We start from the raw sequence: 54516 nt of genomic DNA, 5'->3' as shown, positions 1-54516 counted from the left end.
CGCGCAGTGCCCCGCCTCGTCGTGACCAAGCGCGTGGTCGGCCTCAGCAAGCCCTGGGACGTGAAGGTCCTGCCCGGCGGTGAGCTCCTCATCAGCGAGCGCAACACTGCCCGCATCATCGTCACGGGCAAGGGCGGCAAGCGGGTCGTGCGGTTCCCCTCGCGCCAGGTCTGGCGCTCGAACGAGACCGGTCTGTCCTCCCTCGAGGTCGACCCGGGCTTCGCCAAGAACCGGCGCTTCTACACCTGCTCCGGGGGCTTCCTCAAGGGCGGCGGCCACGACGTGCGGGTCAACGTCTGGACGCTGAACAAGCAGCTGACGCGGGCGCGGTTCGTGCGCAAGCTCATCGGCGGCTTCCCGACGTCGACCGGCCGCCACGGCGGGTGCCGGCTGCTGATCACCGAGGACGGCTCGATGCTGATCGGCACCGGCGACGCCGCGGTCGGCACCCACCCGCGCAACCTCGACTCCCTCGGGGGCAAGACTCTGCGCGTCAACCGCTTCTCGGGCAAGCCCTGGCCGACGAACCCGTTCGTCGGCGCCGACACCCGCCGCCGCTTCGTCCACACCTTCGGCCACCGCAACGTCCAGGGCCTCGCCCAGCGCCGCGACGGCAGCCTGTGGTCGGTCGAGCACGGCTCCACCCGCGACGACGAGGTCAACAAGCTCGTCAACGGCGGCGACTACGGCTGGCACCCGGTCCCCGGCTACAACGAGTCGGTGCCCATGACCGACCAGGGTCTGCCGGGTCAACAGATCGCCGCGAAGTGGCGCTCTGGCAGTCCGACGGTGGCCACCTCCGGCGCCGCGTTCGTGTACGGCGAGAAGTGGGGGGCGCTCAACGGCGCCCTCGCGGTGGCCGCGCTCAAGGCCTCGCGCGTGCTGTTCCTGACCTTTGACGCGACGGGCAAGCTCGTCCGCAAGCGCGTCCCCGCCGCCCTCACCCGCTTCGGCCGGCTGCGCTCGGTCACCGTCGCCCCCAACGGCGACCTGCTCATCACCACCGACGCCGACCGCGGGAAGGGCGCCGTCCTGCGCGTCCGTCCGGCGTCGTAGGTCTCGACACGCTCGCTGCGCTCACGGCTCGACCACCGAGGCCAGCCCGCCGCTCTCGCGGCGACCACCGAAGGACTCGTTGGTCGAGCCGGGCGAGCGCCAGCGAGCCCGCGTCGAGACCCCCTGCGCTCGCGGCCCCGGGCGCTACCCGGACCAGCCGAGGAGCGCGCCCCCGGCGTTGAGCGCGGCGAACCAGAGCACCACCGAGAGCAGCCCCACCCACGGCAGGCGCTGCGGGTGCGGCGTCCACCACGCACAGCAGACCAGCAGGAGCACCAGCCACACGAGCAGCAGCACGGCGACACCCCAGGGCGGCGCGAGCATCCCGCTGGCGGCGTACAGGAAGAACGACGCGGCCATGAGGCCCATCCCGACGAACGGCCACGGAGACACGGCCCGCGGCGGGGTCGAGCGTCGGCGACGGGTGAACACCCGGATCGTCAGTCCTCGACCTTGCGGTCGTCGTTCCAGTCCGGGTCGTTGTCCCACTGCTCGGTGCGCTCGGCGGCCTTGTCCAGCGCCCGCGAGGCGTCGGTCTCGGTCTCGTAGGGACCGAGGCGGTCCTTGTTGGGACAGCCGTCCTCACCCTCGACGCGGCCGTGCTTGAGGCAGTACCAGAACTCGCTCATGCGGCTGAAACTACACTCGTCGCCCGTGACCTCCTCCGACCTCGCCCGCGTCGGTGTCGCGCCGGGCGCGGTCTCGCCGCGCCGGCCGGTGCCGGCGCACATCGCGCGACCCGAGTACGTCGACCGGCCGGCACCCGCCGCCTTCACCGGCTCGGAGGTCAAGGACGCCGGCACCATCGAGCGGATGCGCGCGGCCGGCCGGCTCGCCGCCCAGGCCCGCGACCTCGTGGGCGCCCACGTGGAGCCCGGCGTCACCACCGACGAGCTGGACCGGATCGGCCACGAGTTCCTGTGCGACCACGGGGCCTACCCCTCGACGCTGGGCTACCGGGGCTTCCCCAAGTCGCTGTGCTCGAGCGTCAACGAGGTCGTCTGCCACGGGATCCCCGACGACCGGCGGGTGGCGGACGGCGACATCGTCAACATCGACGTCACCGCCTACCTCGACGGCGTCCACGGTGACACCAACGCGACCTTCCTCGCCGGCGACGTCGCCGAGGAGACCAGGCTCCTGGTGGAGCGGACCCGCGAGGCCCTCGATCGGGGCATCCGGGCGGTGCGGCCGGGACGGCGGATCAACGTCATCGGCCGGGTGATCGAGTGCTTCGCCCGGCGCCACGGCTACGGGGTGGTCCGCGAGTTCACCGGCCACGGCATCGGCACCGCCTTCCACAGCGGGCTGGTGGTCCCCCACTTCGACACCGACGCCTACGACGAGGTGATCGAGGTCGGGATGACGTTCACGATCGAGCCGATGCTCAATCTCGGCACCCACGAGTGGGAGATGTGGGACGACGGATGGACGGTCGTCACCCGCGACCGGCGCCCCTCGGCGCAGTTCGAGCACACGCTGCTGGTGACGCCGACCGGCGCCGAGGTGCTGACCCTCTCCTGACCGATGGCGGCAAGCCGCGCGCCGCGACATCCCAGCGACACATGGGCTTTGTAGGTTGAGCCCATGAACGCGATGTTCCAGGGATACGGCTCGGGCGGGCCGGCGTACGACGAGATGTTCGACGGCGACGCCCTCCGTCCGCCGTACCTCCGGCTGCGCGAGTCGCTGCAGACCATGTCCACGCCGGACCTGGTCGCGCGCGTCGAGGCGCTGCAGGCCAGCTACCTCGACCAGGGCGTCACCTTCGACATCGGTGGGGAGGAGCGGGCCTTCCCGCTCGACATCCTGCCGCGCGTGATCGAGATGGACACCTGGACCACCATCGAGAGCGGCGTGCAGCAGCGGGTGCGCTGCCTGGAGGCGTTCCTCGCCGACGTCTACGACGCCGGGCAGGTCTTCGACGACGGCGTCATCCCGCGCCAGGTCATCGCCACGTCGTCGCACTACCACCGCGAGGCGGCCGGCGTACGCCCCGCCAACGGCGTGCGCGTGCACGTCTCCGGCATCGACCTGATCCGCGACAACGAGGGTGAGTTCCGCGTGCTCGAGGACAACGTGCGGGTCCCCTCGGGGGTCTCGTACGTGATGACCAACCGTCGCGCGATCTCCGCCGCGCTGCCCGAGACGATCGCGGAGCACCGCATCCGGCCGGTCGCGGCGTACCCGCAGCGGCTGCTGGCCGCGCTGCGCGCCGCCGCTCCCGCCGGCGTCACCGACCCGACCGTCGTCGTCCTGACGCCCGGCGTCTACAACGGCGCCTACTTCGAGCACGCGCTGCTGGCGCGGACCATGGGTGTCGAGCTCGTCGAGGGTCGCGACCTGGAGTGCCAGCGCGGCCGGGTGATGATGCGGACCACCAAGGGCCCGGAGCCGGTGCACGTGATCTACCGCCGGGTCGACGACGAGTTCCTGGACCCGGTGCACTTCCGCGCCGACTCGATGCTCGGCTGCCCGGGCATGATCGACGCCGCTCGTGCCGGCAACGTCACGCTGGCCAACGCCGTCGGCAACGGCGTGGCCGACGACAAGCTGGTCTACACCTACCTGCCGGACCTGATCCGCTACTACCTCGGCGAGGAGCCGGTGCTCAAGAACGTCGACACCTGGCGCCTGGGGGACGCCGAGGCCCGCGAGGAGGTGCTCGACCGGCTCGACGAGCTCGTCTGCAAACCCGTCGACGGCTCCGGCGGCAAGGGCATCGTGATCGGGCCGGCCGCGACCCGCGCGGAGCTCGACGAGCTGCGCGCCAAGGTGCTGGAGGACCCGCGCTCCTGGATCGCGCAGCCGGTGGTCCAGCTCTCGACGGTGCCGACGTTCGTCGACGGCAAGCTGGGGCCGCGCCACGTGGACCTGCGCCCGTTCGCCGTCAACGACGGCCACCGCGTCTGGGTGCTCCCGGGCGGCCTGACCCGGGTGGCGCTGGCGGAGGGCGAGCTGATCGTCAACTCCTCGCGCGGCGGTGGCTCCAAGGACACCTGGGTGCTGGCCGGACCCAAGGCCCCCGCGCCGCCGGCTCCGGCCGTCGACGAGGCCAGACCACCGAGCCCGCCACCCTCGACCCCCTCCGACGAGGGTCCGGCGATGGTGGACCTCAAGAACCAGGCCGAGCAGCAGCAGCAGGGACGGAAGGCGTCATGCTGAGCCGGATCGCGGAGTCGATGTTCTGGATCGGGCGCTACGTCGAGCGCGCGGAGGACACCGCCCGCATCCTCGACGTGCAGACCCAGCTGCTGCTGGAGGACAACTCCCTCGACGAGGACGCCACCTGCCGCGGGCTGCTCTCGATCATGGGCGTCGAGGACGAGCCCACCAGCGCCGTCGGGGTGACCCTGGTCCTGGACCAGCTGGCCTACAGCCCCTCCTCCCCCGTCTCGATCGCCTCCGCGCTGGCCGCGGCCCGCGAGAGCGCGCGCCGGGCGCGCGAGACCCTCTCGGTGCCGATGTGGGAGGCCATCAACACGACGTACCGGGCGATCCCCAGCGGCCAGTTCCACGCCCTGCGCCCGCCCGGCATCTTCCAGTGGGTGCGCGAGCGGGCGGCGCTGATCAACGGCACCGCCGACGCCACGATGACCCGCGACGAGGGCTGGCACTTCCTGATGCTCGGGCGCTGCGTCGAGCGCGCCGACATGACGTCGCGGTTGATCGCCACAGCCTCGCTCTCGCACGGGGCCCCGTGGGCGTCGACGCTGCGGGCCTGCGGGGCCTACGAGGCGTTCCTGCGGACCTACCGAGGCATGGAGACCGATCGCGGGGCCGCGGAGTTCCTGCTGCTGGACCGGCTGTTCCCGCGCTCGGTGGTGTTCTCGCTCAACCGGGCCGAGCAGTGCCTGGACAACCTGGAGTCCGCCGGCCCGCGCGCCGGCTTCCAGAACGAGGCGCAGCGGCTGCTCGGCCGCATGCGCGCGGAGCTGGAGTACCGCTCCCTCTCCGACGTGCTGCACGACCTGCCCACCGAGATGGAGCGGCTCCAGCGCGCGTGCGCGCTCGCCACCGAGGCCGTCACCCGTCGCTACTTCGCCGGCGCCGAGGCACTGACCTGGCAGGGAGTCGTCTGATGCAGATCCGGATCGCGCACACCACCGCCTTCGAGTACGACGGCAAGGCGGTCGCCTCCTACAACCAGGCCCGCCTCACGCCGCTGACCACGCCGGAGCAGATCGTGCTCCACACCCGGCTCGAGGTGTCCCCGAGCCCGTGGACCTACCAGTACCGCGACTACTTCGGCACGCTGGTCACCTCCTTCGAGGTGGTCGACCCGCACGACGCGATGACCGTCACCGCGACCTCGACGGTGCAGACCCAGCGGCCGGTCTCGCGACCCCCCACCCTCTCGTGGGCCGCGCTCGGGGCGCGGGAGGTCGCCGATCGCTGGACCGAGTACCTCACGCTGCCCGACATCGTCGAGCCGCCTGCCGACTTCGCCCAGCGGGCCAAGCAGATCGCCGCCGACCACGAGCTGCCCGGCGACGCCGCGCGCGACCTGTGCGCGATGGTGCACGACGAGGTGGAGTACCTGCCGGGCGCGACCGACGTACAGACCCACGCGGCGACCGCCTGGCAGCAGCGTGCCGGCGTCTGCCAGGACATGGTGCACCTGGTCATCGGCGGGCTGCGCTCGGTCGGCATCCCGGCGCGCTACGTGTCGGGCTACTTCCACCCGATCGACGAGCCCGTCGTCGGCGACCACGTCACCGGCGAGTCGCACGCCTGGGTGGAGTGGTGGGACGACGGCTGGCACGCCTTCGACCCGACCAACGACACCACGCCCGGCGATCGGTACGTCGTCGTCGCCACCGGACGCGACTACCGCGACGTCAAGCCGCTCAGCGGCATCTACTCCGGCGCGCAGACCTCGCGCATGACCGTCGAGGTGTCCCTGACCCGCCTGGCGTGACGGGCCGGTGGTCTCGCGCCGGCCGTCCCCAATCGTGGGGATATGGGGCGAGAACCGCCAGCGCGGGGCCGAGTCGAGACGTGCCCTGGGTGGGCGACCGCGTGCCCCGCGGTCCTGTCGTCCACGGAGGAGTCTCGCGATGCGCACCACCGGTCCTGGTCCACGGCCCGTGCGGGTCCTGCTCGGAGCCGCGCTGACCGCGCTGCTGGCGCTGGTCGTCGGAGTCGTCTGGACGCTGTGGCCGCACTCGGCCTCCGCCCCGGAGCGCCGCGAGTCGGCTTCGTCGGCTTCGTCCAGGGGCCCCTCGTCGGAGGCGCCCGCTCCCGCCCCCTCCACGCCCATGTCCCCGGCGCCGGACACCGATCCCTCCTCGGGCTCCCTCGACCCGGTCCCCTACGAGGAGGTCACCCCACAGCCGGCCGTCCCGCTGTCGGCCACCGCCGACTTCGGCACCGGTCTGACCCTGGCGGTCCTCGAGTCCGAGGCGGTGCGCAGCGAAGCCAGCGGCCCCGGTGAGATCTCCGCACCGGCGCTACGGCTGACCATGCGCCTCCGCAACGCCTCGAGCGAGCCGATCGACATCGAGGGAATGGTCGTGACCCTCGAGTACGGCTCGGCCCGCACACCGGCGGTCGATGTGCGTCAGCCCGGTGGGGCGCCGTTCGGCGGGGTTCTGGCGCCCGGAGCGACGGCCCGCGGCGTCTACGTCTTCAACGTCCCCGCGAGCGAGCGCAAGCAGGTCCGGGTCGTCACCAGCTACACAGGCGCGGCACCCACCGTGGTGCTCACCGGCTCCCTGTCGTGACCACGAAGGTCGTCCGAGAACCGAATCAGAAGGATGGGCCGATGACGCTGACTGCACTCGATCGCCGAGGGAGCCGTCGCCCCGGGCTTCGGCTCCGACTCCTCGCCGCCGGCCTGGCGAGCGTGCTGGGCACGGCCGGCCTCGGCGGGCTCGTCGGCCCGGCCGGTGCGGACTGGTCGCCGCAGGACCCCACCGACCCCGCCACCCCGACCACCGTCACCGCGGACGCGTGGTCAGGAGGCGGTGACGCGGGGCGCCGTACGACGGCTCAGCCGAGCGCATCCCACGACAGATCGCCGCGCTCGGCGAGCATCCGCTCGACGCGCAAGACGGCGAGCTCGTGCTCGGGGTCGCCGCTCATCACGGCGGCGAGCCGCAGGTGCGGCAGGGCCTCGGACAGGCGCGACTGACGCTCCAGGCTGCGCCCGAGCGCGTGGCGCGCCCACACGTCGTCCGGGTAGCGCTCGACCACCGCGAGCAGCTCCTGCTCGGCCTGGCGCAGCTGGGCGCGCAGCAGGTAGGCCCAGGCGCGCAGCAGCCGCAGCCCGGTGTTGTCCGGCTCGACCTCCAGGGCCGGCTCCAGGACCTCGAGCGCCTCACGCGGTGCGCGTCGCGACAGCAGGTCGTACGCCGTGCGGTAGGCCGACTCGTGACCCCGCTGCCCCGGGAACACCACCGGAGGAGCCTGGAGGGTGCTGTCGTCGTTCATGACCACTCAACAGTCGCACGGCACCGCCCATTCCGCGCGGAACCGGGCTCCGGGCGCGCCGGGACGGCCTCAGGCCCTAGGCTGTCCCTGCGAACGGGCTGGCCGGGCGACCGCGTGGAGGAGACTCCCCGAGGAAGGTCCGGGCTCCGTAGAGCGAGGTGGTGGGTAACACCCACCCGGGGCAACCCGCGGGAAAGTGCCACAGAGAACAGACCGCCGGCCCTCTCCTTCGGGAGGGAGTCGGTAAGGGTGAAACGGTGGAGTAAGAGACCACCAGCGACCCGGGCGACCGGGCCGGCTAGGCAAACCCCACCTGGAGCAAGATCAGACAGTGCACGTCCGAGGGCTGCTCGCCCGAGTGCACGGGTAGATCGCTGGAGGCTGTCGGCAACGGCAGTCGTAGATGGATGGTCGCCCCTCGGTCCGCCGAGGACAGAACCCGGCCTACAGGCCGGCCCGTTCGCAATATGGCCTCACCTGCCGAAACGTGATCACGGCACCGCCAGCCTTGCGACTTCAACTACCGAGATGGTCCGTCCGAATCGGGACAGAGCTCGGTGGTCGAGGTGCGAGCGAAGCGAGCCTCGAAACCACCACTGGTGGTGCCGGGGCCGATCGGTTCCGGGGTCTCGACAGGCATCGCGGCATCGCGGCATCAAGGTCCTTTGGCCCAAGGACCCATGCCCATGGCTCACTGCCCAGGGGTCCATAGGTGACCCACAATGAATCGGGACAATTCGATGAGTGCACTGCGCCTCCCTGGTCGATACAAGGAACCCGATCTCGGACCGAAGGAGCACACCATGGAGCAAGCCATCTCCAAGCCATCCGGCACAGGGCACCGTCGTTGAGCGACAGGAGCTCGCTGGCTCGCAGGATGTTTGACCTCGTCGAGCCGATCGGGGTCATCCCCTACTCGGCTGACGAGCCCCACGAGGCGATGGTCGCCCTGGGTTTCACCAACTACTGGGACACCTACTTCGCCGGCCGAGCGGCACCGCTCGGCAGCTCTGTGCCAGCTGAGGTCATCCACGCACTCTTCTACAACTTCGCCTCCGGGGAGGTAGCCCGCCACATCCCCAGCGTCTGGAGCACGACCACACCGGAGGCGGCGATCGCGGCCCGCCAGCAGGGCTGCGTCAACGCGCTGCGCCGGATCCTCGGCGAGCTCCTCGAGACGTCGAGCTTCCCGCGAGCGGTCGGACTGCTCACCAAGGCAGCGACCAGCGCCCCGCTCGAGGGCCGTCCCATGTACGCCGCGCTGCGCAAGCTCCCCCTCCCGGAGGAGCCGTTGGCCCGGCTGTTCCACGCCGCATCGCTGCTGCGCGAGCACCGCGGCGACGGACACATCGCAGCCCTCATGACTGAAGGCATCGGCGGGCTCGAGGCCCACGTTCTGCTCGCCCTCGACATGGGCATCCCGGCCACGCAGTTCGGCCGGATCCATCATCTCCCCACTCCGCAGTTGACCGGCCTGATCGAGAGCATGAAAGCTCGCGGACTCATCAAGGACGAGGAGACGTTCACCCCTGCCGGCCGGCAGGCCAAGGACCGTGTCGAGGCGTTGACTGACGACCTCGCCGTCGTGCCGTACGAGGTCCTTGAGCCAGGCGAGCTCGACGAGCTGATCGCTGCCCTCAAACCGCTCGCAGAGAGGCTGGTCGCCGCTCAGGACCGGGGCTGAGCCGCGTGCTGGAATGTGTGCAGGCGGTGCCGCGCCCACACGGTCTCTCCGTCATACACCGGTGGCCTGCCCGACCACTTCCCTGGCCAACAGACACGGTGGCGACTTCGGCCGCCCGTGGCGCGACGACGGCGTCATTCGACCGCCTGTCGGCGCGGGTCGAACCGCACGCTTCTGCCGAGATGAGCGCAGCTCCTGCCCTGTCTCGGCCCTCCCCGGGACGAGGCGCAATCCACCTCATCCCGGAGCGGGCGCGAACAGCCTCAGTCGACTACCGAGCGGACGATCTCGGCGATGCGCTTCTCGGTGACGGCGTCCACCGTCTCGAGGTACCACGCGGCCGGCATCAGGCCTCCGTCCACGCCGCCTGCCGCGCGGAAGGCTGCCTTCTCGGTGATCGCGAGATTCACTCGTTCGTCGTTGCGGAGCGTGACAAGCGCGGGCGTGCTCGCCGACTTCGCGTAGGCGGGCATCCCGTACCAGATGCGCGGCTTCAGGGTGGGGGCCGCAGTCATGATGACGTCGTGCACCTGCAGCATGGTCGAACGCTGCGGCTCTTCCATCTTCGAGATCTTCTCGGTCACCTGCGTCAGGTTCTTCTCGTCCTTCGACGACATGTCGTGTCCTTTCGCCTGCCGATGTCGGGCACCGGCGGATTGAAGTCGGCGCAACAGCGCCGCACCCCATCCGGACATGTCCTGAGCTGCTCAGGCCTCTCCGCGATGATTCACGTGGTTCGCCACGTGGGAGCGCAGTCGGTGGCGTACCACCGCAATCAGGCTAACGGATCTGCCGCGATCGGGTCGTCCGAATCTCCCACGTAGCGAGCGCCCAAGACACACGCTCGTGCCGCGACGCGTGCGCTCGAAGTGAAGCGCTGGCAAAGTCAGGCGAAACGGACAGCTATGCCCGGGTAGTCGATGATCAGCAAGCTGTCGTCGTAACGCAGCACGGCCTCGAACCCACCTTCTGACGTGTAGTGGAATCGGTCGGCGTCGAGCCGGCGGTAGGCCTGGTCGAGCCGTCGCACGGTGAGGTCGAGGGCCTGGACGTACACCGCGGGGGCTCGGACTGTCTCACCGGTAGGAAGGTGAAGCCGGTGGACGGGGAAGGTGTTGGTGCATGCTGACGCTTCGAGGTCAACGTCCATCAGGCCGTGAAGGTCGAGCCTGGGTTGGTCGTTCACGGTCCAGTTGCCTGATCCGTCGGCCGCCAGCCTCACTTCTTGCGGGCCGACAACGGTGTCGGTGCTGATGTTGACCTCGCGGGTGCGCCACTGTTCGTCGAAGCGGATGTCGTAGCGGACGGCGTACGCCTGGCCGGCCTCGATCGCGGACGTATGGCCTCGGAGCTCGCCGGGCGCGGTGTAGACGACCTCGAAGCCCTCGACTGCGCCCAGGAAGCGCCACGCCGCGAATGGTGGAAGCTGCTCCATCACTGATACCTGCTCCCTCCCTCGTAGATCGGGTCTGCAGCACGGATTGGTGACCCGTTGACCTGCCCCATTCCGCCTATCTTGGCGCATCGTGCGGACAGGTCGCGGATGCTCTGCCAGACAGTTGCTCGCGGCCTTCTCGGGCGCCTAGCCCGTTCGCCTCGGCCCTGTCGCCGACCCTCAGCCGGGTCCGATCTCTCGCAGGAAACCCGGCGCGAACACCACCGACGAGTCGACCGGGAGGTCGGTGGCGCTGACGATCGACAGCTCACCGGTGGTGGGCTCCCACGCCACCAGTCGGAACCTGTCGACCTGCCGGGCGATGGCCGCAACGCGGAGCAGGACCGTGCCGTCGTCGGCGATCGCGACAGGTCCGAGCCCCCAGTTGCTGTAGTTTCCGTCGAGGTCGAGCACGGGCAGGCGGTACCGCGGGGTGAGCGCCTGACGGCCGGCGACCACGACGTGAACGGCCGGCCGTCGTCGGCGCTGACGAGCCAGCTGCCCTCCGGGTCGCTCGTCTTCGAGATCCCGGCCGGAAGAGGGACCTTCTCCGTCTCGCCCGAGCTGATCACGACCTCGTAGGACTGGGGGCCGCTGGCGGCACGGTGCGCCAGCCGGCCTCCGTGCCGAGCACCTGCGCGACGCCGTCCTGCTCGACCGCGAGGACCGCCCCCTCGACCGGGTCGTCGGACTGGAGCGGTGACGTGTCCGGCGGGTCGATGACCTCCGGCAGGGCCGGCGCGAATCTGGCCGGGGCCGCGGGCCCGGTGCGCGCCGGCGGTCCCGGCGCAGGTTGGCACGACTTCCGCGGACGCCGACCGCGGGCGACGTCAGGTGGGCTGCTCGGGCGGGCGCCGCACCACGAGCAGGGCCACGTCGTCCTCGACGCTGTCGTCGCCGAGGCCCTCGGCGATGATCCGGCTGCACGCCGTCTCGGCGTTGTCGCCGGCCCGGAACGCGCGGCGTACGAGCTCCAGCCGGTCGAGGGGCTGGTCCAGGTGGGAGGCGGTTCCGCCGCGACGCTCGATCAGGCCGTCGGTGTAGAAGGCCAGGGCGTCGCCCGGGGCGAGTGCGACCGTCTCGCTCTGGCGCCGGTGCTCGGCGTCGACGCCGAGCAGCAGGCCGGTCGAGAGGCCGACCACCTCGGCGAAGGGCTGGGAGGAGCGGGCGACCAGCGGCGCCGGGTGACCGGCGCGGCAGACCGTCACGACGTCGAAGGGCGGCTCGCTGACGGCATAGACGACGGTGGCGCAGATGTCGCTCTCGAAGTAGCAGAGCTTGCGGTCGAGCCGGTGCAGCACCTCCTCGGGGTCCTCGTAGTCGAGGGCGTAGGCACGCAGGGCGCTGCGCAGGCGGCCCATGGCGATCGCGGATCGCAGGCCATGCCCCTCCACGTCGCCCATCACCACCCCGACCATCCCGCTGGGCAGCGTGAAGATGTCGTACCAGTCGCCGCCGAGGTCACCCTCTGCGGGCAGGTAGCGCACCGCGAGGTCGAGCCCGTCGATCGCCGGAGGTGCCGCCGGCAGCAGGCTGCGCTGCAGCGCGAGGGCCGCGAGGTGGGCGTCGTCCTCGGCCCGCTCGGACAGGCGCCGGGCGATCTCCGCGGCGGCGTCCTCGAGGCGCTCGACGTCCTGGGGGGTGAAGGTACGGCGCATGAGGCAGCCGACGTGCAGCACCCCGAGCAGGCCGGCGGTCCCGACCACGGGCACCCCGAGGAGTCCCTGCACGCCGAAGTCCCGCAGGATCGGGTTCAGGACCGAGACCTCGTTGATCTCGTCGAGCATGACCGGCGACCGCTCCGCGGCCACGCGCCCCGCGAAGCCGGAACCGACGGGCACGTGCGTCGCGCCGCGCCACCGGCGGCCGAGGCCGGAGGAGGCGGCGGGCTCCAATACGGTGCCCGTCTCGTCCAGCAGCAGCAGGGTGGCGGTGTCCGAGCCCATGACGACCCGCACGCTGTCGAGCATGCTCTGCACCGACCCCACGTCCGCGATCACGATCGACCTCCCTGCTCCGGCACGGGCCAGAGCCTAGAGGGTGAGCCTGCCCCACTGGCCCCCGACCGGTCACAGGCTGGCCAGCGCAGGCAGGAGGTCGGTCATTCCCATGCGGCGGAAGAACTCCACGCGCAGGCGGTCATAGACCGCCGAGACCACCTCGCTGCCGTCCTGGCTGGGGTCGACGTGGGTGCGGAACGGCCGCTGCCCGGCAGGGAGCCCGACGACCCGGGCGATCTCGTCGGCGACGGTCTGGGCGTCGGCGTCGGGCGGCGTGATGGCGCTCAGCCGGTTCGGCAGATCCTCGCGGAGCTCCCCGTACTCCACGTCGTAGGAGCGCTCCACCTCGGTGTCGGCCGGGCTCCCAGCGTGCGCGAAGTGGTTGGTCCCCGAGGTGAAGGCCCCGGGTGCGACGATGGTGGTGTCGATGCCGAACCTGATCAGCTCGACCGCATAGCTCTCCGCGAGCGCGTCCATCCCCGCCTTGGCCGCGAAGTACGGCGCCAGGAACGGCGGGTGCCCGCCCCGGGTCGACGACGAGCCGACCCAGACCAGCAGGCCCGAGCGCCGCTCGCGCAGGTGTGGAAGCGCGGCCCGGTTGACGCGTTGGGTGCTCAGCACGTTGACGTCGTACTGCTCGGCGAGCTGCTCGGGCGTGAAGGCCTCCGTGGGCCCGAGCACCATGTGCCCGGCGTTGTGCACGACGACATCGAGCTGCCCGTGGCGCGCGATCACGTCCGCGACCCCGGCGTCGACCGAGGCCTCGTCCTGGACGTCGAGCTCGACTGCCCCGATGGCGATGCCCTCGGCGGCGGCGAGCTCGGCGAGCGCCGTGACGTGGGTGGCGTTGTGACCCTCGGTCTCCCTCATGCCGGCGACCACCGTGTGGCCGGACCGGGCGAGGGTCTCGGCCGTCAGGCGGCCGAAGCCGGTGGAGGCACCGGTGACGAGGACGACCTGGGAGCTCGTGGTGGTCGACATCAGATCATCCCTCCGTTCGCACGCAGGACCTGGCCGTTCACCCAGTGGCCCGAGGGGCTCGCGAGGAAGGCGACCACGCCGGCGACGTCGTCGGGCGTGCCGAGCCGCTCCAGCGGCGGCACCTTGGCCAGGCGCTCGATCTCCTCGTCGGTCTTGCCGTCGAGGAACAGGGCGGTGCCCGTGGGGCCGGGGGCGACCGCGTTGACGGTGATGTCGCGCCCGCGCAGCTCGCGGGCCAGGATCATGGTCATGCCCTCGACGGCGGCCTTGCTGGCGGCGTAGGGGCCGTAGGTGGGGAACGCCGTGCCGACGACCGAGGTCGAGAACCCGACGAACGAGCCGCCGTCGCGCAGGCGGCGGGCGGCCTGCTGCGCGACGACGAAGCTGCCGCGGATGTTGGTGCGGTGCAGCGCGTCGAGGTCGGCCAGGTCGAAGTCGGCGATCGGGGCCAGGACCATGCGCCCGGCCGCGTTGACGACCACGTCGACGCCGCCCAGCTCGGACTCGGCTCGGTCGAAGAGCGCGGCGACCGCGTCCTCGTCGGCGACGTCGGCCTGCACGGCGATGGCCGTGCCGCCGACCGAGGTGATGGAGTCGACGGTCTCCTCGGCGGCAGTGGTGCCGCCGGCGTAGTTGACGACGACGCAGAAGTCGTCGCCGGCGAGCCTCTGGGCGACGGCGCGGCCGATGCCGCCCGAGCCGCCGGTCACGATGGCGACGCGTCCGGTCGCCCTGACAGTGGTGGGTGTGGTGGTCATGTCATCGACCATCCACGAGGTGCCTGCGCTCAGCCAGGGGATGTCATCCCCTGGGTCGCGGACCCCTGCTGCCGCAGACTGGTGGCCATGAGCTCCCAGAGGTACGCCGAGCTGGCCGCGTTCCTGCGCTCGCGGCGCGACCGCATCCGGCCCGAGGACGTGGGGCTGGTCCGGGGGCCGCGGCGCCGGGTGCCGGGGCTGCGCCGCGACGAGGTCGCCCTGCTCGCGGGCGCCTCCGTCGACTACTACAACGAGCTCGAGCGCGGCGCCGGCTCGCAGCCGTCGGAGCAGATGCTGGCCGCGCTGGCGCGGGCGCTGCGGCTCTCGCGGGACGAGCGCGACCACCTCTTCCACCTGGCCGAGCGTCCGGTGCCCCGCGACGTCGGCGCCGCCTCCCACGTCCATCCCGGGATGCTCGACCTCCTGATGCGGCTGACCTCGACGCCCGCGCAGGTGATCACCGACCTGCACGTCACCCTGGTCCAGAACCCGCTCGCCGTGGCCCTGGTCGGCGACGAGACCCGGCACAGCGGACCTGACGCGAGCCTGGTCCATCGGTGGTTCACCGACCCCGAGGCCCGCGGGCACTACCCCGAGGAAGACCACGCGGGGCAGACGCGGGCGCTGGTCGCCGACCTGCGCGCGGCCGCCGCCCGGCGCGACGCCAAGGACACCGAGGCCGCCGCCCTGATCGCCGATCTGCTCGCCTGCTCCCTCGAGTTCGCGCAGGCGTGGGCGGTCCACGACGTCGCGTTCCGCCGCCACGACCGCAAGCGCCTCGTCCACCCCTCCCTCGGCGTCCTGGAGGTCAACTGCCTCAACCTCGTCAGCGAGGACGGGCGCCAGCGGCTGCTGTGGTTCACGCCGGCGGTCGGCACCGACAGCGCCGACAAGCTCAGGCTGCTCGAGGTCGTCGGCTCGCAGCAGGTGTCCCCCCAGCAGTGACTCCGAGCGCCATCATCCAGACGCCGGCGACGCCGATCGCCAGCAGGCCCAGCCCGTAGCCAGCCGCGGCCGGCCCCCACTCCAGGTCGCCGCCGTAACGAGCGAGGGCGACGCACTGCAGTACCACGAAGGTCACCCCGGTCAGCCCGACGGGTGTCACGGCAGCGGTGTCGTCGACCAGGCCGGCGTGGCCCGCCGCCCAGCCGAGCCCGACCAGCCACGCCCCCACCGCCCGCGCCGTCAGCGGAGTCAGCGGCCACGACCACCACGTGTCCGCGGTGGCTGGCGCGACCAGCAGCACGACGCCCGTCGCCACCAGCACCAGGCCCAGGGCCAGGAGGAGGACCCGCAGCGGCGAGGGCAACGGGGTGCGCCAGGCACGATCGATGGGCTCGGCCCGGCGCATCGCGCGCCAGCCCACCAGCGCGAGCACCACGGGGACCACGGTGTAGATCGCCAGCCAACCGAAGGTGATCGCTCGCGCGGTCGCGGGGTGCTCGGCCCCGAGATGGAACCGGTCCAGGTGGAGCAGCGTCACGCCCAGCGTCAGGGCCGTGAAGACGAGCACGCTGCCGACCGCCAGGCGGGCGCGATGCCAGTCTCCGGCGCGGGCGCCGGCGATCTCGAGCACCGCACTCGACCAGTACGCCGCCCCCAGGAAGACGGCGGTCATCGGCGGCTCGATGGTCCAGGCGAACCAGTCCTCGGTACGACGAGGGAAGACGTAGAGCTGCAGGCCCGCGAGGAAGACCAGGACCGCCGCGATCAGCAGCAGCCGGCGCAGCGCCGGCGAGGTCACGTGGCCGTCACGGCGGGCGACGGGTGCTCGGCCAGGTACCCGTGCAGCACGGAGATGACGGTCGCGCCGTCGCCGACCGCGGTCGCGACTCGCTTGATGGACTCGGCACGGACGTCGCCGATCGCGAAGATGCCCGGCACGCTGGTCTCCAGGGGCAGACCGCTGCCGGTGCGTACGAAGCCGGACTCGTCGCGCTCCACGGCCTCGGGCAGCCAGCCGGTCCGCGGCACCGAGCCGATGAGCACGAACAGACCGGAGGCCTCCAGCTCCTCGCGCGCCTCGTGGCCGGGCCGGGTGTCGGCGACGGTCAGCGCCACGAGGCAGCCGTCGACCGCGCGCCCGCCCACCACCGCCCCGTGGTAGCGGATCGTGAGGTTGCGGGTGGCCTCCAGCTGGCCGATCAGGTAGTCGGACATGCTCGCGGCCAGGCTAGGCCCGCGCACCAGCAACGTGACGTGCCGGGCATAGCGCGCCAGGTGGAGAGCGGCCTGTCCGGCGGAGTTGCCGCCGCCGACGACGCACACGCCCTGCCTGGTCATCGAGGGTGCCTCGGAGACCGCGGCGCCGTAGAAGACTCCCCGGCCGAGCAGCTCCTCGAGCTCTGGGACGCCGAGTCGCCGGTAGTCGACCCCGCTCGCCACCACGACGCTGCGGGCGCAGACCTCGCTGCCGTCGGACAGCCCGACCCGGTGCACGTCCCCGCCGGGCTGGAGACGCTCGGCTCGGCGCATGAAGGAGTACTCCGTGCCGAACATCCACGCCTGCTGGAACGCGCGGAACGCCAGGTGCGCCCCGCTCACCCCGCGGGAGAAGCCGGGGTAGTTGCGGATCAGGGAGCTGGTACCGGCCTGCCCGCCGACGGCCTGCTGCTCGACGACCAGGGTGGAGAGGCCCTCGGAGGAGGCGTAGACCGCGGCCGCCAGGCCGGACGGGCCGGCGCCGACCACCACCACGTCGAAGACCTGGCCGGCCGGGAGCGGCTCCATCAGGCCGAAGGCGTCGGCGATCTCCAGGTCCGTCGGGTCGACGAGGGTCGTCGGCGGAGTGGTGAAGGCGAGGACGACCACCGGCAGCGCGGGCTCGTGGAGGCCCAGGGACTCCAGCATCCGGTGTGCCGCGTCGGTGCCGACCTGGTGGAAGCCCACGGGGATGTGGTTGCGCGCGAACGAGTCGCGCAGCATGTGGGTGCGCTCGTCACGCGCCTCGCCGATGACCCGCACCGCTTCGAAGCCCACGCCCTGGGCGAGGTGCCAGTCGTCGAGGGCGTCGGTGAGCGCGCCGTGGAACTCCTCGTCACGAGACCGCTCCGGGCGCACCAGGGACAGCTCCGCGTGGCCTCGGGCGATGGCGTCGAACACCGGCGCGGAGCTGGCGAAGTCGCCCCAGGTGACCGCTACCGCCCGCTTCGCCGCCGGCGCGAGCGGGTACGCCTGGCGCAGGAAGGTGAGGCCCTCCCGGTCGTCGGGTCCGTAGTAGCCGATGACCAGGGCGACGTCGCGCCCCCAGCGCCTGAGCCCCTCGAGGATCGCCCGGGCGTGGGCGTACTCGGCAGCGACCACGACCTCGTAGTCGCTGCCGTAGCGACGGCGCAGCTCGCCACCCATGACCTCGCGCGAGACGGGGTCGGCCGTGGCCAGCATGATGACCGGGTCGGTGTCGTGCATGTCCCGCACCTCCGGGGAGCGCGCTGTCGTCGACAGATCACGCTACCCCCGGAGGGCGGGTGCGGCGAGAGGGTTTCTAGGCGGGCACGGCCTCTGCGGTGGCCGCCTCGCCCACCGTGGCCTCGAGGTCGGCGACGAGGTTCAGCGCGATGTCCACGATCATGTCCTCCTGGCCGCCGACCAGCTCGCGTCGCCCGACCTCGAGCAGGATCGCGCGTACGTCGATCCCGTAGCGCTCGGAGGCCGCCTCGGCGTGCCGCAGGAAGCTGGAGTAGACCCCGGCGTAGCCGAGGGTCAGGGTCTCGCGGTCCACCCGGACCGGACGGTCCTGGAGCGGGCGCACCAGGTCGTCGGCGGCGTCCTGCAGCGCGAACAGGTCGCAGCCGTGCTCCCAGCCCTGCAGGTCCGCGACCGCGATGAACGGCTCGATCGGGCAGTTGCCCGCGCCGGCGCCGTGGCCGGCGAGGGAGGCGTCGACGCGCGTGACGCCGGCTTCGACGGCCACCACCGAGTTAGCGACCGAGAGCGAGAGGTTCTCGTGGGCGTGGATGCCGATCTCGGTGGCCGGGTCGAGGACGTCGCGGTAGGCGGTGACCCGCTCGCGCACGCCCGCCATCGTGAGCCGGCCGCCGGAGTCGGTGACGTAGACGCAGTGGGCGCCGTAGGACTCCATCAGCTTGGCCTGGCGGGCCAGCTCCTCGGCCGGCGCCATGTGGCTCATCATCAGGAAGCCCGAGACGTCCATGCCGAGGTCGCGGGCGGTGGCGATGTGCTGCGCGGAGACGTCGGCCTCGGTGCAGTGCGTCGCGATGCGGACCGAGCGGACGCCCAGCCGGTAGGCGTGCTTGAGCTCCTCGATGGTGCCGATGCCCGGCAGCAGCAGGGTGGTGAGCCGGGCGCGCGAGATGTTCTGCGCGGCCGCCTCGATCCACTCCCAGTCGGAGTGCGAGCCGGGGCCGTAGTTGAGCGAGCCGCCCGCGAGACCGTCGCCGTGGGCGACCTCGATGGCGTCGACGCCCGCGGCCTCGAGCGCCCGCACGATCTTCACGACGTTGTCGGGCGTGATCCGGTGACGCACGGCGTGCATGCCGTCGCGCAGCGTGACGTCCTGGATGAAGAGCTTCGTGGTCATGCGGGGACCTCCTGCAGGGAGTGGGTGGCCATCCGCTCGGCGGTGCGCAGCGCGGCCGAGGTCATGATGTCGAGGTTTCCGGCGTAGGCCGGGAGGTAGTGGGCGGCGCCCTCGACCTCGAGGAACACCGACACCTGGTGGGTGGCGGCGGCGTCGCCGGCGAGGGTGTGCACGGGCTGCCCCTCGGGGACGGGCGTGATCTGCACCTGCTGCTTGAGGCGGTAGCCCGGCACGTACGCCGCGACGGACTCGACCATCTCCTCGACGGAGGCGCGGATCGCCTGGTGCGTGGCCTCGTCCGCGTTACCGATGAGCGCGAAGACGGTGTCGCGCATGATCAGCGGCGGCTCGGCGGGGTTGAGGATGATGACCGCCTTGCCGCGCGTGGCGCCGCCGACGGCCTCGATCGCGTGCGAGGTGGTCTCGGTGAACTCGTCGATGTTGGCGCGCGTGCCGGGACCGGCCGACTTCGACGCGATGGACGCGACGATCTCGGCGTAGGGCACGGCGGTGACCCGGGAGATGGCCGCGACGATCGGGATCGTCGCCTGCCCTCCGCAGGTGACCATGTTGACGTTGTCGGCGGAGCCGTGCTCGTCGAGGTTGACGGCCGGGACCACGAACGGGCCGATCGCCGCGGGCGTCAGGTCGACCAGCTTCACGCCGTACGGCGCGAGCTTGGCGGCGTTCGCGACGTGGGCCTTCGCGGAGGTGGCGTCGAAGACGATGCCGATCTCGTCGAAGCCCGGCATCGCGATCAGGCCGTCGACGCCCTCGTGGGTGGTCGGCACGTTGAGGCGCCGGGCGCGGGCCAGCCCGTCGGAGTCGGGGTCGATCCCGACCATCGCGCCCATCTCGAGCACCTCCGAGAGCCGGAGGACCTTGATCATCAGGTCGGTCCCGATGTTGCCCGAGCCGATGATCGCGACCTTGGTCTTGCTGCTCATGCCTGGTCCTCTCCACTGAAGCCGACGGTGACGGTGCCGAGTCCGGAGATCTCGGCGGAGACGTGGGCGCCCGCGGTGACGGCCACCATGGGGCCGAGGGCACCGGAGAGCACGACCTGGCCGGCGCGCAGCGGGGTGCCGACCTCGCGGGCGGTCCGGGCAAGCCACACCAGCGCCGCGAGCGGGTCGCCGAGGCAGGCCGCGCCGTTGCCGGTGGAGACGACCTCACCGTCGATGCTCATCGACATCTCGGCGTCCACGGGTGTGAACTCCTCGAGCGAGACGCGCCGCTCCCCCAGGACGTAGAGGCCGCTGGAGGCGTTGTCGGCGACGGTGTCGCCGTAGGTGATGTCCCAGCCGGCGATGCGCGAGTCGACGATCTCCAGTGCCGCGACGGCGTACTCGACGGCCGACCTCACGGTGTCGACGTCGAGGTCGTCGCGGTCCAGGTCCTCGGCCAGCACGAACGCGATCTCCGCCTCGACCTTGGGCTGGAGCAGGCGGGCCATGGGCGCCACGCCGCCGGCGGCGACGTCCATGTCGTCGAAGAGCACGCCGAAGTCGGGGCGATCGACGCCGAGCTGCTGCTGGACCGCCGGGGAGGTGAGGCCGATCTTGCGGCCGACGATCGTGGCGCCACTCGCGAGCCGGGCGGCCGTGAGGCGCTCCTGGACGGCGTAGGCGCGGTCGACGTCGGCGGGGCCGATCAGGTCGCGCACGGGGGCGCAGGGGGTGCCGGTGGACTGGGCGTCGAGGAGACGGGTGGCCGCCTGATCGACGGCGGTCTCGGCGACGGAGGTTGCTGTCATGCCGCCAGCCTGCGGCACGCCGGGCCGACCCCACCAGGCGAACGTTCCACCCACCGGACCCTGCTTAGGGGGCGTCGTGGCGCAGCGCCTCCCGCCGGGCGAGGGTGGCCGCGACGCCGGCGGCGGCGGCCCGCACCGAGGTCGCGTGGGTCTCGGGGTGGAAGCGGGTCACCGGCCCGGTCAGGCTGACCGCGGCGATCGGGCGGTCGTCGGCGTCCAGGACGGGCGCGGCGACGCAGACGATGCCGACCGCGGACTCCTCGTGCTCGAAGGCCACCCCCGACTCCAGGACGCGCTCGAGCTGGCGGCGCAGCAACCCTGGCCCCGTCACCGTCCGCGGGGTACGGCGGTCCAGCCCGGACGCGAGCACCTCGGCGACGAGATCCGGCTCGCTGTGCGCCAGGAGGGCCTTGCCGATGGCCGTGCAGTGCAGCGGCATCCGCCCGCCGATGCGAGACGGGGTGGTGGCCTGGCGGTGCCCGCCGATCTTGGAGACGTAGACGACCTCGCGCCCCTCGAGCACCCCGAGGTGCACGGTCTCGTGCGTGCGCTCGTAGAGGTCCTCCATGAACGGGGTCGCCACCTCGAGCAGGCGGCGCTCGACGGAGGCCCGCATGCCGAGCTCGAAGAGCCGGCCGCCGAGGCGGTAGCCGTGCTCGGTGCGCTCGACCAGCCGGGTCGCGACCAGGTCGGACAGGATCCGGTGCAGGGTGCCCTTCGCGAGGCCGGTCCGCCGTACGAGCTCGGCCAGGCGCAGGTCGTGGTCGTCGACATGGAAGGCCGACAGAACCGCCACCACCTTGCCCAGCACCGTGTCGGTGTCGGGCGGTCGTAGCTCGCGGGTCACCCGACCGAACCTAGCGGCAGGGGGTCAGCCTCCGCGAAGACCCCGTAGCTCCACCACCCGTAGCCGGTCCAAGAGCGGCTGCGGCAGCCTCCCCGATCAGGTGCGGCCGGTAGCGTTCGGACATGGCTGACTCCCTCGACGGCCGCTCGATGCGCGAGCGGATGATGGCCGGCGACCTCTACATCGCAGACGACCCGGAGCTCGAGGAGCAGGCCCACACCGCCCAGGACCTGATGGCGGCCTACAACGCCACCGGTCCACGACAGAAGCCGCTGCGCCGTGCCCTGCTGGAGCAGCTCCTCGGCGGCGTGGGCGACGACACCGAGATCCGGGCTCCCCTCTACGTCGACTTCGGCGCCCATCTCACGTTCGGCGCCCGGTGCTTCGCGAACTACGGGCTGGTCGCGCTCGACGTCGCGCGCATCACGATCGGCGACGACGTGCAGATCGGCCCGCACGTCCAGCTGCTCACCCCCACGCACCCGGTCGAGCCGGGCCCTCGGCGCGACAAGTGGGAGGCGGCCGAGCCGATCACGATCGGCGACAACGTCTGGCTCGGCGGCGGGGTCGTCGTCTGCCCCGGGGTGAGCATCGGCGACAACACCGTCGTCGGCGCGGGCGCCGTCGTGACCAAGGACCTCCCCGCCGACGTCGTGGCCGTCGGCAACCCGGCCCGGGTCGTCAAACACCTGTCCTGACCCCGGCATGCGCAGGACGGGGCCGGGTACGGGTAGCCATGACCACCAACCCCACCGAGCCCCTCCCCGACCCGGACGTGGTGCCGAGCCCCGGCCCCACCGACCCCGCCGTGCCCCCCGCCCCGGGGCCGGGCGAGACGCCGCCGGACCCGACCCTGCCGGAGACCGAGCCCGTGCTCCCCTGAGCGATCGGAGGACCCCCTCGGTGGTCGAGGTGTGAAGGCGCCCCGGCGCCTGAGCCTCGAGACCCCGGGACCCGACCGCCAGCCCGACCTGTCGGCCAAGGAGATCGCCTGGGTGAAGAGCCACCTGGCGAAGTACGACGCCACGATGGGCGACTCCGCTCCCTGGACGACTGACCGACGCTTTCGGGGCTCGCTAGCCTGGCCGCATGACCTGGGCGACGTGCACCCACGGCCACCACCACTGGGGCCGCCGCGGCGCCGCCGGGCTGCTGATCGCGGAGGGCGGGCGGGTGCTCCTGCAGTTGCGCGCGCGCTGGGCGCACCAGGGCGGCACCTGGTCGATCCCCGGCGGCGCCCGCGAGCGTGGGGAGACCTGGGAGCAGGCCGCCATCCGCGAGGCCGGCGAGGAGCTCGGGCTGGCCGCCCACGAGGTCGCGGTCCGCGGCTCCTCCACCGCGAGCTGCGGCGGCTGGACCTACGAGACCGTGCTGGCGGTGCCGACCGGCCCGCTCCGGCTGGCGGACCTGGCCGAGAGCGACGGCCACGCCTGGGTGCCCGCCGCGGAGGTGGCCGACCTGCCGCTGCACGCGAGCTTCCGGGAGGCCTGGTCCGCGCCGGACTCCTCGCTGGCGAAGTTCGTGGCGGCGTCCTAGACCAGTCGCATCCGGACCGAGCGGGTCGCCACGTCGGCCGTCTCCAGACGTACGCGTACGTCGGTCCCGAGCGGCAGGTCGCCGTCCCCGACGACCGGGGCCTCGACGCCCAGCTCGGCCAGCATGACCACGCCACGGTCGGGCCGCTTCTCCTCGACGCTCACGACGACGCCGTCGAACTCCTCGCCCACCCGGGCGGCCAGCAGCCCCGCCTCGACCAGGTCGAGCACCGCGCGCTCGTAGCCCCTGGCGCGCTGGCTGGACTGCTGCATCGTCCTGGGCAGCCCGGGCAGCGCCGCGAGCACCCAGCCCGGCACGGGCTCGCCGGCGCACAGGGCGACGCACACCTCGCCGGCGTAGCGGTCCGCCAGCCGGCGCAGAGGCGCGGTGACGTGGGCGTACTCGGAGGCGAGCGCGGAGTGCAGCGGCTCGGCGGGCACCTCGCCGTCGAAGGCGACGTAGCCGCTGCCGCGCAGCAGCCGGGCGCTCGCGACCACCATCGCGGCCTGCTCGGGCTGCGTGGGGTCGAGCGAGCGGATGAAGTCGGGGTAGAGCACCTCGGCGGGCCACTCGATGCCGAGCGCGCGGGCCGTGCGGTGCAGGCGCTGGACGTCGCGCGGGTCCGGGGCCGGCAGGGTGCGCAGCAGTCCGACGCGCCCGTAGACCATGAGCGTGGCCGCGCCGAAGCCGGTCAGCAGCGAGATCTGGGAGTTCCACAGCTCCACGGGCAGCAGGGAGCGGAACTCCAGGCTCCACCGGCCGCCCTGGATGTCGATCTCCTGCTCGGGCAGCGGCAACGACACCCCGCCGCGGGCGGCGTCGCGCGCCAGCCGGAGCTCGCCGATCTCCTGCAGCAGCGTCAGCACCTCCCCGCCGGTCCCCTCGTCGACGGCGCGCTGCGCCTGCTCGTAGGAGAGCTTGGCCGTCGAGCGCACCCGCGCGCGCTCGACGTGCACGTCGGTGCCCTCGCCGAGCTCGTCGACCCGGATGGTCCACAGCAGCGCCGGTCGGACCTGGCCCTCGACGAGCGAGCCGGCGTCCTCCGAGATCACCTTGGGGTGCAGGGGCACCTTGGAGTCCGCGCCGTACAGGGTCTCCCCACGGCGGTGCGCCTCCACGTCGACCGGGTCACCGGGGCTCACGAAGGCGGCCACGTCGGCGATCGCGTAGTGGACGACGTAGCCGTCGCCCGCGCGCTCGATGTGGAGGGCCTGGTCGAGGTCCATCGCTCCCTCGGGATCGATGGTGACGAACGCGATGTCCGTGCGGTCCAGGTCGGGCAGGCGCGGTGCGGCCGCGGCCGCCGCGGCCGCCTCCTCCACCTCGGGTGGGAAGTCCGGGCTCACCTCCAGCTCGCCACGGATCCGCTCGATCCCCTCGCGCAGCGTGGCCACCACGGCCGCGCTGTCGGCCCCGTCGGGGGCGCTGTCGTCGGCGACCTTGATGTGGACGACCCGGTTGCTCGGCATCCCCCGACCCTAAGCCCCGGCCGCGGCTCTAGGGTTGCGGCGTGCTGATCCTGCTGCCGCCCAGCGAGGGCAAGTCCGCCCCGCGCCGGGGCAAGCCCCTCGACCTCGCCGGCCTCGGCAGCCCCGGTCTGAGGCCGGCCCGTGAGCGGGTGCTCGACGCGCTCGTCGAGCTGTGCGCGGGCGACCTGGACGTGGCCGCCAAGACCCTGGGGGTGCCCAAGACGCAACTCGACCTGGTCCGCCTCAACGCCGAGGTGCGGCATGCACCCACGGCCCGGGCCGACCAGGTCTACAGCGGCGTCGTCTACGAGTCGCTCGGCTTCGCGAGCCTCTCCCCCGCGGCCAAGCGCCGGGCCAGCAGCCGAGCGGCCGTGACCAGCAGCGTGTTCGGCCTGGTCCGCCCTGCCGACCGGATCCCGGCGTACCGCCTCTCCGGCGACGCCGGCCTGCCCGGCCTCGGCGGCGTCGCCGCCCACTGGCGCGACCACCTCGGCGACGCGGTCACGGAGGCGATGGGCACCGGGCTCCTGGTCGACCTGCGATCCGGGACCTACGCCGCCTTCTGGCGCCCGCCGGCCGAGCTGGCGCCCCGCGTGGCGACCGTCCGGGTCCTGCACGAGGTCGACGGCCGGCGCCAGGTCGTGAGCCACTTCAACAAGGCGACCAAGGGCCGGATCGTGCGGGCCCTGCTCGAGGACGGCCGCGACCCGCGCACCCCGGTGAAGCTCGCCGAGGTGCTGCGCGGGCTCGGGTGGACCGTCGAGGTCGGCGACCCCACGGCGAAGGGCACCCAGCTCGACGTGGTGGTCGCCCAGCTCTGACTGGTCTGACCCCACGGTCCCGCACGACCCGCCGCTAGGGCCGACGGCGCGCGAGCACCACGGCGGCGCCCAGGATCACGAGGGTCGCCGCCCCCAGACCGGCCGCGATGAGGAGCGCCAGGGACGACTCCACGCCGGCACCGGCGCTGCCCCGACCGGGAGCGGCCGGAGCGCTCTCGGGGCTCTGGGTGGGGGGCACCGCCTCGTCGAGCGCGTCCTAGACGGGGTTGGGTGCGTCCGCGGGGACCTCGTCCTCGATCGCGTGCCGGGGCCGGACGGCGCCGAAGCCCCACTGCACGCTGCGCACGCCGTCACGCTCGTCCATGGCCGCGAGCGTCCGCAGGGCAGAGACGGTGTGGTCGGTGCTGATCCCCTTGGGGATGTTGACCGGCAGGATGGTGGCCTCGGGGGCCATGCCCATGATCTCAGGCCCGGCGCCCCGGCCGGCGATCACGGTGGCCATGGTGGTCCCGTGGAACACCCGGTCGTGGCCGACGTCGCCGCGCCCCGAGCCGGGGTGCTTGAAGCCCGGGAGCACGGCACCCTCGAGGTCGCCGCCCGGGTGGACCCCGTCGTCGATGACCGCGACCACCACCCCCGCTCCGCGGGTGTGCCTCGCCCAGACCTTCTCGGCGCCCAGGATGTCGAGCCACCACTGCTCCACACGCACCTCGCTGTCGGAGCGCGCATGGGGGGCGGCGGTGGGTGGGGCTGGGCCAAACCGGGAATCCGCGCGGCGCTGTGACGCGCTACCAGCCCGAGGGGTCCGCGAAGGGGTCGCGGGCCGGGGGCAGCGCGTTGTAGAGGCGCATCGACGTACGCGGCTCGTCGCCGGTCGGTCCCCGGCCGAAGAACGACACGACGGTCACCGACGCGGGGGTGAGCTCCATCCGGAACACGGCGTCCAGCGGGGCACTGACCGCGTGGCTGACCAGCGTCTTGATCGGCGTCACGTGGCTCACCACGACGACGGTCCTACCCGGGTGCCCGTCGAGGACCCGCTGCAGCCCGGCGAGCACCCGCTCCTCCACCACCCGGAACGACTCACCGCCCTCCGGGGCGGCGTCGAGGGAGCCGAGCCACTCGCGCAGCGCGTCGGGGTGCCGCTCGCCGACCTCGGCGAAGGTGAGTCCGTCCCAGACCCCGAACTCCATCTCCGCGAAGCCCGGCTCCACGGCCACGTCCTTGCCGAGCACCTCGGCGACGATCTCGGCCGACTCGAGCGCACGGCGCACCGGCGAGGCGATCACGGCGTCCACCCGCTCGGCGATGGGAGCAAGCCACTGGGCGGTGGCACGCACCTGGTCGCGGCCCTCGTCGCTCAAGGCGGGGTTGGCGCTCGCCAGGCCGCCGGAGAAGCGCTTTGCGACCGTGTGCGCCGTGACCCCGTGGCGCACCAGGATCAGCGTGGTCGGGGCGCCGGCGCCGGCGGACCAGCCGCGCGCCTGGCTCTGGACCGACGCCGGTGGGTCTCCGGCCGCGGCCGCTCCGGGGCTCTCGATCTCCTCGATCAGTGAGTCCTCGTCGTCCGCGCGCGCCGGGACGGTGACCCCGTCGCGGACGCCGTCGAGGGCCTCGTTGGCCAGCCGGTCGGCGTAGGCGTTCAGCTCGCGCGGCACCCAGGTGTACGTCGTACCGGCCGGCGCCAGCCGGGTCGCCTCGGCCGCGAGCGGGCGCATGTCGGGGTGCTTGATCTTCCAGCGCCCCGACATCTGCTCGACGACGAGCTTGGAGTCCATGCGGACCTCCACCTCGGCGTCCGGGACATGGTCCTGCGCCAGGCGCAGGCCCGCGATCAGGCCGGAGTACTCCGCGACGTTGTTGGTCGCCCGACCGATGGTGCTGCCGTCCTCGGCCAGCACGGTGCCGGTGTCGGCGTCCCGCAGCACGGCGCCGTACGCCGCGGGGCCGGGGTTGCCGCGCGAGCCTCCGTCCGCCTCGATGATGACGCGACGAGTCACAGGCCGGACTCGCCGGTGCGCACCAGGATCCGCTGGCACTCCTCGCAGCGGACGACCTCGTCGGTCGGCTTGGCGCGGATCACGGCAAGCTCGGCGTTGTCGATGGTGAGCTGGCAGCCGGTGCAGCGCCGCTGGCGCAGCTCGGCAGCGCCCACGCCGTCCTTGCTCTCGCGCAGGCGGTCGTAGAGCGCCAACAGGTCCGCGGGCAGCCCCTCGACGGCGGGGGCGCGCTCGGCGACCGCGGCCTCGAGCTCCACGTCGATCGCGGCGGCCTTCTCATCACGCGATGCGACCAGGTCGGCCAGCCGGATGTCGACGGCCGCGAGCTTCTCGGTGAGCTCGGTGAGCGCGGCCTGGGCCTGCTCGAGCTGCTCCATGACCTCGAGCTCCTCGTCCTCGAGCGTCGAGATCCGGCGCTCCAGGGAGGTGAGCTCGTGCTGCATGCGCTCGAGGTCCTTGGGGCTGGTGATGGCGCCGGAGTCCATCCGGTCGCGATCGCGGGCGCGGCGTGCCTTGACCTGCTCGACGTCGGCGTCGGCCTTCGCCTGCGCCGCGCTCAGGTCGTCGACCACGATCCGGGCGTCGCGGGCCTGGTCGTCGATCTCCTTGCGCTGCGCCGTGAGCGTCGCGATCTCGGCGTGCTCGGGGAGGTGCGAGCGCTGGTACCGCAGCTGGTCGGCCTTCGCGTCCAGGGCCTGGACGTCGAGCAGCTTCAGTTGGGCGAACGGGTCGGCTTTCAGCGGGTGCTCCTCAGAGGCGGGTGTTCCACGGGTCCGTGACGGTCGTGCTCACGCGGGTCACCACCGTATCGCCCAGGGCCTCACGCAGCTTCGCCTCCACCACCGGGAGCCAGGTCCACTCCGCGGCCCAGTGCGCCACGTCGACCAGGGCCGGCCCCGCCTTCTCGACGAACTCGCTCGCCGGGTGGTGGCGCAGGTCGCTGGTGAGGTAGACGTCGGCGTCGGTGCGCAGCACGCCGTCGAGCAGGAAGTCTCCCGCTCCCCCGCACAGCGCGACCCGTCGTACGGCGCGGTCCGGGTCGCCGGCGACCCGGACGCCGTGCGCGGTCTGCGGCAGCACCTCGGCGACGTGCTCGGCGAACTCCCTCAGTGTGGTGGGGGCGACCGAGCCGATCCGCCCGGTGCCGGCGGTGGCGCCGCTGGGGTCGGCCAGCTCGACGACGTCGTAGGCCGGCTCCTCGTAGGGGTGCGACCGGAGCGCGGCGCGCACCACCTCGGCGCGCAGCGCCCGCTCCAGGACGACCTCGATCCGGACCTCCTCGACGGTCTCGATGCTGCCGACGGTGCCGATCGCGGGGTCGGCGCCCTCGAGCGGGCGGAACCGGCCCTGCCCCTGGGAGGTGAACGACGCGAAGTCGTAGTCGCCGATGCGCCCCGCCCCTGCCTCCGCGATGGCCGCGCGCAGCGGTGCCGCGGCGTCGGCCGGCACGTAGACGGTCAGCTTGTCGCGCGGTGGCCCATCCTCGGGCAGGAGCGGCGTGACCTCGGTGAGCCCGAGCGCGTCGGCCAGCGCCGCGGACACGCCGTCCTCGGCGAGGTCCGCGTTGGTGTGGGCGGTCAGCAGCGCGCACCCCGCCGCCGTCAGCGTCGCGAGGGTCCGGCCCTTGGGGGTCGTCGCGGCGACGCTGTGCACCGCCTTGAGGAACAGCGGGTGGTGCACGACCAGCAGGTCGGCCCCCCACTCCGCCGCCTCGCGTGCGACCTCGATGGTCGGGTCGACCGCGAACATCACCTTCGCGACCGCGGCGTCGGGATCGCCGGACACCAGCCCGACGGCGTCCCACCCCTCCGCAGTGCTCGGCGGGTACCACGCGTGCAACCGATCGATGACGTCCTGGAGGGTCGGCATGCGGTCAGGCTAGTGGCGCTCGTGGGTGGTGTGCCGCAGACCCCCTTCCCATGGCGTCCTAGGCTCGGACCATGCCCGTCGTGAAGATCAACGCCATCAGTGTCCCGCCGCAGGCCCACGAGGAGCTCGAGAGGCGCTTCGCCGCCCGGGCCGGCACGGTCGAGGGATCGCCGGGATTCCTCGGCTTCCAGCTGCTGCGGCCGGTGCAGGGCGAGGAGCGCTACTTCGTCGTGACGCAGTGGGAGGACGAGGAGTCTTTCGCCGCCTGGCGCGACGGCGACGCCCATGCCGCCCACGCCGGCCCCCAGGACGGCGCCGAGCGCCCGAAGCCCGTCGCCAGCGGCGCGGAGCTGCTGGAGTTCGAGGTCGTGCTCGACGTCAAGCCGAGCTAGGCCTCAGTTGACCTGGCGGTCGTAGCCCTTCCAGTAGGCCTCGCGCAGCTTGAACTTCTGCAGCTTCCCGGTCGCCGTGCGCGCCAGCTCGTCGCGGAACTCGATCGAGGTCGGCGCCTTGTAGCCGGCTGCCTTGTCCTTGCACCAGGCGATCAGCTCCGCCTCGCTCGCCGAGGCGCCCTCCGCGAGCACGACGAGCGCCTTGATCGTCTCGCCCCACCTCTCGCTGGGGACCCCGATCACGGCCACCTCGGCCACGGCCGGGTGGGAGAACAGCACGTCCTCCACCTCGATCGAGGAGACGTTCTCGCCGCCGGTGATGATCACGTCCTTCTTGCGGTCCTGGATGGTGAGGTAGCCGTCGTCGCCGATGACCCCGCCGTCGCCGGTGTGGAACCACCCGTCGCGCAGGGCGACCGCGCTCTCCTCAGGCTGCTCCCAGTAGCCCTCGAGCACCACGTTGGAGCGGGCCAGCACCTCGCCGCCACCCTCCGCAGAGTCGTCGATCTTGAGCCGTACGCCGAGCGCCGGCGCCCCGGCGCGCACCAGCTTCTGCGCCCGCTCCTGCGCCGACAGGCCGTCCCACTCCTCGCGGGAGCGGTTGATGGTCAGCAGCGGCGAGGTCTCGGTGAGGCCGTAGATCTGCATGAACTCCCAGCCGAGCTCCTCCTGCACGCGCACGACCGTCCTCGTCGGCGGCGGCGCGCCGGCCATGATGATGCGGACCCGGTCGCGCCCGGGGATCTCGCCCTCCCAGTCCTGGGCCGCCTCGAGCACCGCCGCCGCGACCGCGGGCGCCGCGCACATCACGGTCACGCCCTGGTCACGCACCCGACGCAGGATCTCCACCCCGTCGATCTTGCGGATCATCACCTGACGCACGCCGAGGCCGGTCATGGCGAACGGCATCCCCCACCCGTTGGCGTGGAACTGCGGCAGCGTGTGCAGGTAGACGTCGCGGTCGGTGACGCCGGCGTGCATCGCGAAGGTGACCGCGTTGACCCAGATGTTGCGGTGGGTGATCTGCACGCCCTTGGGGCGCGCGGTCGTCCCGGAGGTGTAGTTGATGGTGGCCGTGGCGTTCTCGTCGGGCTCCCAGGGCTGCGGCTCGGGTCCCCCGTCCTCCGGTGCCGCGGCGTAGAGGTCGTCGTCCTGGCCGATCACGAACCGGTGCTCGGCGGTGACGCCACGCAGCTCCTCGTCGAGCTCGGGGTCGACGATCAGCACCCGCGCCCCGGAGTGCTCGACGATGTAGCGCACCTCGTCGGGGCGCAGCCGGAAGTTCACCGGCACCAGCACCCGGCCGAAGCCGGCGACGCCGAAGAACGACGTCAGCAGCCGCGAGCTGTTGTGGCTCACCACGGCGACCCGGTCCCCCACCCCGATGCCGAGCTCGTCCAGCTTGGCCGCCTGGCGGCGCGCCAGCGCCCCCATCTCTGCGTAGGTGAGCTCGCCCCGCTCGTTGCCGAGCGGCCGGGCCGGCTGCACGGGCTCGTCCACGGCGCCGACCCGGGCGCCGTAGACCTGGGTCGCGCGGTCGAGGAAGTCGGAGATGCTGAACGGGACGATCAACGCGGGCCTCCTGGCGAGGACTGGGACGTACTGGCGTGCTGTGAGGTGGCCCACTCTAGTGAGCCGCCATCTCGCGGCGGTGTGGACCGTCTCTCGCGAGGGGTACCACCCGACATGCGCCTGTCCGCCTGCCACCACCTGTACGAGCGCCTCGGGCCGGGTCGGTCGCCGCCCCGTGCGAGGGCGGGTTGATCGGCGCGCCCCTGGGTCTGCGGGCTCCCCGGCGAGCCAGCCTGCGCGTGCCTCGTGAGAGTCCTCTCATACGGCTCTCACCCGGGGTCCACGATGGGGGATGATCGTGGGGTCATGAGCAGGTTCTGGAAGGTCGTCCTCGCGCTGGCCCTGGTGCTCCCGGTCAGCGCCTTCGTCGTCGGGTCGCTGGCCGCGTCGTCGGCCGACGAGCCGGCGCGGCGCGATCCGATCCTGATCGAGGACCCCACGTCACCCTCCACCAGCCCGACGCCCACCCGGTCCGGCGACCCGTCACCCTCCCCCACCAGGCGCTCCGACGACGAGTCCCATGACGAGTCCGACGACGAGTCCGACGATCCCGACGACATCGACGTGATCAGGCCCGAGCCGGGCGAGGTGGACGACGACGACCACTCCGGTCACGGCGGCGGCGGTGACGACCGCGACGACCGCGACGACCACTCCGGCCGCGGCGGTGGCGACGACGACTGAGCCGCCCGCACCCGCCGACCCCCGACCGCGCCGGTCGGGGGTCTCCGTACGCGTGCGGATCACCGCCGCGGTGGCCGCGCTGGTGCTCCTCGCGCTGTCCGCCGCGGGCGCGATCGTCTACGTCATCGAGAGCCAGCGCCTCGAGCAGCAGACCGTCGACGCCGTCGATCAGGAGCTGGACGAGTTCGCGGCGTTCACGCAGTCTCGCGGCCGGGGCGTCACCGAGGTCGGCCCCCTGCTGCGCGCCTTCATGGCCGGCAGCGTCCCCGACGACGACGAGCTGCTGGTCGGCTGGGTCGGCGACCGGCCGACGCAGCAGTTCCCGCGCGACGACCCGCTCCCCCGCGACGCGGCCTTCCAGGCGGCCGCGGCTCCCCTGGTGCGCGACGGTGGCTCGACGCGTCTCGACACCGCCGAGGGCGAGGTGCTCGTGACGGCCCAGCCTGTCGTCCTCGGCGAGCAGCGCGGCGCGCTCGTGGTCGTCGTCCAGCTCGACGAGGGACGCGGCGGCCTGCGCGACACCATGCGCACCTACGCCATCGTGGCCGCGCTGTCGCTGCTGCTGGTCACGGCGGCCGCCTTCTGGCAGGCGGGTCGGCTGCTCGCGCCGTTGCGGGTGCTGCGTGAGAGCGCCGAGGCGATCGGCGAGACCGACCTGTCCCGGCGGGTCCCCGAGTCGGGCAACGACGACATCACCGCCCTGACCCACACCGTCAACGGCATGCTGGAGCGGCTGGAGGCGGCGTTCGTGGGCCAGCGCCGGTTCCTCGACGACGCCGGCCACGAGCTGCGCACGCCGTTGACCGTCCTGCGCGGCCACCTCGAGCTGCTTGACACCGGCGATCCCGAGGAGGTCGCCGAGACCCGCGCCCTGCTGCTCGACGAGGTCGACCGGATGTCGCGGCTCGTCGGCGACCTGATCCTCTTGGCCAAGAGCGACCGCCCGGACTTCGTCACCCCGGCTGGGGTCGACCTCGAGCACCTCACCGAGGACGTCCTCGCCAAGGCCCGCGCCCTCGGCGACCGCGAGTGGCTCCTGGACGCCACGGCGGCGGTCACCATGCACCTGGACGGCCAGCGGTTGACCCAGGCCCTGCTCCAGCTCGCCGACAACGCGGTCAAGCACACCGCCCCCGGAGACGTCGTGGCCCTCGGCTCCTCCTACGACGGCGGCACGGCCAGGCTGTGGGTGCGCGACACCGGCCCGGGGGTCGCACCGGAGGAACGGGAGGCGATCTTCGAGCGGTTCGGGCGAGGCCGGGTCGCCGAGCACGACGAGGGCTTCGGCCTGGGGCTGTCGATCGTGCGCGCGATCGCGCAGGCACACGGCGGGGACGTGGCCGTCGAGGATGCCCAGCCGCGGGGCGCCCGGTTCGTGATCACGCTGCCCGGCCCGGCGAGTGCCGCCGCCTCGACCGTCGTACTGGAGGAGGAGCCATGGCCCGCATCCTGATCGTCGAGGACGAGGCGCGCATCGCCTCCTTCCTCGCCAAGGGCCTGCGTGCCGACGGCCACGTCGCCACGGTCGTCGCCGACGGCGTCATCGGGCTGGACCACGCGCTCAGCGGCGAGCACGACCTGATGATCCTCGACATCGGGCTGCCGAGGCTCGACGGCTTCGACGTGCTCGACCAGCTGCGCTCGCAAGGCTCGCGGCTGCCGGTCATCGTGCTCACCGCCCGCGACTCGGTCACCGACACCGTCTCCGCACTGGAGGGCGGGGCCGACGACTACATGGCCAAGCCGTTCCGGTTCGCCGAGCTGCTCGCCCGCGTGCGGCTGCGGCTGCGGCAGGCGGGAGCCGGCGACCGGGGCGGTGCGGTGGAGGCCCTGGAGGCCGGCGGCGTACGCCTCGACCTGCGCACCCGCCGCGCAACCGTCGCCGGCAAGGAGCAGGACCTGTCGGCCAGGGAGTTCTCACTGGCCGAGATCTTCATGCTCAACGCCGGACAGGTGCTCTCACGCGAGCAGCTGCTCGACCACGTCTGGGGCTACGACTTCGACCCGGGGTCCAACATCGTCGACGTCTACGTCGGCTACCTGCGCCGCAAGTTCGGCGCCGCCACGATCGAGACCGTGCGCGGCATGGGCTACCGGTTCTGCTCCTGACGCCGATCCAGGGGCGGCTGTGGCAGGCTCCGCACGTGGACAGGTACGGACCGCTGCGCTCACCGCGAGGGCGCGTCGATGTCGAGGTGCGCCCCGACGTGCTCGAGCTCCACCCCCGGGACTCCCCCTTCGACCTCGCGGACGGCGCCGAGATCCTGCTGGTCGTCGGCGCGATCGCCGTCGCCGTCGCCGGCACCTTCCTGCCCGAGCCGCTCACCTATGCCTGCTTCATCCTGGCCGGGGTGGTCATCGTCGGCCTCGCGCTGACCTACGTCGTGGCCTACGCCGCTGCGGCCGTCATGCTGGTGGTGACCCTCGTCCGGCTGGTGACCAGGAAGGGCCGGCGTCGGGTGCGCACCTCGGTCGACGACCTCCTGCGCGCGACCACGGCCGGCACCTGGAAGGTGCCTCGCGGCGACGTCCAGTGGGTGTCCCCGATCGACCGCTCGCTGCGACCGCGTCTGCGCCTCGGGCTGCCGCACGGCGAGCTGGTGCTGACCGCGTGGGCCTGGCGTCGCGCTCAGCTCGAGGGCCTGGCGCGGGAGCTGGCCGTCAGCGTCGGACCTTGAACGTCAGCCGCGCCGGCGGCTGCGCCGACAGCACCGGCTCCAGCGCGCCGGCCACCTCCCGCGGCTGCGGGCGCTCGGCCGGGTCTGCGGCGAGCATCGCGTAGACCGTCTTGGCGACGTCGGCGGGCGTCCCGTCCGGCAGCGCGTACGGCTCCTCGACGAGCTGCGGGTAGCGCAGGGCGAGGTCCGCGGATCCCCGGTCCCCGTCGTCGAAGGGTCGGTAGCCGGCGATCGCCTCGAAGAGCGTCGCACCCAGGCCCCAGACGTCGCTGGCGTGACCGGGCGCACCTGCCTGTCCGGGGGCGCACTGCTCGGGTGACATGTAGGCGTCGGTGCCGATCGTGCTGGTCAGCTCGGCGGCGCGGTGGGCCGGCCGCGCCACCGACAGGTCGATCAGCCGTGCGGGCGCGCCCATGATCACGTTGCTGGGCTTGATGTCGAGGTGCACGACGTCGACGTGGCCGAAGTAGTGCAGCGCCGAGGCGATGTCCACGGCCAGCGGCAGGTACTGCTGCTCCTGCAGCGGGCCGTGGCGACGCACCAGGGTCGAGAGCCGCGGCCCGTCGATGTACTCCAGGACCAGGTGCGGACGCGCGCCGCCGAGCTCGTGACGCAGCCGTCGGACGACGACCGGGTGGTTGGCCTGGTCGAGCGCGGCGGCCTCCCGGGCGAGGCTGCCCAGCGTGGCCTCGTCGTCCAGCTCCGTCGGCCGCACGACCTTGACCACCACGGGTGCGTAGGTGATCTGGTCGAAGGCGAGGTAGGCCTCGTACGCCGATCCCCCGCCGAGCAGCCGCATCGCGGTCAGCTCGGGGGTGATCGGGTCGCCCTCTCGGAGATGCCAGCTCTCGTCGGCGCGCGTCATCGTCGCTCCTTCAGCCGCGGGTGTTGTGCCGTGAGCGGTCGTTGGTGTGGTTCTGCGACCAGTCGACGCGGTTGTTGCCGGCACCGTCGCTGGTCCAGTCCCTGCCCACCCGGTCCCGGCTGTGGTCGCGCCCGGAGTCGCGTCCCGTGCGCGTCTGGTCGTGGCTGCGGGTGCCGCCGGTGCGCGTGTGCGTGCCACCGCTGGTGTTGGTGTGCGTGCCGTCCCGCTTGCCCAGGCCGGTGTCGTCGTCATCGTCGTCGGCCACGAGCACGACGTCCGGGGTGTCGTCGTCGCGCTTGAGCCCCTGGTCGTCGCTGCCCGCAGTCGCGGCGCCGATCGGGAACGCGAGGAGTCCGGTGGTCACGAGTCCGGCGACGCCCAGCGTGCCGACGCGGAGAGTGGTGAGCTTCATGGTGGGTCCTTCTCTCGAGGGGTAGTTCGGTCGAAAGGACCCTCGTCGGCAGTGGTGAGCGGTCCGTGAGCCACGCATGAGAGCACTCTCACCGCAGCACCCCACCCGTTCAGAGGTGCTTCAGGGCCTCGCGCCGACTCAGCCCGGACAGCCGGTCACCGAGGCGCGCGACCTCGGCGCGCACCCAGTCAGGGTCCGTGCGGGCGTAGTCCCGAAGAGCCCAGCCGATCGCCTTGCGCAGCCAGAACGACCGGTCCTCCAGGTTGTGCTCGATCGTGTCGCGCAGCAGCACGACGTCGGTCTCCGCCTTCGCTCCCAGCTGGGAGAGGACCGCCGTACGCCGCAGCCACAGGTGGTCGTCGGTCATCCAGGCCCGCAGCACGGGAGTCACCTCCTGGCGGTGAGCGCGCAGCGTGGGCGCCACCAGGTGCGCGGCGATCTCGTCGACGAGGTCCCACCACGCGCCGGTGACGACGAGGTGGCGCCACAGGTCCAGCGATCCGGGGTCCAGCCACTCGCGCGCCAGCCGGTGCCTGGCCACGGCCAGCGCCGCGTACCTCTCCTCGCGGTAGCCCGCCTCGTCCCACAGCGTGCGCACGGTCGCGGCCCACTCCTCGCGCGACGCCGGCCGGTAGAGCGCCAGCAGCGGCCGCAGGACCTTCCGCAGCTCGGGCGCGCCGATGCCCCGGTAGCGCATCTCGCTCTTCATGTACGCCTGCTGAGCGCGCGCCCGCTCGGCGTCACCGGCCGCGGCCAGCGCGGCCCGCACGCTCTCGACGAGGTCGCGGTCCCCAGGCATGGCTCCATTCCACACCGTGACGCGCGGGGGCGGGCGCGCGAAGGACGCCGGGGTGGGAAGGTGGCGAGGCGCCACCCCGCTCCTCAGACCCGTGACACATTCTCGGCGCTGGTCTCGTCGTAGGGGTGAGAGAGACCGACACCCAGAGGACGTCGTCCTCACCGGCGCAGGAGGACATGTGCAGCGCACCGATCGGGACGACTTCGAGCAGTTCGCTCGGGCTCGCTCCCACGAGCTGCTCCGCGCCGGATGGCTGCTGACGGGCGATCGACACCGCGGTGAGGATCTGGCCCAGGAGACGCTGGCCCGCGTCTTCTCGAAGTGGTCGCGGGTGAGGGCCGCCGACAACCCGGCTGCCTACGCCCGCACGATCCTGACCCGGATCTACCTCGACTCCGTACGGCGCCGCAGCTCCACCGAGGTGCCGCTCGCCGACCCGCCGCAGGTCCAGACGGCCACGCCTGACAGTGACCTTCGGCAGGTGCTGGTGGCGGCGTTGCGCGAGCTGACCCCCGTGGATCGTGCGGTGGTCGTGCACCGGTACCTGCTCGACGCCGATGTCGCCACCGTGGCCCGCGATCTCTCGCTCAGCGAGAACGCGGTCCGCACCAGGTCCTCACGCTCTCTCGCCCGGATCCGGGAGCATCTCGGAGCCGACTTCATCGATCTGACCGAGAACAGCCGTTGAAAGGCGACGACATGACCCCCGACCAGCCCCAGCAGGACGACCAGCTGATCCGCCTGATGGAGCGCGCCATGCTCCCCGTGACCGCGAGCGAGGAGCTCGTCGCCGGTGGCCTGACCCGCGGCCGGCGCCTCACCCGTCGCCGGCGCACGGCTCAGGCGGCCGGGATCGGCGCCGCGGCGCTGGCGGCGGTCGCAGCCCTGGCGGCGCCGTCCTTCCTCGGTGACCGGGACGATCAGCCCCCGTCGGCGGCGAGCGTCCCCGACGACGGCGCCTCGGGCCCCGCGGACGGCCAGACGCAGGAGCCGACGTCGGCACCCTCGGCTGACCAGCTCCCGCCCCACCTGCAGCGGGCGCAGCAGCTGCTGCTCGAGGCTCTCCCGGACGACATCCCGAGCCCGGGCTACTCCCTCGCCGGTGTCGAGTACGACCCCGACGGGCGCGGTCTCGGCGAGATTCGACAGTGGGTCACGATCGACGACTCCGGGATCGTCGGCGGACAGGCCGCCAGGTGTGACCGGGTCGCCGCCTCGCCGGCACCCGACGACTGTGTCGCGACCGAGGCCGGCTGGGTCTTCACCGGCCCGTCGCTGCCCGACGTCTCCGGCAAGCACCCGGATCTGGCCGGGATGCAGGCGATCTACATCCTGCGCGACGGCAAGATCGTCCACCTCATCGCCTACAACGCGCTGGAGGCCGCACTGGGCGGCGAGCCAACCCGTACCGACCCGGTGCTCGACGCCGACGAGCTGGTCGAGCTGGTCACCAAGACCGACTGGTTCGACTGAGTCACGACCGCGAGGTGCTGGTGGTCCTGAGTGGTCTGAAAGAGTGCTGGCGATCTCTTTCTCGCGGCAACAGTCGAACGACTGCTCTACGTTCGACGGCGCTGTTACGACGTCGGCCCGGCGCGGTTACCGATGGTCGTCCTCATCCTGGTCCTCGTCCGCGGCGTCGCCCTCGGTCGTCTCCACCTTGGTGTTGCTCGCGGCGAGCCCTGCACCGATCGCGACGCCGGCGCCGATGCCGATGGCGAGGTACGACACGTTGTCGAGCGCGAGCCAGAGCGCGACGCCGATCGCGGCGCCGATGCCCATGCCGGTGGCGATCCCGGACTCCATGCCCTTCGACTTCATGCCCTTCACCGTACGACAGCAGCCGACCCGCGCCCGCTCCGCCCGGGTCGCCGCCGGGGTCTACGGGCGCCGGAAGATGACCGTGGTTGGTGGTTCCACTAAGCGACTTCTGGTGGGCGCAGAGGGGATCGAACCCCCGACCACCTCGTTGTAAGCGAGGGGCTCTACCGCTGAGCTATACGCCCGTGCTCGAAGCGGGAGCAGACTACGTGACTCCCCAGCGGCATGCGAAGAGGGCCCGAAATGAGTTGAACCGCTGGCGTCTCGGGTCACCAGCGGTTCAACAAGGAAGAGACTAGAGGCAGCCGGTTCGGGCCGTCATCAGAACGCCGGAAATCGCGACCAGCGGTCTAGACGGCTGCGGCCAGCTGCCTGAGGTGCTCGTCGAGGTCGCGCCCCTCGGGCATCGCGTTGTGGGTGGCCCAGCGCACCGTGCCGTCCTTGCCGACGACGTACGACGAGCGGAGCGGAGCGCCGGTCGTCTCGTCGAAGACGCCGTAGGCGCGGGCCACCTCCCCATGGGGCCAGAAGTCGCTGAGCAGGGGGAAGTTCAGCCCGTCCTGGTCGGCGAACGCCCGCAGGGAGAACATCGGGTCGCACGAGATCGCCAGCACCTCGGTGTCGAAGGTGAGGAACTCCGCGAGCCGGTCGCGGATCCCGACCATCTCGCCGGTGCACACCCCGGAGAACGCGTAGGGGTAGAAGAGGATCGCCACCGCCTTGCTCCCCCGGTACGACGACAGCGTCACGTCCTGCCCGAACTGGTCGCGCAGCGTGAAGTCCGGTGCCGGTCCCCCGCACTGGATGCCGCTCATGAGTCCCTCTCGTCCTTCGCCAGCTCACGCTTGAGCACCTTGCCGGTGGAGTTGCGCGGCAGCTCGTCGAGCACGACGATCTCGCGGGGCACCTTGTAGCGCGCGAGGTTCTGCTTCACCCATTCCTTGAGGTCGTCCTCGCCGACCTCGGCGTCCACCACCACGAACGCCTTGAGCCGCTTGCCGTAGTCGTCATCGTCCACGCCGACCGCCGCCGCGTCGGTCACGTGCTCGTGGCGCATGAGGCAGTCCTCGACCTCCTTGGGGAACACGTTCTCCCCCCCGGAGACGATCATCTCGTCGTCACGCCCCTCGACGTACAGGCGCCCGTCCTCGCCGATGCGGCCGACGTCGCCCGAGGACATCAGACCGTCGACCATGTCCTTGTGGCCCCCGCCGGTGTAGCCCTCGAAGAGCAGGTTGTTGCCCACGAAGATCCGTCCCGACTCCCCCGCCGGCAGCTCATGGCCCTCGGCGTCGAGGATCCGCACCACCGTCGCGTACGGCGGTCGCCCCGCGGAGGACGGGGCCTCGCGCAGGTCCTGCGGCGTCGCGATCGAGGCGTAGGCCACCTCGGTTGAGCCGTAGATGTTGTAGAGGTTGTCGCCGAAGTGGTCCATCCAGCTCAGAGCCAGGTCGCCGGGCAGCGCCGAGCCGGAGGCCGCGACCACCTTCACCCGCGACAGGTCGTAGGAGGCCAGCGTGTCCTCGGGCAGCGCCAGGATCCGCTGCAGCATCACCGGGATCACCACGATCGAGTCGCAGCGCTCCGACTCGGCCGCCTCGAGCGCACCCTCCGGGTCGAACTTGCGCCGCAGCACCACCGTCGAGCCCAGCAGCATGGCCAGGGCCAGGTGCGCGAAGCCCCAGGTGTGGAACAGCGGCGCGGCGATGTGGGTGCGCCACCCCGCGCGCAGCGGCATCCGGGAGAGCAGCGAGACCGCCGCGTCGATGCCGGCCTCGTTGCGCGGGGCCCCCTTCGGCGTACCGGTGGTGCCGGAGGTCAGGATCACGATCCGGCAGTGCCGCTGCGGCGCGCCGAGGTCGTCGGTCGACTCCGAACCGATCAGCGCCTCGACGGTGGGCACGTCGAGCTCGTCCTCGCTGTCGGCCCAGGCGACCACCCGTCGCTCGGTGTCTGCCGCGGCGAGCATCTCGGTGAACTCCTCGTCGTGCACCACCACGGTGGGCTGCTCGCGCTCGAGCACGTCGACGAGCTGAGGACCGGCGAACGAGGTGTTGAGGTAGAGCAGGTCGGCGCCCAGCTTGGCGACGGCGATGCTCACATCGACGAAGTACCGGTGGTTGCGGCACATCACCGCGACCGAGTCGCCCTCGCCCACGCCCTGCGCCTGCAGCGCCCGGGCGAGCGCGTTGGAGCGCGTGTGCAGCTCGCCGAAGGTGAGCTCTCCCAGCTCGTCGACCAGCCCCACCCGGTCCGGCATCCGCAGAGCGAGGGTCGCGAAGCCCCCGGCGGGACCGGTGCCCCACGTCATGACCGTCCTCAGCAGCCCGGCGAGGACACGCGGCGAGTACGGCCGGATGATCCCGGAGCCGGCCAGCACCCTGGCACTGACCCCGAGTGAGGACGCCCGGAGGGCAAGCTTCTGGAGCACGCTCGCAGGGTACGACGGCTCGGCCGCCCGTGGGGCGCGGGGCCCGCTCAGGCCGGCGTCTTCGGCGCGACGAGGCGCGTCGCGGCCCAGTCCTTGCTGACCGCGGCCGTGGTCGTCTGCGAGAGCCCCGCGATGGGGGCCGCCTCGGCGACCGTGGCCGCGTCGACCGCGTTGGGCCGACCGATCTTGGGGGTGAGCAGCCAGATGGCGCCGCCACCGACGAGGTCGGTCAGCGAGTCGACCAGCCCGTCGACGAGGTCGCCGTCCTCGCTGCGCCACCAGAGGATGACCGCGTCGACGACATTGCCGTAGTCGGCGTCGACCATGTCGGCGTCGATGGCGTCCTCGATGGCGACGCGGAGTTCGTCGTCGGTGTCGTTGTCCCAGCCGAGCTCCTGGATGACCATGCCCGGCTTGAAGCCCAGCCTCTCGGCGGGGCCCGTGGCAGATCCTGTCTGGGTGGACCCGCCACCCGCGGTCGAGCTCACTGGTTCCTCCAGTCATCGAACGGTTGGGCCCACCAGGCGGCGGACCAGTGGGAGTAGTCCACCGGAGTTGGCGCAAGGGCGCAACCTCTGGCGTGCCGGTCGACCGTCTCATGGGACGCCTCGTGGCACTACCGGTGGGTAAATTTCGCCCTGTGATGCGGCGTGCCAGGATGGACGCGTGACCGAAGAAACACCCTCCCCTTCAGGCACCCGCCCCGGCAGCACGCCCTCCGTGATCCACGAGGGGCTGCCGACCCAGCTGCCCGACATCGACCCCGACGAGACCTCCGACTGGCTGGCGTCCTTCGACGACCTCGTCTCGGAGCGCGGCCGCGCGCGCGCCCGCTACATCATGCTGCGCCTGCTCGAGCGAGCCCGCGAGAGCAACGTCGGCGTGCCGGCGCTGCGCAGCACCGACTACATCAACACCATCCCGCCCGAGCGCGAGCCGTGGTTCCCCGGCGACCTCGAGGTGGAGCGCCGGATCCGCGCTTTCCTGCGCTGGAACGCCGCGATCATGGTGTCGAGCGCCAACCGGAAGGGCCTGGAGGTCGGCGGCCACATCGCGACGTACCAGTCCTCGGCGAGCCTCTACGAGGTCGGCTTCAACCACTTCTTCCGCGGCAAGGACCACGAGGGCGGCGGCGACCAGGTCTACATCCAGGGTCACGGGTCCCCGGGCGTCTACGCCCGCGCGTTCCTCGAGGGCCGCCTGAGCGAGGAGCAGCTCTACCGCTTCCGCCAGGAGGTCCAGCACGGCCAGGGCAAGGGCCTGCCGTCCTACCCGCACCCGCGCCTGATGCCGGACTTCTGGGAGTTCCCCACGGTCTCCATGGGCCTGACCGGCATCAACTCGATCTACCAGGCACGGTTCAACCGCTACCTCGCCAACCGCGGCATCAAGGACACCAGCCAGCAGCACGTGTGGGCGTTCCTCGGCGACGGCGAGATGGCCGAGCCCGAGTCGCTCGGCGCGATCCGCGTCGCCGCGCGCGAGGAGCTCGACAACCTCACCTGGGTCATCAACTGCAACCTGCAGCAGCTCGACGGTCCGGTGACCGGCAACGGCAAGATCATCCAGGAGCTCGAGGCCAACTTCCGCGGCGCCGGCTGGAACGTCATCAAGGTCGTCTGGGGCCAGGAGTGGGACCCCCTGCTCGCTCGCGACGTCGACGGCGTGCTCGTCAACAAGATGAACACCACCCCCGACGGCGACTTCCAGACCTACGCTGTGGAGGACGGCGCCTACGTCCGGGAGCACTTCTTCGGTGGCGATCCGCGGCTGCGCAAGCTGGTCGAGCACATGAGCGACCAGCAGATCCACAAGCTCCCGCGCGGCGGCCACGACTACCGCAAGGTCTACGCCGCCTTCGACGCGGCCACCAAGCACGTCGGGCAGCCGACGGTGATCCTGGCCCAGACCATCAAGGGCTGGACGATCGACGCCCTCGAGGGCAAGAACGCCACCCACCAGATGAAGAAGCTGACGCCGGACGACCTCAAGAAGTTCCGCGACCGCCTCTATCTGCCGATCTCCGACCGCGACCTCGAGCGTGCCTACGAGGAGACCGGCGCCGCGCCGTTCTTCCACCCGGGCAAGGATGCCCCCGAGATCGAGTACATGATGGAGCGTCGCCAGGCCCTCGGCGGCTCCTTGCCCCGGCGGGTCAAGCGCGCCAAGGACCTCAAGCTGCCCGGCGACAAGACCTACGCCGAGCTCAAGCAGGGCGGGGGCAAGCACCCGGTCGCCACCACGATGGCCACCGTCCGGCTCCTCAAGGACTGGATGAAGGACCCGGAGATCGGCAAGCGCATCGTGCCGATCGCCCCGGACGAGTACCGCACGTTCGGCATGGACGCGATGTTCCCGTCCGCGAAGGTCTACAACCCCGGCGGTCAGCAGTACGACTCGGTCGACCGGAACATGTTGCTTTCCTACAAGGAGTCGCAGCAGGGCCAGATGCTCCACGAGGGCATCTCGGAGGCCGGCGCCATGGCCTCCGCGACCGCCGCCGGGTCGGCGTACGCCACCCACGGCGAGCACATGATCCCGTTCTACATCTTCTACTCGATGTTCGGCTTCCAGCGCACCGGCGACTCGATCTGGGCCATGGCCGACCAGCTCGCGCGGGGGTTCCTGATCGGTGCCACCGCGGGCCGCACCACCCTCACCGGTGAGGGCCTGCAGCACGCCGACGGTCACTCGCCGCTGTTGGCGGCGACCAACCCCGCGGTCGTGCACTACGACCCGGGCTTCGCCTACGAAGTGGCGCACATCATGAGGTCCGGGCTCGAGCGGATGTACGGCGAGCAGGCCGAGGACGTCATCTTCTACCTCACCGTCTACAACGAGCCGGTCCCGCAGCCCGCCGAGCCGGACGACGTCGACGTCGACGGCATCCTGCGCGGCATCCACCGGATCTCCGTCGGCAAGGGCGACGGGCCGCGCGTCCAGCTGCTCGGCTCCGGCGTCGGCCTGCCGTGGATCACCCGGGCTGCCGAGCTGCTCCAGGAGGAGTGGGGCGTCCAGGCCGACACCTGGTCGGTGACGTCCTGGAACGAGCTGGCCCGCGACGCCGTCAAGGCCGAGGAGTGGAACCTCCTGCACCCCGGCGACGAGGCCCGCACGGCCTACGTCAGCGACCGCCTGGGCGACGCGATCGGCCCGGTCGTGGCGGTCTCGGACTTCATGCGGGCAGTGCCGCTGCAGATCGCCCGCTGGGTCCCGGGCGACTACCGGGTCCTGGGCGCCGACGGCTTCGGCTTCGCCGACACCCGCCCCGCCGCCCGGCGCTTCTTCCACATCGACGCCGAGTCCGTCGTCGTCCAGTCCCTCCAGGCCCTGGCCGACGCCGGCGAGATCGACCGCGACGTCGTGGTCAAGGCCTCCGAGAAGTACCGCATCGACGACCCGACCGCCGTCGCGGGCGTCAAGCAGGAGGGCGGCGACGCCTAGTCGCTCACCGTCCCACCGCTGACCCGTCAGAGACTTTCTGACGGGTCAGCGGCATTTTGCGGGCTCCGGTCAGGCGCTGGTGACGTCCGTGACCGACGCGAGCGGGGCGACGGGGCTGACCGGGCCGAGCTGCCCGTCGCGCAGCAGTCGGCGCCACTTCGAACGGCTGTAGGCCGCCGGCTGGGTGGTGCGGACGAACTCGTGCACGGTCTTGGCGAAGCGCTGCGGGTGGTCCTTGTGCGGGAAGTGGCCCGCGTTGGGGATGACCTCGAGGCGCGCCTTGGGGGCGAGCGCGGCGGCGTTGCTGGCGTGGCGTACGGGGATGACCCGGTCGTCGCGGCCCCAGACGACCGCCATCGGCATCGCGTCGGTGAGGTAGGCGCGATCGGCCATGGTCACGATCTGGCCCTCCCAGTCGACCACCGCGCGTACGACGTGGCGGATCGCGGCGCGCGCGTGCGGGTCCTTGAACGAGTCGTAGATCTCCGCGACCTCGCGCAGGTCGCGGGTGAGCTTCCAGCCCGTGCCGGAGAGCGCGCGCATCCCGGCCAGGCCGACGTGGCGCACGCCCGGCAGCGTGAGCACCCCCATGAGCTGGTGGTAGCCCGGCGTCGTGATGGCGCGGATGAGGGGCGAGACCTCCGGGCCGAGGCCGCCCGAGGCGACGAGCATCAGCCGCTCGGTGCGCTCGGGGAACTGGTAGGCGAACTGCATCGCCACTCCGCCGCCGAAGCTGTGCCCCACCACGGTGACCCGATCGATGCCCAGGACCGTCAGCAGGTCGCGCATGCCGTTGGCGTAGCCGCCGAGGCTGTAGTCGGCGCGCGGCTTGTCGGACAGGCCGTGACCCAGCAGGTCGGGCGCGATGACCGTGTAGCGCTTGGCCAGCATGTCGATGACCGGCTCCCACGTCGTGTGGTCGCAGCCCAGACCGTGCAGCAGCAGGAGCGTCGGGCCCTGGCCCACCTTCACGAACGCGCGCCGGTGGCCGTGGATCGTGAGGTACTCGACCTCGTGCATGGTTCCCCCCACCGGGCCCTCCTCGAGGACGGCCTCTCAGAATTCAATCAGAGGACATCCCCTGTCGGTAGGACGATTACCCCAATCCGAAAGGATTCATCCCTGATCCGCCGGCGTGTGGGGCGTTTCGGTCCTCCATGCCGCCCACCGGGGCCTGGCCCTAGGCTGAGCGGGTGCCCCGACGCTCCGCCAGCAACCCGCGAGCGCGGGCTGCGACGGCGCTGCGGCGCTCGACGGGCGCGCTGAGCACGGCGGCGGTGGCGCGCATGGAGGCGGACATGCCGTGGTTCCGCGAGCTGAGCGCCGAGGACCGGTCCTGGGTCGCGCTCATCATCCAGGCCGGCATCAAGGGCTTCGTCGACTGGTACCCCTCCGACGAGGCGGCGGCGAAGAGTGGCGGGACGGCCCTGGCCGCCTCCGTCTTCGGCGCGGCACCCCGCGCCCTGGCCGGGGTCATCACGCTGCAGCAGACCGTGGACCTGGTGCGACTGTCGATCGAGGTCGTCGAGAGCAATATCGACGCCGTGCTCGAGGCCGAGGACGCCCCGGACGTCCACGCCGCCGTCATGCGCTACGCCCGGGAGGTCGCGTTCGCGACGGCCGAGGTCTACGCGCGCGCAGCGGAGGCCCGCGGGGCCTGGGACGCCCGCCTGGAGGCGCTCGTGGTCGACGCCGTCCTACGCGCCGAGACCGACGAGTCCGTGCTCTCACGGGCCAGCGCGGCCGGCTGGGCCACCAACGGCCGCGTCGCCGTCGTCCTCGCCGCCATGCCCGAGCGCCGTACCGAGTCCGACCTGTTCGAGGAGGTACGCCGTGCCGCCCGGGCCGCGGGCCTCGAGGCCCTGTGCGCGGTGCAGGGCGACCGGCTGGTGGTGCTGCTCGGCGGGGTGGAGGACGAGAAGCGGGACGCCGACCTGCTCGTGGACCTGGTCGCCGCCGGCCCGATCGTGGTCGGCCCGGTGACCGAGGACCTCAGCCACGCCCACCTCTCCGCGCGGGCCGCCCTGTCGGCCTACCGGGCCGCCGCCGGCTGGCCCGAGGCCCCGCGCCCGGTGCGCAGCAGCGACCTGCTGCCCGAGCGGGTCCTCGCCGGCGACGGCCATGCGCGGCGGCACCTGATCGAGGAGGTCTACGTGCCGCTGATGCTGGCCCGCGGGACGCTCATCGAGACCCTGGCCTCCTACTTCGCCACCGGCTCCTCGTTGGAGGCGACGGCCCGGGCGCTCTTCGTGCACGCCAACACGGTGCGCTACCGGCTGCGTCAGGTGGCCGACACCACCGGCTACACGCCCGCCGTGCCGCGCGACGCGCTGACCCTGCAGATGGCGCTCGTCCTCGGGCGCCAGTCGGGCCGCGACGCCGCATCGGAGAAATTGTAGGAACCCTCCAAATTCCCGCCAACAGTTTGGTGGGTGGCGGACCCGCGTCCGAGGCCGCGACACCGGCACAGTGAACGTGTGCTCGTCATCGTCGCCCCCGGCCAAGGGGCCCAGACCCCCGGCTTCCTCGCCCCCTGGCTCGAGGACTCGGTCTTCGCCTCGCGCATCCACTGGCTCTCGGCCGTCGCGGGGCTCGACCTCGCCCACTACGGCACCGAGGCCGACGCCGAGGCCATCCGCGACACCAAGGTCGCCCAGCCGCTGCTGGTCGCCACCGGGCTGATCGCCGCCCTGGAGCTCTTCCCGCACCCGATGGACGCCTTCGAGCGTGTGGGTGCGGTCGCCGGCCACAGCGTCGGCGAGCTCGCCGCGGCCGCCGGCGCCCGCACCATCACCGCCGAGCAGGCCATGGTCCTCGTCCGCGAGCGGGGCCTCGCGATGGCCGAGGCCTCCGCGGCCACCCCCACCGGCATGACCGCCGTACTCGGCGGTGACCGTGAGGAGGTGCTCGCGGCCATCACCCGCCACGGGCTGACCCCAGCCAACGACAACGGCCCCGGCCAGATCGTCGCCGCCGGCACCATGGAGCAGCTCGCGGCCTTCGCCGAGGATCCCCCCGCCAAGGCGCGGCTCATCCCGCTCCCCGTCGCCGGTGCCTTCCACACCGAGCACATGGCCCCCGCGGTGGGCCACGTCGCCGCGCTGGCGCGCTCGGTGTCGGTGCACGACCCCCGCATCCCGGTGATCTCCAACAAGGACGGCCACGTCATTCATGACGGCGCCGAGGTGCTGCGCCGCATCGTCGGCCAGATCGCCAACCCGGTCCGCTGGGACCTGTGCCTGGACACCATGTCCGACCTCGGCGTCACCGGCATCCTCGAGATGCCCCCGGCCGGCACGCTCACCGGCATCGCGAAGCGCGCCCTCAAGGGCGTCGAGACGTTCGCGCTCAAGACCCCCGACCAGCTCGACGATGCCCGGGCGTTCTGCGACAAGCACGGCGAGGGCTCGCTCATGAACACCACGCCCACGTGGCGCATGGTCGTCTCCCCCAGCAAGGGCACCTTCCACCTCGACAGCGCGGCCGCCGAGGCCGACGTGCTCGAGGCCGGCGCCACGCTGGGCGACGTCGCCAGCACCCGCGACCGGATCGTGATCACCTCGGCGCACGGCGGGGAGATCGTCGAGTGGTTGGTCGAGGACGGCGATCTGGTGTCTCCGGGCCAGCCGCTCGTGCGCATCCACCCGGTCGGGAGCTACTGATGAGCATCCAGACCAGCACCGGATCGCCGCACGCCGCGATCCTGGGCGTCGGCGCCTACCGCCCCACCCGGGTCGTCCCCAACTCCGAGATCGTCGACGCGATCGAGTCGAGCGACGAGTGGATCCAGCAGCGCTCCGGCATCAAGGAGCGCCGCATCGCGGGCCCCGACGAGACGGTCCAGTCGATGTCGGTGGCGGCCTCCCGGGTCGCGCTGGAGCGGGCCGGCATCGACGCGCGCCAGGTCGACTGCGTCGTCGTGGCGACCGTGAGCCACATGATGCAGACCCCGGCCATCGCCACCGCGATCGCCCACGAGCTCGGCACCGAGCACGCGGCAGCCTTCGACATCTCAGCGGCCTGCGCCGGCTTCTGCCACGCCGTCGGCATGGCCAACGACTTCGTCCGCGGCGGCAGCGCCCGCCACGTGCTGGTCATCGGCGTCGAGCGGCTCTCCGACATCACCGACTTCACCGACCGCGGCACCGCGTTCATCTTCGCCGACGGCGCCGGAGCGGTCGTGATCGGGCCCAGCGCGACCCCGGGCATCGGACCGGTCGTCTGGGGCTCCCAGGGCGAGCACTTCGACCACATCCGGCAGGTCGAGGACTGGCGCGACGTGATCGCCAGCGACTCCCCGGTGATGCCGCATCTCACGATGCAGGGCAACGCCGTCTTCCGCTGGGCGGCGTTCTCCATGGCCAAGGTCGGCCAGGAGGCCCTCGATCGGGCGGGGGTAGCCCCCGAGGACCTGGACTGCTTCGTGCCCCACCAGGCCAACATGCGCATCATCGACGCGCTGGCCCGCTCCATGAAGCTCCCCGGCAGCGTCGAGATCGCCCGCGACGTCGCCGAGATGGGCAACACCTCGGCCGCCTCCGTCCCGCTCGCCCTCGAGCGGATGATCGCCGACGGCCAGGCGAAGTCGGGCGACACCGCCCTGCTCATCGCCTTCGGCGCCGGCCTGGCCTACGCGGCCCAGGTCGTCGTCGTCCCCTGACCGCACCACCCAAACCAATCACACCGAGATGAAGGAAGCCCTCATGGCAACCACTGAAGAGATCCGCTCCGACCTGGCCGAGATCGTCAACGAGGTCGCCGGCATCGACGCCGACGACGTCCAGCTGGACAAGTCCTTCACGGACGACCTCGACGTCGACTCGCTGTCCATGGTCGAGGTGGTAGTGGCCGCCGAGGAGAAGTTCGGCGTCTCGATCCCCGACGACGAGGTCAAGAACCTCAAGACCGTCGGCGACGCCGTCGCCTTCATCGAGCGCGCCCAGGCCTGAGAGAGCACATCATGAGCAACCGCATCCGAGTCGTGGTCACCGGTCTGGGCACCACCAGCCCCGTCGGCGGTGACGTCGAGAGCACGTGGGAGGCCCTCGTCGCCGGGCGTTCCGGAGTCCGTGAGCTGACCGACGAGTGGGCTGCGGAGATGCCGGTCCGGATCGCCGGCCGCGTGGCCGTCGAGCCGACCGAGGTCCTGGAGCGCGTCAAAGCGCGCCGCCTGGACCGCTCGTCCCAGCTGGCGATGGTCGCCGCCATGGAGGCCTGGCGTCACGCCGGCCTCGAGGGCTCCGTCCAGGACGGGAGCGTCGACGGCGACCGCGTCGGCGTGGCGATGGCCTCCGGCATCGGCGGCGTCAACACGCTGCTGGCCAACTACGACATCTTGAAGGAGAAGGGGCCCCGCCGGGTCTCCCCCCTCGCGGTGCCGATGCTGATGCCCAACGCCCCTGCGGCCAACATCAGCCTGTACGTCGGAGCGCGGGCGGCGGTCAACACGCCGGTCTCCGCCTGCGCCTCCGGCAACGAGGGCATCGCCCTCGCGCTGGACCAGATCCGACTCGGCCGGGCCGACATCGTCGTCGCAGGTGGCACCGAGGCCGCGATCCACCCGCTGCCGATGGCCGCCTTCGCCAACATGATGGCGTTGTCCAAGAACCCCGGGGACCCCACCACGGTCTCGCGGCCGTGGGACACCGGCCGCGACGGCTTCGTGCTCGGCGAGGGCGCCGGCGTCCTCGTGCTTGAGTCCGAGGAGCACGCCCGTGCCCGCGGCGCCACGATCTACGCCGAGGTCCTCGGGGCCGGCATCACCGCCGACTCCCACGACATCGCCCAGCCGGACCCCGAGGGGCGCGGCGGCTCGCGGGCGATCCTGCGCGCGCTGGCCGAGGCCGAGATCTCCCCCAGCGATATCTTCCACGTCAACGCGCACGCGACGTCGACGCCGCTGGGCGACATCGCCGAGGGCCTGATGCTGCACGCCACGCTCGGCGACCACGTCGACAACGTCGTCGTCACCAGCACCAAGTCGATGACCGGACACCTGCTCGGCGGCGCCGGCGCGCTGGAGTCGATCGCGACGGTGCTCGCGCTGCACCACCGCGTCGTACCTCCGACCATCAACCTGGACGACCTCGACCCCCAGGTGGAGCTCGACATCGCCACCAAGCCGCGCGACCTGCCGGTGGGCGACATCGCCGCGCTGAACAACTCCTTCGGCTTCGGCGGCGCCAACGTGGCCGTGGCCTTCGGCAGCGCCTGATGAGCGCCCCCACGGCCGAGCGGGTCCCGAAGCCGGCCAAGCTCCCCCGCGACCAGGATCCCCGCAACCCGGTCACCCGCCTGAGGGCGTTGATGGACGAGGGCACCCTCGAGCTGATCACCCCCGACGACGACTCGGGCATGGTCGCGGCCATCGGCCTGGTCGACGGCACCCGCGTGGTGGCGTTCTGCTCCGACGCGACGGTCATGGGCGGCGCTATGGGCGACGTCGGCTGCCGCGTCGTGGTGGACGCCTACCACCGGGCCATGACCGACCAGCTGCCGATCATCGGTCTGTGGCACTCCGGCGGGGCCCGTCTCGCCGAGGGCGTCCTCTCCCTGCACGCCGTGGGCCGGATCTTCCACGTGATGACGCAGGCCTCCGGCAAGATCCCGCAGATCTCGGTGGTGCTCGGCCCCGCCGCCGGGGGCGCCGCCTACGGGCCGGCGCTGACCGACGTGGTGATCCTCGGACCCGAGGGCCGGATCTTCGTGACCGGTCCCGATGTGGTCCGCTCGGTCACCGGGGAGGCCGTCGACATGCTGCGGCTCGGTGGCCCCGAGCCCCACGGGCGCCGCTCAGGAGTGGTCCACATCCTCGCCGACACCGAGCAGGACGCCCTCGACCGCGCCCGCGACGTCGCCTCGCTGCTGGGGTCCCAGGGCAGCCTGCGCGTGGAGGACGTCGAGGACCGCGACCTCGAGTCCATGCTCCCGGAGTCGAAGAAGCGCGCCTACGACGTGCACCCGCTCGTGGAGTCGGTGCTCGACGAGGGCACCGCCCAGGAGCTGCACGCACGCTGGGCGCCCAACATCGTCACCGCGCTGGGCCGCTTCGGCGGCCGCACCGTCGGCGTCGTCGCCAACAACCCCCTGCGCCTCGGCGGCTGCCTCGACTCGCTGTCGGCCGAGAAGGCCTCCCGGTTCGTCCGCATGTGCGACGCCTTCGGCGTCCCGCTGATCGTGCTCGTGGACGTCCCCGGCTACCTCCCCGGAGTCGGCCAGGAGTGGGACGGCGTCGTACGCCGCGGCGCCAAGCTGCTCCACGCCTTCGGCGAATGCGTGGTCCCCCGCGTCACCCTGGTGACCCGCAAGACCTACGGCGGCGCCTACATCGCGATGAACGCCCGCTCGCTCGGCGCCACCAAGGTGTTCGCCTGGCCGGGCGCCGAGGTCGCGGTCATGGGCGCCGTTGCGGCGGTGCGCATCCTGCACCGGCGCAAGCTGGCGGAGGTCTCCGCCGACATCCGCCCGCAGGTCGAGGCCGAGCTGGCCGCCGAGCACGAGCGCATCGCGGGTGGCGTCGAGAAGGCCGTCGAGATCGGCGTCGTTGACGAGGTCGTCACGCCTGACCGCACCCGGTCGGCGATCGCCCGCGCCATCGACGACGCGGTACAGACCCACGGCGTACTGCACGGCCAGCACGGCAACATCCCGCTCTGAGAGCCCTCGGCCGGACCGGCCGAGGGCCAGGGGTTGCTCAGACCACCTGGTGCAGCCACCGCACAGGCGCGCCGTCGCCGGCGTGCCGGAAGGTCTCCAGCTCGTCGTCCCACGGCTTGCCGAGCAAGCGGTCGATCTCGACCAGGAGCGTGGTGTCGCCGAGTGCGGCCTTGACCACCGCGGCCTTGAGCCGGTCCTCGGGGATCATGATGTCCCCGTGCAGCCCGGTCACGGCGTGGAAGACGCCGAGCTCTGGGGTGTAGGAGAAGCGGGTGCCCTCGGTGGCCGAGGTGGGCTCCTCGGTGACCTCGAAGCGCAGGTGGTTCCAGCCACGTAGGGCGGAGGCCATCTGTGCCGCCGAACCGACCGACCCGGCCCAGGACAGCTCGGCGCGGTAGGCGCCCGCCTGCGCGGGCTGGGGGGTCCAGACCATGTTCACGGCAACGCCGAGTACGCCCCCGACCGCCCACTCGATGTGGGGGCACAACGCGGAAGGCGCTGAGTGGACGTAGAGAACGCCCCTCGTCGCCGCGTGGGTGGCAGTGCGTGTGGTCACGGTGACCTCCTTCATCGTCGGCGCGAGCTACGCCTTCCCCAGCGGTCTCGCATCGATGAACGTCAGTCGTGTGACACGTGTGTAGTTATGTCTCCATTGTGGCCTATGAGCCGCCTGAGCACCAGCGGGACCGCCGACATGTCAGAGAGTTTCTGGAGGATCAACGGGGAGAGGTGCGAGTTGGAGAGTGGTCACCGGGCCTACGCTCGGCCTATGCCCACCCCGCTGCAGGTCGTCCGGCGCCCCCGCTGGGATTGGGCCGTGGCAGGCGTCGGGGCCACGGTGCTGGCGGGCATCGTCGTCTGGTACGTGAACAGCCCGGAGCCGTTGCCCACCTCGGAGCGGACGGTGACGGCCTCCACGGCCGCCGGTCGACCGGTCTACCTCGGGGTGTTCGCGCCCACGGCCGACTTCACCCGCCGGCTGAGCCTGTCCGGGGTCAAGGTGCACACGATGGCCAACACCGACGTCGACGTCGTGCCACTGCTCTGTCAGGGAGGTGGCTTCGGCGTCACCAGCGAGCCGCAGACGTTCTGCGAGGACCTGGTGGACCCGGAGGGACGCTCGTTCGGCGCCGGGGACTCGATCGTGCTGAAGGTCACCGGCGACGAGTCCGCCCTCGCCGTCATCGACCGCGTGAAGCTCGGCTACCGCGACGGCCTGCAGTGGGCCACCCACGAGGCCGGGGCCGACGCCGTGGTGCGCATCGTGGCCCCCGCCTCCTGACCCGGGCAGACAGGATCAGACGCCGAGCCTCTTCTCGAGGGCCTCGGCGCGCTCCGCCGCGTCGGTCATCTCCTCGGAGTCCACCGCGTGCGTGCGGTGGAACCACGTCAGGGCGTCGGTCTCGCGGCCCGCGGCCTCGAGGGTGTCGGCGTAGGCGTAGCGCAGGCGGGTCACCCAGGGCGCCCGGCTCTTCGAGGTCAGCGGCGCGAGCTCCAGGGTGCGCAGCGCGGCATCGAGCTGACCCATGTCGCGACGAGCGCCGGCCTCCACGATCGTCATCTCCGCCTTGGCCTCCGGCGCGAAGTTGGCCACCGAAGGGCTCTTGGCGAGCTTGAGCGCCTGCTCCGGGTTGCCGAGCGCGCGGTGGCAGTCGGCCATGATGGGCAGGTAGGCCGTGGCACCGTTCATGCGCTTGGCCGCGCGCAGCTCGGCCAAGGCCTCGGCGTAGCGACCGGCAGCGTAGGCGGCCTCGCCGGCCGCCTCACGCACGACCGCGAGCCGAGGCGCGCGGGCTCGGGCTGCCAGTGTGTGCTGGTAGGCGGTCTCGGGGTCCTCGTCGATGACCCGACCCGCAGCGACCATGTGCCGCGCGATCCGGTTGGCCAGCTTCTCGGGCAGGCCCTTGAGCTGGGCACCGATGGCGCGGTCCAGCTCGTCACCGGTGATCTCGGCAGGCAGGTCGGGTCCGTCGTAGAGCGACTGCTCCTGCGTACGCGGCGTCTGGTCGTCCTTGGGACGCTTGAAGTCGCCCGACCGCGCGGGCCGGCCCTGACCGGAGCCTTGCCGCCCGCCGGCGGGCTTGCCCCCGGTACGCCGGTCCCCCGCGCCGCGGCCCCCGGATCCGGGCTTGCCGGACGCGGGCTTGCCGGACGCGGGCTTGCCCGACGCGGGCTTGCCCGACGCGGGCTTGCCGCCCCGGCCGGTGGTGGGGCGAGCGCCCCCGGTGCTGCGAGCGGGCCGTTGGCCTCGACGATCCTCAGCCACGATGTCATCCCTTCGGCTGCGGCCGTACGGCCGCGAAGTGTGCGAAATAGCGTAGAGGCCACCATAACGGTGGCCTCTACGAGGTGTTTGTCCGGCGGCGTCCTACTCTCCCACAGCCTCTCGGGTGCAGTACCATTGGCGCTGTCAGGCTTAACTTCCGGGTTCGGGATGGGACCGGGTGTTTCCCTGACGCTATGGCCGCCGTAACTCTATGACCCCATGTCCCGGTCTGGTCCCCGCCTGTGTGGGGGGCCACCGGGTGGGGTGGTCTTGTAGTGGACGCGTGCATACGTTAAGTAGCAGGTGGTTGTGGTTTTGGTTGAGGGTTTGTGGGGCAAGCCCTCGGCC

The 54516-nt window shown here is 72.1% G+C and carries 59 protein-coding genes, 1 tRNA gene, 1 rRNA gene and 1 other RNA gene (1 of these 62 only partly in view); 28 read left to right on the top strand and 34 right to left on the bottom strand.

The window, feature by feature from the left end; translation table 11 throughout:
* On the top strand, window positions 1–1056 hold the 3' portion of the coding sequence (locus tag LRP67_RS15460) for a sorbosone dehydrogenase family protein (RefSeq protein WP_231271062.1). Its footprint begins 105 nt before the window's first position; 1056 of the gene's 1161 nt are visible here — the last part of the coding sequence; its start codon lies off the left edge, out of view; it ends in the stop codon at window positions 1054–1056.
* 144 nt (window positions 1057–1200) lie between these two features.
* Here the strand turns inward: LRP67_RS15460 and LRP67_RS15455 are convergent, their stop codons facing one another.
* Together LRP67_RS15455 and LRP67_RS15450 are read right to left on the bottom strand one after the other, a co-directional pair.
* Window positions 1201–1488, bottom strand: coding sequence for a hypothetical protein (locus LRP67_RS15455; protein ID WP_231271061.1), 288 nt, complete (start codon window positions 1486–1488; stop codon window positions 1201–1203).
* Window positions 1489–1496: 8 nt separating this feature from the next.
* The gene (locus LRP67_RS15450; RefSeq protein ID WP_231271060.1) at window positions 1497–1685 is read right to left on the bottom strand and encodes a hypothetical protein; all 189 of its coding nucleotides are present in this window, start codon (window positions 1683–1685) and stop codon (window positions 1497–1499) included.
* 25 nt (window positions 1686–1710) lie between these two features.
* On the opposite strand from LRP67_RS15450, the gene map reads away from it, so the two are divergent.
* The 5 genes from map (at window position 1711) to LRP67_RS15425 (ending at window position 6782) form a co-directional block, all read left to right on the top strand.
* Window positions 1711–2580, top strand: coding sequence for a type I methionyl aminopeptidase (gene map, locus LRP67_RS15445; protein WP_231271059.1), 870 nt, complete (start codon window positions 1711–1713; stop codon window positions 2578–2580).
* Between the two features lie 63 nt (window positions 2581–2643).
* Window positions 2644–4221 (top strand): circularly permuted type 2 ATP-grasp protein, encoded by a 1578-nt coding sequence (locus tag LRP67_RS15440; protein ID WP_231271058.1) that lies wholly within the window; start codon window positions 2644–2646, stop codon window positions 4219–4221.
* A complete protein-coding gene (locus tag LRP67_RS15435; protein WP_231271056.1) occupies window positions 4215–5138 on the top strand; it encodes an alpha-E domain-containing protein in 924 nt (307 codons plus the stop codon). The genes LRP67_RS15440 and LRP67_RS15435 overlap by 7 nt, the downstream gene beginning before the upstream one ends.
* A complete protein-coding gene (locus LRP67_RS15430; protein WP_231271054.1) occupies window positions 5138–5977 on the top strand; it encodes a transglutaminase family protein in 840 nt (279 codons plus the stop codon). Before LRP67_RS15435 ends, LRP67_RS15430 begins: the two co-directional genes overlap by 1 nt.
* A gap of 139 nt (window positions 5978–6116) precedes the next feature.
* Window positions 6117–6782: a hypothetical protein gene (locus LRP67_RS15425; RefSeq protein ID WP_231271053.1), complete on the top strand. Its 666-nt coding sequence runs from the start codon at window positions 6117–6119 to the stop codon at window positions 6780–6782.
* A 268-nt stretch (window positions 6783–7050) separates the two neighbouring features.
* Here LRP67_RS15425 and LRP67_RS15420 read toward each other — a convergent pair whose 3' ends face one another.
* A complete protein-coding gene (locus tag LRP67_RS15420; RefSeq protein WP_231271051.1) occupies window positions 7051–7491 on the bottom strand; it encodes a M48 family metallopeptidase in 441 nt (146 codons plus the stop codon).
* A 94-nt stretch (window positions 7492–7585) separates the two neighbouring features.
* Here LRP67_RS15420 and rnpB point away from each other — a divergent pair.
* Window positions 7586–7954: RNase P RNA component class A (rnpB, locus tag LRP67_RS15415), an RNA gene on the top strand.
* A gap of 414 nt (window positions 7955–8368) precedes the next feature.
* On the top strand, window positions 8369–9175 hold the full coding sequence (locus LRP67_RS15410) for a MarR family transcriptional regulator (RefSeq protein WP_231271050.1): 807 nt from the start codon (window positions 8369–8371) through the stop codon (window positions 9173–9175).
* Window positions 9176–9438: 263 nt separating this feature from the next.
* On the opposite strand, the gene LRP67_RS15405 is transcribed toward LRP67_RS15410, so the two are convergent.
* From LRP67_RS15405 to LRP67_RS15380, 6 genes are all read right to left on the bottom strand, one after another.
* Window positions 9439–9792: a DUF1801 domain-containing protein gene (locus tag LRP67_RS15405; protein WP_231271048.1), complete on the bottom strand. Its 354-nt coding sequence runs from the start codon at window positions 9790–9792 to the stop codon at window positions 9439–9441.
* A gap of 269 nt (window positions 9793–10061) precedes the next feature.
* Window positions 10062–10610 (bottom strand): putative glycolipid-binding domain-containing protein, encoded by a 549-nt coding sequence (locus LRP67_RS15400; RefSeq protein WP_231271256.1) that lies wholly within the window; start codon window positions 10608–10610, stop codon window positions 10062–10064.
* Window positions 10611–10790: 180 nt separating this feature from the next.
* Complete coding sequence (locus LRP67_RS15395; RefSeq protein WP_231271046.1) at window positions 10791–11024, bottom strand: hypothetical protein; 234 nt, start codon at window positions 11022–11024, stop codon at window positions 10791–10793.
* Between the two features lie 416 nt (window positions 11025–11440).
* Window positions 11441–12610, bottom strand: coding sequence for a PP2C family protein-serine/threonine phosphatase (locus LRP67_RS15390; RefSeq protein ID WP_231271045.1), 1170 nt, complete (start codon window positions 12608–12610; stop codon window positions 11441–11443).
* 69 nt (window positions 12611–12679) lie between these two features.
* Entirely contained in the window at window positions 12680–13591 is a 912-nt protein-coding gene (locus tag LRP67_RS15385; protein WP_231271044.1) for an SDR family oxidoreductase, read from the bottom strand.
* On the bottom strand, window positions 13591–14349 hold the full coding sequence (locus tag LRP67_RS15380) for an SDR family oxidoreductase (RefSeq protein ID WP_231271043.1): 759 nt from the start codon (window positions 14347–14349) through the stop codon (window positions 13591–13593). The genes LRP67_RS15385 and LRP67_RS15380 overlap by 1 nt, the downstream gene beginning before the upstream one ends.
* Before the next feature lie 87 nt (window positions 14350–14436).
* Here LRP67_RS15380 and LRP67_RS15375 point away from each other — a divergent pair, with 87 nt between their 5' ends.
* Window positions 14437–15294 (top strand): helix-turn-helix domain-containing protein, encoded by an 858-nt coding sequence (locus LRP67_RS15375; RefSeq protein WP_231271041.1) that lies wholly within the window; start codon window positions 14437–14439, stop codon window positions 15292–15294.
* On the opposite strand, the gene LRP67_RS15370 is transcribed toward LRP67_RS15375, so the two are convergent.
* From LRP67_RS15370 to LRP67_RS15345, 6 genes are all read right to left on the bottom strand, one after another.
* Window positions 15245–16093, bottom strand: coding sequence for a hypothetical protein (locus LRP67_RS15370; protein WP_231271040.1), 849 nt, complete (start codon window positions 16091–16093; stop codon window positions 15245–15247). The genes LRP67_RS15375 and LRP67_RS15370 overlap by 50 nt on opposite strands.
* Window positions 16090–17757, bottom strand: coding sequence for an FAD-dependent oxidoreductase (locus LRP67_RS15365; RefSeq protein WP_231271039.1), 1668 nt, complete (start codon window positions 17755–17757; stop codon window positions 16090–16092). The genes LRP67_RS15370 and LRP67_RS15365 overlap by 4 nt, the downstream gene beginning before the upstream one ends.
* A 76-nt stretch (window positions 17758–17833) precedes the next feature.
* Entirely contained in the window at window positions 17834–18889 is a 1056-nt protein-coding gene (dmpG, locus tag LRP67_RS15360; RefSeq protein WP_231271038.1) for a 4-hydroxy-2-oxovalerate aldolase, read from the bottom strand.
* Window positions 18886–19836 carry an acetaldehyde dehydrogenase (acetylating) gene (locus tag LRP67_RS15355; RefSeq protein WP_231271037.1) on the bottom strand — a complete coding sequence of 317 codons (951 nt, stop codon included), beginning with the start codon at window positions 19834–19836 and terminating at the stop codon, window positions 18886–18888. The genes dmpG and LRP67_RS15355 overlap by 4 nt, the downstream gene beginning before the upstream one ends.
* Window positions 19833–20645, bottom strand: coding sequence for a 2-keto-4-pentenoate hydratase (locus LRP67_RS15350; RefSeq protein ID WP_231271036.1), 813 nt, complete (start codon window positions 20643–20645; stop codon window positions 19833–19835). The genes LRP67_RS15355 and LRP67_RS15350 overlap by 4 nt, the downstream gene beginning before the upstream one ends.
* Window positions 20646–20709: 64 nt before the next feature.
* Window positions 20710–21492 carry an IclR family transcriptional regulator gene (locus tag LRP67_RS15345; protein WP_231271035.1) on the bottom strand — a complete coding sequence of 261 codons (783 nt, stop codon included), beginning with the start codon at window positions 21490–21492 and terminating at the stop codon, window positions 20710–20712.
* A 122-nt stretch (window positions 21493–21614) separates the two neighbouring features.
* On the opposite strand from LRP67_RS15345, the gene LRP67_RS15340 reads away from it, so the two are divergent.
* The 3 genes from LRP67_RS15340 (at window position 21615) to LRP67_RS15325 (ending at window position 23028) form a co-directional block, all read left to right on the top strand.
* Window positions 21615–22190, top strand: a complete 576-nt coding sequence (locus LRP67_RS15340) for a sugar O-acetyltransferase (protein WP_269211657.1) — start codon at window positions 21615–21617, stop codon at window positions 22188–22190.
* 38 nt (window positions 22191–22228) lie between these two features.
* Entirely contained in the window at window positions 22229–22375 is a 147-nt protein-coding gene (locus LRP67_RS15330; protein WP_231271034.1) for a hypothetical protein, read from the top strand.
* A gap of 206 nt (window positions 22376–22581) precedes the next feature.
* Window positions 22582–23028 (top strand): NUDIX domain-containing protein, encoded by a 447-nt coding sequence (locus tag LRP67_RS15325; RefSeq protein WP_231271033.1) that lies wholly within the window; start codon window positions 22582–22584, stop codon window positions 23026–23028.
* On the opposite strand, the gene LRP67_RS15320 is transcribed toward LRP67_RS15325, so the two are convergent.
* Window positions 23025–24497: an RNB domain-containing ribonuclease gene (locus tag LRP67_RS15320; RefSeq protein ID WP_231271032.1), complete on the bottom strand. Its 1473-nt coding sequence runs from the start codon at window positions 24495–24497 to the stop codon at window positions 23025–23027. The genes LRP67_RS15325 and LRP67_RS15320 overlap by 4 nt on opposite strands.
* Window positions 24498–24538: 41 nt before the next feature.
* On the opposite strand from LRP67_RS15320, the gene yaaA reads away from it, so the two are divergent.
* Entirely contained in the window at window positions 24539–25318 is a 780-nt protein-coding gene (yaaA, locus tag LRP67_RS15315) for a peroxide stress protein YaaA (protein WP_231271030.1), read from the top strand.
* Between the two features lie 34 nt (window positions 25319–25352).
* Here the strand turns inward: yaaA and LRP67_RS15310 are convergent, their stop codons facing one another.
* The 5 genes from LRP67_RS15310 to LRP67_RS15290 all read right to left on the bottom strand — a co-directional run bounded on the left by LRP67_RS15310 (window position 25353) and on the right by LRP67_RS15290 (window position 29148).
* Entirely contained in the window at window positions 25353–25517 is a 165-nt protein-coding gene (locus tag LRP67_RS15310; protein WP_231271029.1) for a hypothetical protein, read from the bottom strand.
* A gap of 18 nt (window positions 25518–25535) precedes the next feature.
* Complete coding sequence (locus LRP67_RS15305; RefSeq protein WP_231271028.1) at window positions 25536–25982, bottom strand: S8 family serine peptidase; 447 nt, start codon at window positions 25980–25982, stop codon at window positions 25536–25538.
* A gap of 85 nt (window positions 25983–26067) precedes the next feature.
* A complete protein-coding gene (locus tag LRP67_RS15300; RefSeq protein ID WP_231271027.1) occupies window positions 26068–27279 on the bottom strand; it encodes a bifunctional RNase H/acid phosphatase in 1212 nt (403 codons plus the stop codon).
* The gene (locus tag LRP67_RS15295; protein WP_231271026.1) at window positions 27276–27851 is read right to left on the bottom strand and encodes a zinc ribbon domain-containing protein; all 576 of its coding nucleotides are present in this window, start codon (window positions 27849–27851) and stop codon (window positions 27276–27278) included. The genes LRP67_RS15300 and LRP67_RS15295 overlap by 4 nt, the downstream gene beginning before the upstream one ends.
* Before the next feature lie 178 nt (window positions 27852–28029).
* Window positions 28030–29148 (bottom strand): Nif3-like dinuclear metal center hexameric protein, encoded by a 1119-nt coding sequence (locus LRP67_RS15290; RefSeq protein ID WP_231271025.1) that lies wholly within the window; start codon window positions 29146–29148, stop codon window positions 28030–28032.
* A 71-nt stretch (window positions 29149–29219) separates the two neighbouring features.
* Between LRP67_RS15290 and LRP67_RS15285 the strand changes: the two genes are divergently transcribed.
* Window positions 29220–29540 (top strand): antibiotic biosynthesis monooxygenase, encoded by a 321-nt coding sequence (locus LRP67_RS15285; RefSeq protein WP_231244982.1) that lies wholly within the window; start codon window positions 29220–29222, stop codon window positions 29538–29540.
* Between the two features lie 3 nt (window positions 29541–29543).
* Here LRP67_RS15285 and LRP67_RS15280 read toward each other — a convergent pair whose 3' ends face one another.
* A complete protein-coding gene (locus tag LRP67_RS15280) occupies window positions 29544–31112 on the bottom strand; it encodes an AMP-binding protein (protein WP_231271024.1) in 1569 nt (522 codons plus the stop codon).
* Between the two features lie 306 nt (window positions 31113–31418).
* On the opposite strand from LRP67_RS15280, the gene LRP67_RS15275 reads away from it, so the two are divergent.
* The 4 genes from LRP67_RS15275 to LRP67_RS15260 are packed head-to-tail and all read left to right on the top strand — an operon-like array spanning window position 31419 to window position 34474.
* On the top strand, window positions 31419–31796 hold the full coding sequence (locus LRP67_RS15275) for a hypothetical protein (protein WP_231271023.1): 378 nt from the start codon (window positions 31419–31421) through the stop codon (window positions 31794–31796).
* The gene (locus LRP67_RS21935; protein ID WP_231271022.1) at window positions 31738–33249 is read left to right on the top strand and encodes a cell wall metabolism sensor histidine kinase WalK; all 1512 of its coding nucleotides are present in this window, start codon (window positions 31738–31740) and stop codon (window positions 33247–33249) included. The genes LRP67_RS15275 and LRP67_RS21935 overlap by 59 nt, the downstream gene beginning before the upstream one ends.
* Window positions 33234–33905, top strand: coding sequence for a response regulator transcription factor (locus LRP67_RS15265; RefSeq protein ID WP_231271021.1), 672 nt, complete (start codon window positions 33234–33236; stop codon window positions 33903–33905). The genes LRP67_RS21935 and LRP67_RS15265 overlap by 16 nt, the downstream gene beginning before the upstream one ends.
* Before the next feature lie 35 nt (window positions 33906–33940).
* The gene (locus tag LRP67_RS15260; RefSeq protein WP_231271020.1) at window positions 33941–34474 is read left to right on the top strand and encodes a hypothetical protein; all 534 of its coding nucleotides are present in this window, start codon (window positions 33941–33943) and stop codon (window positions 34472–34474) included.
* Here LRP67_RS15260 and LRP67_RS15255 read toward each other — a convergent pair.
* From LRP67_RS15255 to LRP67_RS15245, 3 genes are all read right to left on the bottom strand, one after another.
* Window positions 34458–35339, bottom strand: coding sequence for a serine/threonine-protein kinase (locus LRP67_RS15255; RefSeq protein WP_231271019.1), 882 nt, complete (start codon window positions 35337–35339; stop codon window positions 34458–34460). The two genes, LRP67_RS15260 and LRP67_RS15255, sit on opposite strands and share 17 nt — an antisense overlap.
* A gap of 10 nt (window positions 35340–35349) precedes the next feature.
* Window positions 35350–35751 carry a hypothetical protein gene (locus LRP67_RS15250; protein WP_231271018.1) on the bottom strand — a complete coding sequence of 134 codons (402 nt, stop codon included), beginning with the start codon at window positions 35749–35751 and terminating at the stop codon, window positions 35350–35352.
* Between the two features lie 109 nt (window positions 35752–35860).
* The gene (locus LRP67_RS15245; RefSeq protein ID WP_231271017.1) at window positions 35861–36550 is read right to left on the bottom strand and encodes a DNA alkylation repair protein; all 690 of its coding nucleotides are present in this window, start codon (window positions 36548–36550) and stop codon (window positions 35861–35863) included.
* 178 nt (window positions 36551–36728) lie between these two features.
* On the opposite strand from LRP67_RS15245, the gene LRP67_RS15240 reads away from it, so the two are divergent.
* Window positions 36729–37238 (top strand): SigE family RNA polymerase sigma factor, encoded by a 510-nt coding sequence (locus LRP67_RS15240; RefSeq protein ID WP_231271016.1) that lies wholly within the window; start codon window positions 36729–36731, stop codon window positions 37236–37238.
* Between the two features lie 11 nt (window positions 37239–37249).
* Window positions 37250–38023 (top strand): hypothetical protein, encoded by a 774-nt coding sequence (locus LRP67_RS15235; protein WP_231271015.1) that lies wholly within the window; start codon window positions 37250–37252, stop codon window positions 38021–38023.
* 126 nt (window positions 38024–38149) lie between these two features.
* On the opposite strand, the gene LRP67_RS15230 is transcribed toward LRP67_RS15235, so the two are convergent.
* The 5 genes from LRP67_RS15230 to LRP67_RS15210 form a co-directional block, all read right to left on the bottom strand.
* Window positions 38150–38371: a hypothetical protein gene (locus LRP67_RS15230; protein WP_231271014.1), complete on the bottom strand. Its 222-nt coding sequence runs from the start codon at window positions 38369–38371 to the stop codon at window positions 38150–38152.
* A gap of 110 nt (window positions 38372–38481) precedes the next feature.
* Window positions 38482–38556, bottom strand: a tRNA-Val gene (locus LRP67_RS15225).
* A gap of 165 nt (window positions 38557–38721) precedes the next feature.
* Entirely contained in the window at window positions 38722–39186 is a 465-nt protein-coding gene (locus LRP67_RS15220; RefSeq protein WP_231271013.1) for a peroxiredoxin, read from the bottom strand.
* Complete coding sequence (locus LRP67_RS15215; RefSeq protein ID WP_231271012.1) at window positions 39183–40802, bottom strand: AMP-binding protein; 1620 nt, start codon at window positions 40800–40802, stop codon at window positions 39183–39185. Before LRP67_RS15215 ends, LRP67_RS15220 begins: the two co-directional genes overlap by 4 nt.
* 47 nt (window positions 40803–40849) lie before the next feature.
* On the bottom strand, window positions 40850–41290 hold the full coding sequence (locus LRP67_RS15210; protein WP_308189765.1) for a DUF3052 domain-containing protein: 441 nt from the start codon (window positions 41288–41290) through the stop codon (window positions 40850–40852).
* Between the two features lie 232 nt (window positions 41291–41522).
* On the opposite strand from LRP67_RS15210, the gene aceE reads away from it, so the two are divergent.
* Window positions 41523–44246, top strand: a complete 2724-nt coding sequence (aceE, locus tag LRP67_RS15205) for a pyruvate dehydrogenase (acetyl-transferring), homodimeric type (protein ID WP_231271254.1) — start codon at window positions 41523–41525, stop codon at window positions 44244–44246.
* A 69-nt stretch (window positions 44247–44315) separates the two neighbouring features.
* On the opposite strand, the gene LRP67_RS15200 is transcribed toward aceE, so the two are convergent.
* Complete coding sequence (locus LRP67_RS15200; RefSeq protein ID WP_231271011.1) at window positions 44316–45278, bottom strand: alpha/beta fold hydrolase; 963 nt, start codon at window positions 45276–45278, stop codon at window positions 44316–44318.
* A gap of 161 nt (window positions 45279–45439) precedes the next feature.
* Here LRP67_RS15200 and LRP67_RS15195 point away from each other — a divergent pair, with 161 nt between their 5' ends.
* The 6 genes from LRP67_RS15195 to LRP67_RS15170 all read left to right on the top strand — a co-directional run bounded on the left by LRP67_RS15195 (window position 45440) and on the right by LRP67_RS15170 (window position 51902).
* Window positions 45440–46645 carry a CdaR family transcriptional regulator gene (locus LRP67_RS15195; protein ID WP_231271010.1) on the top strand — a complete coding sequence of 402 codons (1206 nt, stop codon included), beginning with the start codon at window positions 45440–45442 and terminating at the stop codon, window positions 46643–46645.
* 78 nt (window positions 46646–46723) lie between these two features.
* Window positions 46724–47908, top strand: a complete 1185-nt coding sequence (locus tag LRP67_RS15190; RefSeq protein WP_231271009.1) for an acyltransferase domain-containing protein — start codon at window positions 46724–46726, stop codon at window positions 47906–47908.
* Complete coding sequence (locus tag LRP67_RS15185) at window positions 47905–48906, top strand: beta-ketoacyl-ACP synthase III (RefSeq protein WP_374107426.1); 1002 nt, start codon at window positions 47905–47907, stop codon at window positions 48904–48906. The genes LRP67_RS15190 and LRP67_RS15185 overlap by 4 nt, the downstream gene beginning before the upstream one ends.
* 43 nt (window positions 48907–48949) lie before the next feature.
* Window positions 48950–49195, top strand: a complete 246-nt coding sequence (locus LRP67_RS15180; RefSeq protein ID WP_231244965.1) for an acyl carrier protein — start codon at window positions 48950–48952, stop codon at window positions 49193–49195.
* Between the two features lie 11 nt (window positions 49196–49206).
* Window positions 49207–50460 carry a beta-ketoacyl-ACP synthase II gene (gene fabF, locus LRP67_RS15175; protein ID WP_231271007.1) on the top strand — a complete coding sequence of 418 codons (1254 nt, stop codon included), beginning with the start codon at window positions 49207–49209 and terminating at the stop codon, window positions 50458–50460.
* Complete coding sequence (locus LRP67_RS15170) at window positions 50460–51902, top strand: acyl-CoA carboxylase subunit beta (RefSeq protein WP_231271006.1); 1443 nt, start codon at window positions 50460–50462, stop codon at window positions 51900–51902. The genes fabF and LRP67_RS15170 overlap by 1 nt, the downstream gene beginning before the upstream one ends.
* A 37-nt stretch (window positions 51903–51939) precedes the next feature.
* Here LRP67_RS15170 and LRP67_RS15165 read toward each other — a convergent pair whose 3' ends face one another.
* A complete protein-coding gene (locus tag LRP67_RS15165; RefSeq protein WP_231244961.1) occupies window positions 51940–52473 on the bottom strand; it encodes a DUF3145 domain-containing protein in 534 nt (177 codons plus the stop codon).
* A gap of 198 nt (window positions 52474–52671) precedes the next feature.
* On the opposite strand from LRP67_RS15165, the gene LRP67_RS15160 reads away from it, so the two are divergent.
* Entirely contained in the window at window positions 52672–53184 is a 513-nt protein-coding gene (locus tag LRP67_RS15160; RefSeq protein ID WP_231271005.1) for a hypothetical protein, read from the top strand.
* Between the two features lie 15 nt (window positions 53185–53199).
* Here the strand turns inward: LRP67_RS15160 and LRP67_RS15155 are convergent, their stop codons facing one another.
* The gene (locus LRP67_RS15155) at window positions 53200–54168 is read right to left on the bottom strand and encodes a tetratricopeptide repeat protein (protein WP_231271260.1); all 969 of its coding nucleotides are present in this window, start codon (window positions 54166–54168) and stop codon (window positions 53200–53202) included.
* A gap of 89 nt (window positions 54169–54257) precedes the next feature.
* Window positions 54258–54374, bottom strand: a 5S ribosomal RNA gene (rrf, locus tag LRP67_RS15150).
* Between the last annotated feature and the right edge of the window lie 142 nt (window positions 54375–54516).

Origin of the sequence: Nocardioides sp. cx-169, from assembly GCF_021083605.1 — a bacterium.
In the GTDB taxonomy this organism is placed as follows: Bacteria; Actinomycetota; Actinomycetes; order Propionibacteriales; family Nocardioidaceae; genus Nocardioides.
The sequence above is the reverse complement of the archived record's forward strand: the minus strand, read 5'-3'. Positions and strand labels throughout refer to the sequence as shown.

Bases quoted from the DNA above. Each gene is read 5' to 3' on its own strand.
- LRP67_RS15450 (WP_231271060.1), bottom strand. From the start codon at position 1,685: ATGAGCGAGTTCTGGTACTGCCTCAAGCACGGCCGCGTCGAGGGTGAG.
- LRP67_RS15440 (WP_231271058.1), top strand. From the start codon at position 2,644: ATGAACGCGATGTTCCAGGGATACGGCTCGGGCGGGCCGGCGTACGAC.
- LRP67_RS15435 (WP_231271056.1), top strand. From the start codon at position 4,215: ATGCTGAGCCGGATCGCGGAGTCGATGTTCTGGATCGGGCGCTACGTC.
- LRP67_RS15430 (WP_231271054.1), top strand. From the start codon at position 5,138: ATGCAGATCCGGATCGCGCACACCACCGCCTTCGAGTACGACGGCAAG.
- LRP67_RS15425 (WP_231271053.1), top strand. From the start codon at position 6,117: ATGCGCACCACCGGTCCTGGTCCACGGCCCGTGCGGGTCCTGCTCGGA.
- LRP67_RS15420 (WP_231271051.1), bottom strand. From the start codon at position 7,491: ATGAACGACGACAGCACCCTCCAGGCTCCTCCGGTGGTGTTCCCGGGG.
- LRP67_RS15410 (WP_231271050.1), top strand. From the start codon at position 8,369: ATGTTTGACCTCGTCGAGCCGATCGGGGTCATCCCCTACTCGGCTGAC.
- LRP67_RS15405 (WP_231271048.1), bottom strand. From the start codon at position 9,792: ATGTCGTCGAAGGACGAGAAGAACCTGACGCAGGTGACCGAGAAGATC.
- LRP67_RS15400 (WP_231271256.1), bottom strand. From the start codon at position 10,610: ATGGAGCAGCTTCCACCATTCGCGGCGTGGCGCTTCCTGGGCGCAGTC.
- LRP67_RS15385 (WP_231271044.1), bottom strand. From the start codon at position 13,591: ATGTCGACCACCACGAGCTCCCAGGTCGTCCTCGTCACCGGTGCCTCC.
- LRP67_RS15380 (WP_231271043.1), bottom strand. From the start codon at position 14,349: ATGACCACCACACCCACCACTGTCAGGGCGACCGGACGCGTCGCCATC.
- LRP67_RS15375 (WP_231271041.1), top strand. From the start codon at position 14,437: ATGAGCTCCCAGAGGTACGCCGAGCTGGCCGCGTTCCTGCGCTCGCGG.
- LRP67_RS15365 (WP_231271039.1), bottom strand. From the start codon at position 17,757: ATGCACGACACCGACCCGGTCATCATGCTGGCCACGGCCGACCCCGTC.
- dmpG (WP_231271038.1), bottom strand. From the start codon at position 18,889: ATGACCACGAAGCTCTTCATCCAGGACGTCACGCTGCGCGACGGCATG.
- LRP67_RS15355 (WP_231271037.1), bottom strand. From the start codon at position 19,836: ATGAGCAGCAAGACCAAGGTCGCGATCATCGGCTCGGGCAACATCGGG.
- LRP67_RS15350 (WP_231271036.1), bottom strand. From the start codon at position 20,645: ATGACAGCAACCTCCGTCGCCGAGACCGCCGTCGATCAGGCGGCCACC.
- LRP67_RS15340 (WP_269211657.1), top strand. From the start codon at position 21,615: ATGGCTGACTCCCTCGACGGCCGCTCGATGCGCGAGCGGATGATGGCC.
- LRP67_RS15330 (WP_231271034.1), top strand. From the start codon at position 22,229: ATGACCACCAACCCCACCGAGCCCCTCCCCGACCCGGACGTGGTGCCG.
- LRP67_RS15325 (WP_231271033.1), top strand. From the start codon at position 22,582: ATGACCTGGGCGACGTGCACCCACGGCCACCACCACTGGGGCCGCCGC.
- LRP67_RS15320 (WP_231271032.1), bottom strand. From the start codon at position 24,497: ATGCCGAGCAACCGGGTCGTCCACATCAAGGTCGCCGACGACAGCGCC.
- LRP67_RS15290 (WP_231271025.1), bottom strand. From the start codon at position 29,148: ATGCCGACCCTCCAGGACGTCATCGATCGGTTGCACGCGTGGTACCCG.
- LRP67_RS15285 (WP_231244982.1), top strand. From the start codon at position 29,220: ATGCCCGTCGTGAAGATCAACGCCATCAGTGTCCCGCCGCAGGCCCAC.
- LRP67_RS15275 (WP_231271023.1), top strand. From the start codon at position 31,419: ATGAGCAGGTTCTGGAAGGTCGTCCTCGCGCTGGCCCTGGTGCTCCCG.
- LRP67_RS15265 (WP_231271021.1), top strand. From the start codon at position 33,234: ATGGCCCGCATCCTGATCGTCGAGGACGAGGCGCGCATCGCCTCCTTC.
- LRP67_RS15255 (WP_231271019.1), bottom strand. From the start codon at position 35,339: ATGACGCGCGCCGACGAGAGCTGGCATCTCCGAGAGGGCGACCCGATC.
- LRP67_RS15250 (WP_231271018.1), bottom strand. From the start codon at position 35,751: ATGAAGCTCACCACTCTCCGCGTCGGCACGCTGGGCGTCGCCGGACTC.
- LRP67_RS15245 (WP_231271017.1), bottom strand. From the start codon at position 36,550: ATGCCTGGGGACCGCGACCTCGTCGAGAGCGTGCGGGCCGCGCTGGCC.
- LRP67_RS15235 (WP_231271015.1), top strand. From the start codon at position 37,250: ATGACCCCCGACCAGCCCCAGCAGGACGACCAGCTGATCCGCCTGATG.
- LRP67_RS15230 (WP_231271014.1), bottom strand. From the start codon at position 38,371: ATGAAGTCGAAGGGCATGGAGTCCGGGATCGCCACCGGCATGGGCATC.
- LRP67_RS15220 (WP_231271013.1), bottom strand. From the start codon at position 39,186: ATGAGCGGCATCCAGTGCGGGGGACCGGCACCGGACTTCACGCTGCGC.
- LRP67_RS15180 (WP_231244965.1), top strand. From the start codon at position 48,950: ATGGCAACCACTGAAGAGATCCGCTCCGACCTGGCCGAGATCGTCAAC.
- fabF (WP_231271007.1), top strand. From the start codon at position 49,207: ATGAGCAACCGCATCCGAGTCGTGGTCACCGGTCTGGGCACCACCAGC.
- LRP67_RS15170 (WP_231271006.1), top strand. From the start codon at position 50,460: ATGAGCGCCCCCACGGCCGAGCGGGTCCCGAAGCCGGCCAAGCTCCCC.
- LRP67_RS15165 (WP_231244961.1), bottom strand. From the start codon at position 52,473: ATGAAGGAGGTCACCGTGACCACACGCACTGCCACCCACGCGGCGACG.
- LRP67_RS15160 (WP_231271005.1), top strand. From the start codon at position 52,672: ATGCCCACCCCGCTGCAGGTCGTCCGGCGCCCCCGCTGGGATTGGGCC.